This window comes from Pseudomonas sp. LTGT-11-2Z (genome assembly GCF_003691445.1).
GTDB classification, from domain to species: domain Bacteria; phylum Pseudomonadota; class Gammaproteobacteria; order Pseudomonadales; family Pseudomonadaceae; genus Aquipseudomonas; species Aquipseudomonas monteilii.
In genome coordinates this window covers 5,236,143-5,293,813 of record NZ_CP033104.1, presented here as the reverse complement: position 1 = coordinate 5,293,813, position 57,671 = coordinate 5,236,143, and the positions used below count along the sequence as shown (strand labels likewise).

Below are 57,671 nucleotides of genomic sequence, written 5' to 3'. Positions count from 1 at the left end.
ATTTGGCGTCATAGCTTTGACGATTATCAGCCCCTGTCGGGCAAGACACCCTGCAAGGAGTCCAGGATGCAGAAAGAAGGCAAGGTGGTGCCCTTGGCGGCTGCCATCGACCGAGGGGGGCGCACGCCTCTTCCTTGCCTTCCGGTATTGTTGCTGCAGGTGCGCGACAAGTCCGCCTTGCAGTTGCGTCAAGGCTTGCAGGACTTGTTCGACAACGCCGATGACACGCTCTTCGAAATGGCTGACAAGGCCTTCGACCGTTATGACCAGCATCTGTACTTCGAAGCCATGCGTGATCTGAGGCTCAAGCGCAAAAGCATCGAACGCGGCTTTCTTGATACCTTCCATGACACTTTCGCGCGCATCGGCCAGCCCGACCCGCTGGCGCATCTGGCCGAACCGGGCAGCTTGCGGAGCAAGGCCCAACGGGAACGGGCTGCGGCCATGGAAGGCATGGTTGCGCGGGTGCTGTCACGCGATGGTATTGGCCTGCAGCAACTGGGCCTGCGCTTGCAGGCGCTGCTCGATCGCCCCCTGCATGAGCAGCACAACCCGTTGGGCCCGGCCGCTTTGTGCGGGTACTTCCTGGACGCCGGGCGCAACCTGGGGGTTGGTTTACGGGTCAAGCTGGTGCTGCTCAAGCTGTTCGAGCGCTATGTGCTGCGTGATGCCGACATCCTCTATGCCGACGCCAACCAGCTGTTGGCCGCAGCCGGTGTACTGCCGGAGTTGCAGCCGGCACCGCGCCGGCGCGTCGAAGACAGGCGCTTGCGCACACGACGAGGGCCGTTGAGCCAAGGCCAGGACGTTGGGGCAGACGCGGCAGGGCAAGCGTATTTCGCCTCATTGCAAACCTTGCTGGCCCCGCTGCGCGGGCAGTTCGCACCGCGATTGCAGGCGGTGGCTGCTGCCCAGCCGATCAGCACGGCCGACCTGATACGCCTGCTGACGCACTTGCAACACTATGTACCCGCAACTCACGAGGCAGATGACTTCGAGCTCGGCCAGCAGCTTGAGCAACTGCTGTTGCGGGTCAGTGTGCGCAGCGGCACGCGCCGGCGCATCGCCGTGGACGATGAGGACGTGATCAACCTGGTCGGCCTGGTGTTCGCCTTCATCCAGCGTGATGACAACCTGCCCGCCAGCCTGCGCGCACTGCTTGCGCGCCTGCATATTCCCTTGCTCAAGGTAGCATTGCTGGACAAGGGGCTTTTCAGTCGGGCCAGCCACCCGGGGCGCCGGCTGATCAACGAGATTGCGGGCGCGGCCATTGGCTGGGCGTACGGCAGCGAAGGCCTGCGTGACAGCCTTCACCTGCGGGTAGAATGCACAGTCCAGCGCCTGCTCAATGATTTTGCCGAAGATGCTGGCCTGTTTGCCGAGCTTCTCGATGAGTTTCTTGCATCCAACCAAGAGGAACGGCGGCGCAACGAGCTGCTTGAACAGCGCACCCGCGATGCCGAAGAGGGGCGTGCCCGTGCCTTGCAGGCGCGGCACCAGGTGCAGCAGGTGCTCAACCAGCGCCTGCGCGGTCGGGTATTGCCCCTGGTGGTGGTGCAAATGCTGGTGCAAGCCTGGAGCCAGGTACTGCAGTTGGCCTGGCTGAAGCAGGGTGAAGCCTCCCAGGGCTGGCGCGATGCCCTGCAGACTGTGGATGCGCTACTGGCCAGCATCACCCCGGGGCATGAGCCGCAAGCACTTTTGCAGCAGGTGCCGGGCCTGCTCAAGGCGCTGCGCGATGGCCTGGCCAGCGTGGCGCTGGATTCGGCAGCAACCCGAGAATTCTTCCTGCAACTGGAGCAGTTGCACCTGCATGCCTGTGCGGGCACTGAGCTACCGGCTGGCCATGACAAGCCCTTTGCCGAAGTGCTGGTGGACGAGGACATCGTGCTGGCGATGGCCGAAGAACCGGCCTGTGCACCGCGGCAATTTGCCGATGGGAAGGCGGCAACGCTGCAGCACGTGCAGCGCTTGCGCATCGGCAGCTGGGTTGAAGTCATGGATGACGGCGAACCGCTGCGTTGCAAACTGGTGGCGCACGTCGGTAGTAACGACAGGCTGGTATTCGCCAACCGTACCGGCATGAAAGTGCGTGAGTGGAACAGCACCGCCCTGGCCCAGGCATTGCACCGAGGTGACGTACGGATGCTGGATGACGGTTTGTTGTTCGAGCGGGCGCTGGAGACGGTGCTCGATGGGTTGCGGCAACCTTGGGTGCAGTAGGCGGCAACATTACAATCATTCACATGCAAACGGTGTTGAGCGCAGGGCATACTGTTGACCTGTTCACGGCGTTTTCAGGATCTACCCCATGCAATTGGACCGTGCCACTGGCTGGTTTCACGGAACCGGAATCACCCACTGCCCCTCGCCGAACTTCAATGCCCGCCCTGAAGGCGAATCGATTTCCCTGCTGGTGATCCACAACATCAGTCTGCCGCCAGCCTGTTTTGGCACCGGCAAGGTCCAGCAGTTTTTCCAGAATCGCCTGGACCCCGATGAGCATCCTTACTTCGACAGCATCAAGCACCTGACCGTGTCGGCGCATCTGTTCGTCGAGCGTGACGGGGCGGTGACCCAGTTCGTGTCGTTGCTCGATCGCGCCTGGCACGCTGGCGTTTCGTGTTTTGACGGGCGTGAAGGCTGCAACGATTTCTCCATCGGTATCGAACTGGAAGGCACTGACGACCTGGCCTACACCGATGCCCAGTACGCCGTGCTGGAACGGCTTACCCGGCACATTCGTAGCGCCTGGCCGGCCATCGACCTGGGTCGCATCCAGGGCCACAGCGACATTGCTCCGCAACGCAAGACCGACCCCGGCCCGTCCTTCGATTGGCAGCGGTACCGCGAAGCGTTGTTGTACAAAGAGGACAAGGCATGAGTTTTCTGGTGTTGTTGCTGGCATTGTGGGTCGAGAAGTTCTCGGCCCTGCGCCACCGCGTGCAGCGCGACGGGTTCTTCCTTGGCGAACTGGTGCGCCTGGAGCGCAGCGGCAAAGTACACCCGTGGTGGACGCTGGCCATTCTGGTGCTGGCACCGGTAATGCTGCTGGTGTTGCTGCTGCATGTGCTGGAGCCGGTGGCGTATGGGCTGTTGGCCTTGCCGATGCACCTGCTGGTGCTGGTCTATAGCTTGGGCCGTGGTGATGCCAAGGCCTCGCTTGGGCCGTTCCGCGATGCCTGGCGGCGCGGTGATGACCAGGCGGCGCTGCATGTTGCAGAGCGTGACCTGGGCCTGGCCGCCGACGAGCCGCACAGCTTGCTGGTAAGGGTGCAGGGCAACCTGCTGTGGCAGGCGTACCAGGGCTTTTTCGCGGTGATCTTCTGGTATTTCGTGCTGGGGCCTGGGGCGGCGCTGGCTTATCGCCTGCTGGCGCTGTGCGGTGAGCACAGCAAGCAGCCTGCGCTGAAGGCGCGGGCCGAACAGCTGCGGCACATCATGGACTGGCTGCCGGTGCGGGTACTGGCGTTGAGCTTTGCCCTGGTGGGCAACTTCCTCTCGGTCACCCGGGTGATGTTGCACGAGGTGCTCAACTGGCACATCAGTGCCGGGCACCTGGTGGCCCGTGTCGGGCGCATTGCCGATGACATTCCCGACGATGAAGACAGCCAGCGTGGGTTGGGGCGGCTGGACAGCCTGTGGGAGCTGCTGCTGCGTTGTGCGGTGTTGTGGTATGCCGGGTTTGCGCTGTGGACAGTGCTGGTCTGAACTGAATTGGCTGGCCTCTTCGCGGGCGTGCCCGCGAAGAGGCCATGACAGGCAGCAAAACATCTACCAGCCAAACAACTCGCAAGCATTGCGGCTGCTAGCCTCAGCCAGCTCCCCGACATCAATCCCCATTACCTCGGCCAACGCCCCGGCAATCTCCGGCAAATGCTCCGGGCTGTTCCGCACCCCCGGGTACATCACCGGTGCCATATCTGGCGCATCAGTCTCCAGCACCACACTCTCCAGCGGCAGCCGCGCCAGGGTCTTGCGTAGCCGCAGTGCCTGTGGCCACGTCGCGGCACCGCCAAGCCCGAGCTTGAAGCCCAGCTTGATGTACTCGCGCGCCTCTTCGTAGCTGCCGGCAAACGCATGGATCACCCCCGCTCGCACCGGTTTGTAGCGCTTGAGCGTGGCAACCACCCGCGCATGGCTGCGGCGTACATGCAACAGCGCAGGCAGTTCGAAGTCGCAGGCCATCTGCAGTTGCGCTTCAAACAGGTCCTGCTGGCGGGTTTTGTCCAGGTCTTCAAGGTAGTAGTCCAGGCCAAATTCACCCACGGCGCACAGCCGCGTATCGCCGTGCAGGCGTGCCAGCCATTCGCGCAACTGAACGAGGTGCTCCGGGCGGTGCTGGTCGAGGTAGACCGGGTGCAGGCCGAGTGCCGCGAACAGGCGCTGATCGGTGCAGGCCAGGTCCCACACCCGTTGGAAATTCGCCTGGTACACCCCCAGCACTACCATACGTTCCACCCCACGCGCCGCCGCATTGGCCAGCAGGCGCGGGCGATCGGCGTCGAAGTCGGGGAAGTCCAGGTGGGTGTGGGTGTCGATCAGGCGCATGGTCAGGCTGCAGTGATGCGCTGCTTGAAGGTACGACCAACGGCATGCACACCCGGCTCGTAGCGCTTTTCCTCGATGGCGGCCAGCGCCAGCTCCAGCGCGGTGGCGGCAATCAGGCCATGCTGCTGGGCCATGGCATTGACCGGCAGCGGCAGGAAGTCGAGCAACTGGTTGTCGCCAAAGGTGCCCAGCTGCAGCTGGCGCGAATCGGCAGGGCGAGCCTGCAGGGTATCGAACACCCCTTGCAGCAGTACGTACGAGGTGGTCACCAAGGCATCCGGCAGGCCGCCCAGGTCGTCGATCAGCTGCTGCATCAGGCGCTGGCCGCACTCGCGGCTGAACGCTTCACCCTGATAGCGGCGCACTTCACCGGCATAGCCTTGCAGCGCTTCGTCGAAGCCGCCGGCACGCGCCTGGCTGACAGACAGCTCAGGGCGGGCGCCGATCAGGGCAATGCTGCGCGGGGCGGCACTGAGCAGGCTGGCGGCCAGTTGGCGGCTGGCATCACGGTCGTCGCTGATCACCGAGCAGAAGTGCGCAGGGTCCAGGCGGCGGTCGATGGCGATCACCGGCAGGCCTTTGTCCTGCAAGTCACGGTAGCTGTCGTCTTCCGGTGGCAGGCAGCTGGCGACGAACAGCGCGTCGCAGCGGCGGGCACGGAACAATTGCTGCAGCTGGCGCTCGCTGTCGGGCTGGTCGTCGCTGCTGGCGATCAGCAACTGGTAGCCACGGGCGCGGGCGCCTTGCTCCAGTTGCTTGGCAATGCGGGCGTAGCTGGGGTTCTCCAGATCCGGGAGAATGAAGCCCAGGGTGCGGGTGTGCCGGCTGCGCAGGCCAGCGGCCTGAGGGTTTGGGGTAAAGCCATGGGCTTCGACCACTGCACGCACGCGCTCGACGGTGGTGTTGCTGATGCGCTGCTGTTCAGCCTTGCCGTTGATGACATAGCTGGCTGTGGTCACGGACACACCGGCCAGGCGGGCGATATCGCTGAGTTTCACCGAATTTTCCTTGTTATTTCCGGGGCTGGCTGTAAGGCCGGACCGGGCATTTTGACCCAGCGCAGGCATCACGCGCAGACGACCATTGTCGCAATTGTCCGACAGGATGGGGCTTTTTACCGGGCAGATTATCGAGTAACGTGGCCGTCTGGTCAGATTAAACGTTTCAGCCGCCGAATTTTCTGCCTCGGCCGCCATCTGTGCAAGGCTGTTGAACTGGCCCTTCATGTGAATTTCACAACAATACTCCAGTACCCGACCGGGAACTGCAAAAGGAGAAGGTCATGCTCGAGCTCGCCAAGGAGCAGATAGCCATGGGCCAGACGGCCGCCGACAAGGCCGAGGCTTTGTGCCTGCTGGCGGACTGTTTGGTCGCTGACGGCCTGGTCGCCGAGGGTTACCTTCAAGGGCTGCAGGCCCGTGAGGCCCAAGGCTCAACGTTCCTTGGCCAGGGCATCGCCATCCCCCATGGCACGCCACAAACCCGCGATCTAGTGCATGCCACCGGCGTGCGCCTGTTGCAGTTTCCCGAGGGCGTAGACTGGGGTGATGGGCAAATGGTCTACCTGGCCATTGGCATTGCTGCACGCTCCGATGAACACCTGCGCCTGCTGCAGCTGCTCACCCGTGCCCTGGGTGAGACCGACCTGGCCGAAGCACTACGCCGGGCCAGCTCTGCCGAAGCGCTGCTCAAGTTGCTGCAAGGTGCGCCTCAGGAACTGGCGCTGGATGCGCAGTTGGTCGGCCTGAACGTTCCCGCTGAGGATTTCGACGAACTGGCCTGGCGGGGTGCCCGCCTGCTGCAGCGTGCCGACTGTGTCGACAGCGGTTTTGCCGCCGTGCTGCAGCAGGCCGAGCCGCTGCCATTGGGCGAGGGCCTGTGGTGGCTGCACAGCGAGCGTCAGGTGCGCCAACCGGGCCTGGCCTTCATCACCCCGCAGCAGCCACTGCGTTACCGTGACCAGCCGCTCAACGGCCTGTTCTGCCTGGCCAGCCTCGGCGCTGCCCACCAGGCCTTGCTTGAGCGCCTGTGCGAAGTGCTGATCGAGGGGCGTGGGCAAATGCTCTACCAGGCCACCAGCAGCCGTGCGGTACTGGAAGTGCTGGGGGGCGAGGCGCCATCAGATTGGCCCAGTGCGCGCATCGTGCTGGCCAACCCGCATGGCTTGCATGCGCGCCCGGCCAAGGTGCTGGCGCAACTGGCCAAAGGCTTCGAGGGCGAGCTCCGCGTGCGCGTGGTTGACAGTGCGCAGCCGGCGGTGTCAGTGAAGAGCCTGAGCAAGCTGCTCAGCCTCGGCGCTCGCCGTGGCCAGACGCTGGAGTTGGTGGCCGAACCGGGCATCGCCGCCGATGCCTTGCCGGTGCTGCTGGCGGCCATCGAACAGGGCCTGGGCGAAGAGGTAGAGCCGCTGGCGCAACGTGCAACACCCGTTGCCAGCGTTGCGGCCGACGTGCTGCAAGCCCCCGTGGCCGGTAGCCGTATCCAGGGCGTGGGCGCTGCCCCCGGCATTGCCAGCGGCCCGGCGCATGTGTGTGTCGAGCGTGAGTTCGATTATCCGCTACGTGGCGAATCCAGTGCTCTGGAGCGGCAAAAGCTGCGTCAGGCCATAGCGGCGGTGGACAGCGATCTGCAGGCTTTGGTCAAGCGTAGCGACAAAGCCATTGGCGAGATCTTCGTCACCCACCAGGAAATGCTCGCCGACCCGGCCCTGACCGACGATGTCGAACAACGCCTTGCCCAAGGCGAAAGTGCTGCGGCAGCCTGGATGGCGGTAATAGAAGCCGCAGCCCGTCAGCAAGAGGCGTTGCACGATGCCTTGCTGGCCGAACGCGCTGCCGACCTGCGCGACATCGGCCGCCGCGTGCTGGCGCAATTGTGCGGTGTGCAGGCCCAGGTTGAGCCGGAGCAACCTTACGTACTGGTGATGACCGAAGTCGGCCCGTCCGATGTGGCGCGGCTGGACCCAAGCCGGGTCGCCGGCATCGTTACCGCTCAAGGAGGCGCCACTGCCCACAGTGCCATCGTCGCCCGTGCGCTGGGCATTCCTGCAGTGGTTGGCGCGGGGGCAGCGGTCCTGCTGCTTGAGTCCGGCACGCCGCTGTTGCTCGATGGCCAGCGCGGCGTGGTCAACGTGGCGCCGCCGAAAGAAGAATTGCAACGCGCCCTGGCCGAGCGTGATGCCCGCGAGCAACGCCTGCAGGCCGCCTGGGCCAATCGCCTCGAACCCGCCGTGACCCGTGATGGCCACGCTGTCGAGGTGTTCGCCAACATTGGGGACAGCAACGGCATCGCCAAGGTGGTGGAGCAGGGCGCCGAAGGCGTCGGCCTGCTACGCACCGAACTGATTTTCATGGCACACCCCCAGGCCCCGGACGTGGCGACCCAGGAAGCCGAGTACCGCCGCGTGCTCGATGGCCTGGACGGGCGCCCGTTGGTGGTGCGCACCCTCGATGTCGGCGGTGACAAGCCGCTGCCGTACTGGCCGATCGCCGCCGAAGAAAACCCTTTCCTTGGCGTGCGCGGCGTACGCCTGACCTTGCAGCGCCCACAGATCATGGAAGACCAACTGCGTGCCTTGTTGCAGGCTGCCGACAATCGCCCGCTGCGAATCATGTTCCCAATGGTTGGCCAGGTACACGAGTGGCGCGAGGCGCGGGCCATGGTCGAGCGCTTGCGTGCAGAAACTCCCGTGGCCGACTTGCAACTGGGCATCATGGTCGAAGTGCCCTCGGCGGCCTTGCTGGCGCCGCAACTGGCGCGTGAAGTGGACTTCTTCAGCATCGGCACCAACGACCTGACCCAATACACCCTGGCCATCGACCGTGGCCACCCAAGCCTTTCGGCCCAGGCCGATGGCCTGCACCCGGCCGTGCTCAGCCTGATCGACATGACCGTGCGCGCCGCCCATGCCCATGGCAAGTGGGTAGGCGTGTGCGGCGAGTTGGCGGCCGACCCGCAGGCGGTGCCTGTGCTGCTGGGGCTGGACGTTGACGAGCTCAGCGTGTCTGCGCGCAGCATCGCCGAAGTCAAGGCTCTGGTTCGCCAGGCCGATCACCAGACGGCCCGCGCCCTGGCGCGCGAGGCCCTGCAACAAGACAGCGCTGCGGCGGTTCGCGCGCTGGTGGAGCGTTCCTGAATGGCCAAGATCCTCACCCTCACCCTGAACCCGGCGCTGGATATCACCATCGGCCTGGACACCCTGCGCCCGGGGCAAGTCAACCGCAGCCAGGTACAACAAAGCCACGCAGCGGGTAAAGGGCTGAACGTTGCCCAGGTATTGGCCGACCTGGGGCACAGCGTGACCGTCGGCGGCTTTCTCGGGCAGGACAACCTGCAGCCGTTCGAAGCACTGATCCAGTGGCGAGGCTTTGCCGACTGCTTTGTTCGCGTGCCGGGCGAAACCCGCAGCAACATCAAGCTGGTCGAGGCCGATGGCCGCGTCACCGATATCAACGGCCAGGGCCCAGAGGTCGATGAGGCGGCGCGTAGTGCGTTGCTGCGCCGCCTGGAACAGGTCGCCCCAGGCCATGATGCGGTGGTGGTGGCCGGTAGCCTGCCGCGTGGCATCAGTGCCGAATGGTTCCGCCAGTTGCTTGACCAACTGAAGGCCCAAGGCCTCAGGGTAGCCCTGGACAGCAGCGGCGAAGCCTTGCGTGCGGGCCTGCAAAGCGCGCCTTGGCTGGTAAAGCCCAATACCGAAGAGTTGGGCGAGGTACTCGGCCTGGCTGTGGATAACCCGGCGCAGCAACGTGCAGCCGCCGAGCACCTGCTGGCCAGCGGCGTCGAACATGTGGTGGTGTCTGCAGGTGAGCAAGGGGTCAGCTGGTTCGCCCGCGATCTGGCCGTACACGCAAGCCCACCCAAGGTGCGGGTCGCCAGCACGGTGGGGGCGGGGGATTCGCTGGTAGCCGGCATGGTCCATGGCCTGCTGCAGGGCGAGCTGCCTGCGCAGACGTTGACCCGTGCCACCGCGATTGCCGCCCAGGCCGTCACCCAGGTTGGCTTCGGCATCCGTGACCGCGAGCAACTGGCGCGTCTGGAAGCGGCCGTGCAACTGACAGAACAACAAGAGGGTTGCCGATGAACATTGCCATTGTCACCGCCTGCCCCAACGGCCAGGTGTCGAGTGTGCTGAGCGCACGTTTGTTGTCCGCCGCTGCCCAGCGGCGTGGCTGGAGTACCAGCGTCGAAGTGCAGGAAGCTGGGCACCCCGAGCGGCAACTGAGTGCGCAGCAGATCGCCGAGGCCGACTGGGTGCTGGTAGTCAGCACTGGCGCAGTGGACCTGGCCCGCTTCGTCGGCAAGCGCGTGTACCAGAGCACACCCTCCCAGGCGCTGGCCGACCGTGAAGGCTTCCTCGATGAGGCAGCAGCCAATGCCCAGCCGTTGGTGGCGGCATCAGACGCCCCAGTCGCTGTTGGCGGCGCTGTCACGCGAATCGTTGCGGTCACTGCTTGCCCGACCGGCGTCGCGCACACATTCATGGCCGCAGAAGCCTTGCAGCAAGCGGCACAACAGATGGGCTACCAACTCACGGTCGAAACCCAGGGTTCGGTCGGGGCGCGCAATCCCTTGTCAGCCGAGGCCATCGCAGAGGCGGATGTGGTGCTGCTGGCCGCTGACATCGAAGTGCCTACTGCGCGGTTTGCCGGCAAACGGATCTACCGTTGTGGCACTGGCATCGCCCTCAAGCAAGCCCGCGCCACGCTGGACAAGGCCCTGGTCGAAGCCAAAGTGCAAAGCAGCGCCGATGCCGCAGCGGCTGCCAGTACGACAAAGGGCGAGAAGACCGGTGTGTACAAGCACCTGCTGACCGGGGTGTCGTTCATGCTGCCCATGGTGGTGGCCGGTGGGCTGCTGATTGCCCTGTCGTTCGTGTTCGGCATCGAGGCGTATAAAGAACCGGGCACCTTGCCGGCGGCGTTGATGCAGATCGGCGGCGAGGCCGCGTTCAAGTTGATGGTACCGCTGCTGGCGGGCTATATCGCCTGGTCCATCGCCGACCGCCCGGGGCTTGCGCCGGGCATGATCGGTGGCCTGCTGGCCAGCACCTTGGGGGCCGGTTTCATCGGTGGCATCGTCGCAGCCTTTCTTGCCGGTTACAGCGCCAAGGCCATTGCCCGCTGGGCGCGTCTGCCCACCAGCCTGGAAGCGCTGAAGCCGATCCTGATCATTCCGCTGCTGGCCAGCCTGTTCACCGGCCTAGTGATGATTTACGTGGTGGGCCAGCCGGTGGCGGCCATGCTCGAAGGGCTTACGCACTTCCTCGACAGCATGGGCACCACCAATGCCATCCTGTTGGGGCTGTTGCTGGGAGGCATGATGTGCGTCGACCTTGGCGGGCCGATCAACAAGGCCGCCTATGCCTTCTCGGTGGGGTTGCTGGCGTCGTCGAGCTACGCACCGATGGCGGCGACCATGGCCGCCGGCATGGTGCCGCCTATAGGCCTTGGTATCGCCACTTTCCTGGCCCGGCGCAAATTCGCCCAGAGCGAGCGCGAGGCAGGCAAGGCGGCGTTGGCGCTGGGGCTGTGCTTCATCTCCGAAGGGGCGATCCCGTTTGCAGCCAAAGACCCGCTGCGGGTGATTCCGGCCAGTGTCGTGGGTGGCGCATTGACCGGGGCGCTGTCGATGTACTTCGGCTGCAAGCTGATGGCGCCCCATGGCGGCTTGTTCGTGCTACTGATTCCCAATGCGATCAACCATGCACTGCTTTACCTGCTGGCGATTGTGGCGGGTAGCCTGGTGACGGCGGTGGTGTATGCGGTGATCAAGAAGAGCGAGCGGGTGGAGTTGGCGGTGGCACCCGTAAAAGGCTAGAGACTTCTGGAGGCATTACTGGCCTCTTCGCGGGCTTGCCCGCGAAGAGGCCAGAGCAGGTCACCGCCGATGCTTCTGCCGCAACGGCACCAACAGATCACCCAACCCGTTGTGGTCGATCTCATGCATCAACGCCAGCAATCCACCCAGCTCCCCCGCCGGAAAGCCCTTGCGCGCAAACCACGCCAGGTAGTCCCCCGGCAGGTCGGCAATGATCCGTCCCTGATACTTGCCAAACGGCATGGTCCGGGTCACCAGCAGTTCGAGGGTTTCCGGCTTCATCTTCGATGCACCTGGCTGTGGAAAAGCGCCGACCATACTGCAATCTGCACGAGCGCCCAAGCGGCAATCATGCAGAACGCCCTCATCAGCGTGCATCTTCAATTACATAAGTTATTGAAAATAATGGATTTCTTTTTTGATTAAGGCTTGGCACGAACACTGCTCCTTTACAGATGACTATCACCTGTCAAGGAGTTCGTACCATGAGCAACCCCAACAAAGACGTGATCGATGTGCTCAACGACCTGATCGAGTACAGTAAGGATGGCGAGAAAGGCTTCAAGGCCTCGGCCGATGATGTGAAGAACCCAGAGTTGAAAGCGTTCTTCGTCCAGCGTGCCGGCGAGTGCGCCAATGCCGCAGGCGAACTGCAAAGCGAAGTGCGCCGCCTGGGCGGCGACCCGGAAACCTCCACCAGCATCAGCGGCGACCTGCACCGTGGCTGGGTCAACCTGAAGTCGATGGTCACCGGCAAAGATGAAGAAGCGGTACTCAACGAGGTGGAGCGGGGCGAGGACCACGCGCTTAAAGCCTACAAGGAAGCCCGCGAAAAGCTGGTGAAACTGGGCCGCACCGCCAGTGACATGACCTACAGCCTGGTGGAAAAACAGCTGCAAGGCGTGCAGCGCAACCATGACCAGGTCAAGGCCCTGCGCAACGCTGCCCGCGCCCGTTCTTAAGCCTCAGGCCCCTCTACCCGGTTGCGGCCCATGGCCTTAGCCCGGTAGAGCGCTTCGTCCGCAGCACCCAGCACCCTGGCCAGGTCGTGCTGGGTACCGGACAGGCCGATACCGATGCTCACCGTTACTGCGTGGGCATCATCGGCAAACGGCGCTAGCGCCTCGACGCTGGCGCGTATGCGCTCTGCCAGCAGTCGGGCGCCGGCCAGGTCGGTTTCCGGCAGCACCACCTGAAACTCCTCCCCACCATAACGCGCAGCCAGGTCGGCCGGGCGTCGGATGCACGCTTCGATGGCTTTGGCCACTTCACGCAGAGCATGGTCGCCACCGGCATGGCCATGGCGCTGGTTGAACGCCTTGAAATGGTCCACATCCACCATCAGCACGGCCAGCGGCTTGCGGTTGCGTTGCGCGCGAGCCCATTCCTGGCGCAGCACCTGGTCCAGGCGGCGCCGGTTGGCCAGACCCGTCAGGCTGTCGGTGGCAGCCAGGGTTGCCAGGCCTTACTCGGCTTCCTGGCGGCGGCGCAGTTCGCGGCCCAGCAGCAGGGTCAGCCAGAGAATGCCCACGCAGAGCACGCCGGTAGCGACGCTGACCAGAATTGCGGTACGTCGCCACGACTGGAACACCTCGTCTGCCGAGTGAACCACCAGTACGATCAGCGGCAACTGCGCGACACGGGCAAAGGTATAGATGCGTGAGTTGCCGTCGCTCCCGGAGCGTGCGGTGAAGTTGCCACTCTGTTCGCTGAGAATACGCTTGAAGTTGGGCCGCTCGGCATAGTTGGTGCCGATCAGTGGGTCTTGCGTGCGCGAGGGCTGGCGGGCAAGCAACTGCCCGTCGGTGTTGAACAGGTTGATGCTGCTGTCGTCACCGATGTCCAGGCGCTGGAACAGCTCGCTGAAGTACGACAGGCGCAATGCCCCTGCCGCCAGGCCGGCGAATTCGCCATTGGGGCCAGAGATACGCCGGCTGAAACTGATACACCAGTCCAGGTCGCCCAGTTTGGCCTTGAACGGCGGGCCTACCAGCAAACCGAGGTTGGCGTTGTTCTGATGCGCCTTGAACACCCCGGTATCGCCGAAGTTGGCCTTGCGCGGCACGCTGCTGGTGGAGTCACCCACTACGTTGCCTTGTTTGTCCAGCCACAGCACATCTCCACGTTTGCGGTCGACGAGGGCTTCATTGAATAGCAGGCGCTGGCGTAGCGGGCCGGGGATTTCCGGCAGTTCCTTGCGTCCGACAGCCCAGATCAGTCCCTGCAGGGACTGATCGTAGAGTTCGGCGTTGCGCAGGATGTCGCTTTCGATCAACTGAACGATGTTGTTGGACGAGCGAATGGCCGACAGCTCGACGCTATCGCGTTCCCGCGCCAGCAAGTAGCTGACGATGGCGACGATGGCGAGCACGGCAAGGCAGCTGCCCAGATTGAGGGTCAGCTCGGGGTGCGACCTGAGGAATGCGAAACGCGGTAATCGGGTGGGCATGCTCGCTACTGCGTGGGCAGGGCCATTCGCGGCGGCGACATTTTAGGGAAGCGCGGATTGTCGGACAAGATTTGTCCGACGGAATCACGGTGTGCTGCATTTTCAGGTTCACACCAGACCCTGTAGGAGCGGATTCAACCGCGAACACCGCGGTGCCTTCTTCGCGGGTAAACCCGCTCCCACAGGAGTGATGTGTGAAGCTTACAAAACGGGATCAGAACACGTTCAGTGGGTAATCCACGATCACCCGCACTTCATCGTTGTCGCTGTTGCTGTCGATCGATGCATAGCCCTGGCTACCACGGTGGGTGGCATAGCGCACCAGCACCGACAGGTCTTTCAGGTCACCCTCCTGGAACACGTACTTCACGTCCAGGTCACGTTCCCAGTGCATGGCGTTCTTGCCATCTTCACGGTAATAGTCGTAGTGCGTGGTGTCCTGCACCGCCTTGGTCAGGTCGGCTTCACCGCGTGAGTACGACAGCGAGGTGGTCAGGCCAGGCACGCCGAGCCCGGCGAAGTCATAGTTGTACTGCAGCTTCCACGAACGCTCGTTCGGCGCGTTGAAGTCCGAGTACATGCGCGAGTTGTCCAGGTACACGCTGTCGCCCAGGTTGATGTAGTCGAACGGCGTGTTGCCGTTTACCCGCTGGTAGGCGGCGGTGACGCTGTGGAACCCGGCGTTGACGGTGAAGTGAACGCTGTAGGTGTTGTTGTCGATCTTGCCCAGCAGGGCCTGGCCGGTGTCCTGGGTGTGGTAGAAGTGCACGCCCGGGTTCAGGCTGACCAGGTCGTTGACCACATAGGTGTAGTCGAAGTCAGCGTAGTACTGGTTCCAGATGTCCTTCAGCTCGGCGGCGTACAGGTTGGCGGTGATGTTCGGGATACCGCTCCACGACGCGCCGGCCCAGTTCAGGTGCTTGCTCTTGTCGTGTTCGTTCAGCGCGCCGTAGTAGGTGTCGATACGGCGGTGGCCACTCTGGTTGTACGGGTGGGTGAAGCTCACCTGGCCGCCTTCGAGCAGCAGGCCGTCGATGCTGGTGTTGGTCAGGCTCACGCCACGGAAGGTCTGCGGCAGCATGCGGGTTTCGCCGCCAGCGATCACCGGGTTGGTGAGGAACAGGTCACCGGCTTTCAGCTCGGTGTCGAAGGCTTTCAGCTTGACTGCAGCACCAGCCGTGGAGAACGAGTGCGGGGCAGCGCCCAGCTCGCCGTCGTCCTTGATGTGCTCGGGCAGGATGCTGGTGCCGGCATGGCCGCCACCGCCGTCGAGCTTAAGGCCCAGCATGGCATGGGCGTCCAGGCCAAAGCCAATCACACCCGGGGTGTAGCCCGACTCGAAGCGCGCGACTGCGCCCTGGCCCCACTCGCGGGTGTCGCGCACGCCGGCGTTGTGGTTGTCGCGGTTGAAGTAGGCATTACGGAAATGCAGGTTGAAGGACGACCCTTCGATGAAGCCATCAGCCTTGTCTTCATCTGCCTGGGCGGCGAAAGGGATCGTTGCAGTCAACGCAATGAACAGCGGGGTAAAACGAAACGCGGAAGGCACCGGTACTAGCTCCTTTGGTGTGACGGTGGGGCAGTTTTTATTTTTGAATGTGCGTCTTTCTTATAAGTAGACATTACAGCCGGGCTGAGTGTTAAAGCACATAAAAAAAGCCGCTGATCGGCAGCGGCTTTAAAAGGCTAACATATCGGCACCGGTGGTGCCCATGGCGTAGCCAAGGGAAATCGGGAGCAGCAACAGCGCTTGATCAGCTGTCGGCATTGGCATCGACAGAAACTTTGGAAGCTGTCTGTTTTGCGTCTTTCGCGGCGTCAGCCTTGTTTGCAGCTACAGCGTCGCGGGCCTCTTGGTGGACGGCGGCGAGCTCTGCATTACGGGTGACGAAAGCGCTGGATTCTTCGGCCATGGCCAGGGGCGACAACAACAGGGAAGACAGGATGAAGACGCTGGCAATACCCATACTGTTGGACATTTGAAACTACCTTCTTGCGGTGCAAGTGCTAATGAGGACGGGGGTAAAGTTAGTCCTTTCAATGCACTGGAAACAGACCTGAGTGCGATAAGCACTGTTGCGCAAAAGGTAACGATCCATGGAAAAGCAATAGGACTTTCGCCGCAAACCCCCGTCCTAGACACGGTCCTGCACCGAGCGCGCAGGCCTCAGCGCTGGCAAGCGGATACCGAAAGTATTGGCACCTGCACCACTGCGCACGAACACCTCACCCCCATGCATCAGCGTAATCGCCTTGACGATGGCCAGCCCCAGCCCATGGTTACCCCCACCGCTGTTGCTGCGCGCCGCATCGACTCGGTAGAAGCGCTCGAACAGCAACGGCAGGTGCTCATCGTCAATCGCCGGCCCCGGGTTGCTCACAGCGATGCTGACCTGCTCCGGCCCGGCATCGATCTGCACCTGGATCACCTGGTGTGGCGCCGTATGTTGCACGGCGTTGTTCAGCAGGTTGATCAACGCCCGGCGCAGTTGGGCTTTTTCGATGGGGGCGTGGGCATCGCCGCTTACGTTCACGCTGACCTGCGCGTCTTCGAGGATGTAGTCCAGGTAGTCGAGCGTGGTTGCCACTTCCTCGGCCAGCGAGGCCTGAATCAGGGCAGTGGCCTTGCTGCCCTGGTCGGCACTGGCCAGAAACAGCATGTCGTTGATGATGCTGCGCAGGCGCTCCAGCTCTTCCAGGTTGGATTGCAGCACTTCGAAGTAATGCTCGGCGCTGCGGCCTCGGGTGAGTGCTACCTGGGTCTGGCCTATCAGGTTGGTGAGCGGGGAGCGCAGTTCATGGGCAACGTCAGCGTTAAAGGCTTCCAGCCGCGAGTAGGCCTGGCTCACGCGGTCGAGCGCAGCGTTGAAGGCGCCGGCAAACTGCGCCAGTTCCGGGGGCAGCGCGTGGGTCTTCAAGCGCCCGTCCAGGCGTGGCGGGGCCAAGGCCTGGGCCTCGTTGGACAACGCCAGCAACGGGCGTAGGCCAATGCGCGCCACCCAGTAGCCCAGCACTGAGGCCAGCAGTACGCCAAGCACTGCCAACCCGACAATCGCCACCAGCAGGCTGTGCTGCGCCTGCCAGAAGGTTTCGGTGTCGATGCCGATCAGAAAGCGTAGCGGTGGCCGCTCGCCCAGCGCTGGCAGTTCGCTTACCAGCACCTTGTAAGGGTAGGGGCGGTCGGGCAGGCGCAGGTCGCGCATACCCTGCGGGCCTTCGGCGAACGCCCGTACCAGCTCGCTGGGGTGGCCGTACTCGTAGGCCGGGTTGCTGCTGACCACCCAGAAGCGGATGCGTTTGTCTTCTTCGCTCAGCAGGTTGAGCTTGTTGTTGATCTTGGCCCAGTGGTCTGGCGTACCGAATCGGTTGAGGGTGGATTCGAGCACGCTGAAGCGTGCGTCGAGTTCGGCTTGCGGCAGCAAGTCCAGGCTGTGGTCGACCTGGCGGTAAAGTGCCGAGCCGATCAACACGAACACGCCCAGTGCTACCAGGATGAACAGCGCCGACAGGCGCAGGGCAATGGAATTACCCCGCACGGTTTTCCAGGACATAGCCCATGCCTCGGATGGTGTGCAGCAGCTTGTTGTCGAAAGGCCCGTCCAGCTTGGCGCGCAGGCGCTTGATCGCCACTTCAACCACGTTGGCATCGCTGTCGAAGTTGATGTCCCAGACCAGCTCGGCAATTGCTGTCTTCGACAGGATTTCACCCTGCCGCCTGGCCAGTACGCTCAGCAGCGAGAACTCCTTGGCAGTCAGGTCCAGGCGCTGGCCGGCGCGGGTGGCCTTGCGCGCCATCAGGTCGATCCACAGGTCTGCCACCTGCACCTGGAGCGGTTCGTGGCTGCTGCTACGGCGGGTAAGGGCCTGAAGACGGGCGACCAGTTCAAGGAACGAGAACGGCTTGCCGAGATAGTCGTCGGCACCCTCACGCAGGCCATGGATGCGGTCTTCGACCCGTTCGCGGGCGGTCAGCATGATCACCGGCGTCTGCTTGCGCGCGCGTAAGGCGCGCAGCACGCCATAGCCGTCCAGGCCGGGCAGCATCACATCCAGCACGATCACCGCGTAATCGCCCTCCAGGGCCAGGTGCAGGCCGTCGATGCCGTCCCGCGCCAGGTCCACGGTAAAGCCCTGTTCGCTCAAGCCACGATGCAGGTAGTCGGCGGTTTTTTCTTCGTCTTCGATGATCAGCACACGCATGGTCTTGTCCTAGCTGGCACTTGGCGCTGCCGCACGGGCAGCCTGGCGGCGGTGGAACAGGCGCTCCAGGGCCAAGTATATGACCGGGGTGGTGAACAGCGTCAGGGCCTGGCTCACCAGCAGGCCGCCCACCACTGCAATGCCCAGTGGCTGACGCAACTCGGCGCCGGTGCCGAAGCCGAACATCAGCGGCACCGCGCCCAGCAAGGCTGCCAGGGTGGTCATGATGATCGGACGGAAGCGCGTCAGGCACGCTTGATGAATCGCCTGCTCTGGCGTCAGGCCCTGATGACGCTGGGCTTCCAGGGCAAAGTCGATCAGCAGGATGCCGTTTTTCTTGACGATGCCGATCAGCAGCACCACGCCGATCAGCCCCATGATGCTGAAGTCCTGGCCCATGGCCCATAGCAATATCAGCGCACCCAGGCCGGCCGAGGGCAGGGTGGAAATGATGGTCAGCGGGTGGACGAAGCTTTCGTACAGCACGCCGAGGATGATGTACACCGCCACCAGCGCGGCCAGGATCAACCACGGTTGGCTCGACAGCGAACTCTGGAAGGCCTGGGCCGCGCCCTGGAAGTTGCCGCTGATGGAGTCGGGCATGCCCAGCTCGCGCTGGGTGCGGTCGAGGATGCTCACCGCATCGCCCAGGGCCACGCCGGGGGCCAGGTTGAACGACAGGTTGGCCGCCGGGAACAGGCCGTCGTGGCTGATCGACAAGGGGCCGGTGCTGGGCGGCGCCACGTGGGCGACTGCCGACAGCGGCACCATCTCGTTGCTCAGCGGCGAGCGCAGGTAGAAGTAGTTGAGGCTCTCGGCCTTGCCACGCTGCTGCGCATCCAGTTCAAGGATCACCTTGTACTGGTTGGTGTCGGTCTGGAATTCGCTGATCTGCCGCTGGCCGAAGGCGTCGTACAGGGCCTGGTCGACATCGGTGGTGGTCAGGCCGAAGCGCGCGGCGGCCTGGCGGTCGATGTCGATGCGGGTGACGCTGGCGCCCAGTTGCAGGTCGTTGGACAGGTCGCGGAACGCCGGGTTTTCCCGCAGCCGGTCGGTCAGGCGCTGGGTCCAAAGGTTCAGGGCCTCGCCGTCGTTGCTCTTGAGCACGTACTGATACTGGGTGCGGGACGGGCCTGAGCTGAGGTTGATGTCCTGGCCGGCGCGCATGTACAGGACAATGCCCGGTACCTGGGCCAGCTTGGGCCGTAGCCGGTCGATCAGTTCGCTGGCCGACACATCGCGCTCGCCGCGTGGCTTGAGGGCGATCCAGAAACGGCCGTTGGCGATGGTCTGGTTGCTGCCGGTAACGCCCACCGAATGGGAGAACGCGCGCACGGCCGGGTCTGCCCCGATGATCTTGGCCAGCGCCTGGTGCTTCTCGATCATCGACGGGTACGAGACATCCGCCGCTGCTTCGCTGGTGCCCAGAATGAAACCGGTGTCCTGCAGCGGGAAGAACCCCTTGGGGATGGCCACGTAGCCGGCCACCGCCAACGCCAGGGTCACGCCAAACACACCGAGGGTCAGGCGCTGGTGGGCGAGGGCGCGGTTCAGGCCCTTTTCGTACCACCCGACCAGGCGTTCGCCAAAGCCGCCTTTGTGTTCACTGGGTGGGCGGCGCATGAACAGCGCGCAGAGGGTTGGCGCCAAGGTCAGCGAAACCACCACCGAAATCAGGATGGTGGCCGTGGCGGTCAGGGCAAACTCTTTGAACAGCCGCCCGACCACACCGCCCATGAACAGCAGCGGGATGAATGCGGCAACCAGCGAGAAACTGATCGACACCACGGTAAAGCCGATTTCCCCGGCACCCTTGAGCGCCGCCGTTCGGCTGTCGTCGCCGGCCTCCAGGTGGCGGTGGATGTTCTCCACCACCACGATGGCATCGTCGACCACGAAGCCCACGGAGATGACGATGGCCACCAGGGTGAGGTTGTTCAGGCTGAAACCCAGGATGTACATCAACGCGCAGCTGGCGATCAGCGACACGCCCAGCACGCTGGATACCACCATGGTTGCCGACCACTGGCGCAGGAACAGTGCCATTACCCCGATCACCAGGGCCACGGCGATCATCAGCGTCAGTTCCACTTCGTGCAGTGAGGCGCGGATGGTCTGGGTGCGGTCCTGCAGCACCGACACTTCGACCGAGGCTGGCAGCATCTCTTGCAGTCGGGGCAGGGCGGCCAGCACCCGGTCTACGGTATCGACGATGTTGGCCCCGGGCTGGCGGAAGATCACCAGGTTCAGCCCTGGCTGGTCGCCGGACCAGGCCTTGACGTAGGCGTTTTCGGCACCGTTGATCACCTTGGCCACGTCCTTCAGGTGTACCGGGGCGCCATCGCGGTACGAGACGATCAGTTGCGCGTAGTCCTCGGGGTGGAACAGCTGGTCGTTGGCGGCGATGGTCGACACGCTGTGCTCGCCGTACAGCGCGCCCTTGGCCAGGTTCAGGCTGGTCTGCTGGATGGCCTGACGCAGGTCGGCCAAGGTCAGGCCGATGGCGGCTAGCTTCTCGGGCTGCGCCTGCACGCGGATTGCCGGGCGCAGCTGGCCGGTGATGTTGATCAGGCCCACCCCGTCGATCTGGCTCAGCTGGCGGGCCAGCAGGGTTTCGGTGTAGTCGCTGAGGTCGTTGCCGGGCATCTGGTCGGAGCTGACCGTCAGCACCAGCACCGGGCTGTCGGCCGGGTTGACCTTGCGCCAGGTTGGCGGGTTGGGCAGGTCTTGCGGCAGGCGCGCAGTGGCGGTGTTGATCGCCGCCTGCACTTCCTGGGCGGCGGTGTCGATATTCTTGTCGAGGGTGAACTGCAGGATCAGGGTGGTCGAGCCCAGCGCGCTGCTGCTGGTCATCTGGGTCATGCCGGGGATGGCGCTGAACTGTACCTCCAGCGGCGTAGCCACCGATGAGGCCATGGTTTCCGGGCTGGCACCGGGCAACTGGGCGGTCACCTGGATGGTCGGGAAGTCCGCCTCCGGCAACGGCGCCACCGGCAGGCGTGGGAAGGCGATGGCCCCCAGCAGCACCAGGGCCAAGGTCAGCAGCAGGGTGGCGATGGGGTGGTCGATGCACCAGGCGGAAACACCGTTGCGCGTGTTCATGGCTGGCTCCGGCGGTCGGCCATTTCCGACGGCGCGGGAGCATCAGGCGTGACCTCGACCCGCGCGCCCGGCTTGAGCCTTGACTGGCCATCGAGCACCAGGCGCTCGCCCGGCTTGACCCCGGCAATGATGTTCAGCTCACTGTTCTGGTACAGCACCTTCACCGGCACGCTGGTGACCTTGTCGCCGTCCAGTCGGTAGACGAAGTGCCCGTCGACGCCGCGTTGAACCACCGGCGGCGGCACCACCAGGGCGTTTTCTTCCACGGCGGTGCGCAGGCGGATGGTGACCAGTTGGCCCGGCCACAGGTGGCCGTCCTTGTTGTCGAACTCGGCCTTTACCCGCACGGTACCGGTGGTGCCGGAAATCTGGTTGTCGATCAGTGCCAGGTGGCCTTCGCCGAGCAGGCTGCGGTCGCCGTCGGCGTCCATGAAGGCCTGCACCAGCGCCGGGGTAGGTGCCTTGAGCAGGCTTTGCAGGGTTGGCAGCATCTGCTGCGGCAGGGCGAATTCGACGGCGATGGGGTCGATCTGGGTGACGCTGAACAGGCCTTGGGTATCGCTGGTGCGTACCAGGTTGCCTGGGTCGACATTGCGGATGCCGACGCGCCCGGTAACCGGTGAACGGATCTGTGTGTAGGAAAGTTGCACTTCAGCGTTGGCGATGGCGGCCTGGTTGCCCTTGACGGTGGCCTGCAACTGGTTGACCAGCGCCTGTTGCTGGTCGAGGGTCTGCTTGGATACGCCGTCATCGCTGCTGAGCAGGCGGTAGCGCTTGAGGTCGACGCCGGCCACCTGAATCTGAGCCTGGCTTTGGCCGAGCTGGGCGCGGGCCTGGTCGAGGCTGGCGCGGATGCTGCGGTCGTCGAGGGTGGCGAGCAGGTCGCCCTCCTTGACCCATTGCCCTTCCTTGACCAGCACCTGGGTGAGCACGCCCTCGACTTGTGGCCGCACCTCGACGCTGTGCAGCGACTGAACTGTCGCGATGGCGCTGGCGTACCGCGGCACGTCCTGCTGGGCGACGCTGACCACACGTACGGGGATGGCCGCCTGCGCACGGGCAGCGGGTGCGGGCTGGCGCTGACTGTACCAGCTGCCCGCTACTACCAGGACAAGAAGCGCCAGGGCGGCGAAGATGACAGAGCGGGACGGACGTCGCATCGGTGCGGGCACCTTGGCCAGAGGGGGAGGAAAACGGTTGTCTGTACTCAATCTTATAGCCCCCGGACCGGGGCGGCAGCGTGACCGCTGGCTGACAGCGCTGTCAGTTTCGCAGCGATCCCTGTAGGAGCGTCAGACTTCAGATTTTGTGCAGGGCAGATGCCGGCCTAGAAACCAATAAAGGCGTAGTAAAGCGGGGTTTCGCTGGTGGTGTGCAATCCAAGCCCCTGCAAGCTCGCGACCAGCGCCTCATCCTGCACATGCAAGGTCCACTGCCCCCCGACATCCCCCTGCACCTGCGCCAGCGCAGTGGCAAACGCCCCCATATCCGGCAGGTAAGCTGTAAAACCATTCCCCTTGAGGGCACTGGTGGTCATGCCCAGCGCCTGGCACACCGCCACCTTGGCAGCAATGTCATCCCGGTCGGCCTGCCGTGAGGCTTGCACCAGCGCTTCCAGCTCCGCATCGACCACTTGCGTACCGTGGATCAGTTCCGGCCCCTGCTGCCAGGCTTCTGGCGGGCAGTCCTTGTTGTCCGGGCGCAGCGGAATGTGTGGGTTGATCTCTACCGGGTAGATGCGACAGACCAGCGGGCGCTGGTCGTAGATCGTGCAAAGGTCGTTGTCGTCGAGGTTGCGGCAGCGCCCGGTGTTGAAGGCGGCAAAGGTTACTGACACGCGTGCTTCAGCGTCGCCGCAGTGCACGGGATGGGAGCGGCGCATGACATGCTCGCGCTGTTCAGCCGGCATGCCGGGGCCGTCAGTGATGAACGCCTCGATCAGTACCACTACCTGGCCTGCATCGTCCGCCCAGCGTCGCGCTTCATCAAGCGTCAACGGTACATGGTGGCCCGTGCAGCACTTGCCACAACCGGTACAGCCGAATCGCAAGCTGTCGGTCACTTGGCCTCCGGGCTCCACTCGCTGACAAAGGCACGCTGGTGCTGGCGATCGTACAGGCACAACTCCGTGCCGGTGCGCTGCTGCATGTGCTTCTGTGGGTAGACGCCTTCGATCAGCAGGGCGCTCATGCCCACCTGGTCATCGAACTCGGCGAGCTTGCCACGGGCGTGGGCGTCCTTGAACTGGCTGGCGGCCAGGCAGGCCTTGAGCATCTGCTGGCGCTGCTCGTTCCAGGCCTTGCTGCTGGAGGCCTGTGCGATACCGCTGAAAAGGGCGCAGCTGATCAGGATGGAGCTGAAAAACTTCATACGCGGTTCCGGCAGTTTTCTTACGAGGGGCACAAATTATGCCCGACTCACCCCCGGCGGCAAGCCGGGGAAGTTGTCGCTGAATATATCAGCGCTCGGTGAACACCACGGTACGCGCGGCCACCACCAGACAATCGGTCAGCTCCGGTGAGGAGAACTTGGTAAGGATGGCGTTGGCCCCGGCCTGGGTTGCCTTTTCGCTGCTCATGGCGCTGTCCAGCGAGGTGTGCAGCAGCACGTACAGGTGCTGGAAATCGGGGGTTTCGCGCAGGGTACGGGTGAAGGCGTAGCCGTCCATTTCGCTCATTTCGATGTCGGAGACGATGATGTTGATCTCCTGCACGGTGCCTTGTAGCTCCAGCAGTACATTGATGGCGTCCTTGGCGCTGCGCGCGGTGTGGCATTCGATGCCCAGGTTGCGCAGGGTGTGCACCGACTGCTGCAGGGCTACCTGGCTGTCGTCCACCACCAGGATATTGGCGGCGGCCAGCAGGCTGGCGTCTTCTTCGCTCAAGGTGCCGTGATGCGGCTCGGCCACCGGTGGGGCGATGGCATGGATGACTTTTTCGATGTCCAGCACCTGCACCAGGGTGTTGTCCACGCGGGTTACGCCAGTGATGAACGAGCGGTTGCCTGAACCAAAGGGCGGCGGTTTGATGTCGGTGCTCAGGCAGTGCACGATGCGGCTGACCCCCTGCACATGCAGGCCTTGGCGCGACCGGCTGATCTCGGTGACGATCAGGCAGCCGCCGTCCGGGTCGGCAAGGGGCCGCTCGCCAATGGCGCGGGACAGGTCGATGACCGACAGCGAATGGCCGCGCAAGGTCGCCACGCCTTTTACGTGGGGGTGCGCCTCGGGTAGCTTGGTCAGCGGCGGGCAGGGGATGATCTCGCTGACCTTGAGCAGGTTGATTGCCATCAGCTTGCCGCTGCGCAGGGTGAACAGCAGCAGGGACAGCGAGTCCGCGCGGGCATTTTGCGTGGCCATGGTGACCTTCGGTGGGGAAGAGGGGATAACCGGTTATCGGCCCTTTGGTGGATGGCTTTAGGGTGGTGATGGAAGTTGATGGCTTCGCCTTGGTTTTTTTGTTGCCGATACGACCGAGCGCCGCCCGCGCGGCGCATCGCGAGCTGCGCTCGCTCCTACGTTTTTTTCGGGCCAGTTATGGCTGTGCCAGGCCCGCGCGCCCGCCTTGTTTGTACGACACGATATCGAGAGATGCGCCAAGGCGTTCGCGCACAAATCCCACAGGAAAAATTGGCCGGAAACAAACGTAGGAGCGAGCGCAGCTCGCGATGCGCCGCGCGGGCGGCGCTCGGTCGCACCAGCAACACAAAAATCACGTCGTACTCTAGCGTTCCCTCAGGGCCTCCCTGGCCCGGTTCAGTGGCTTGATCAGGTAATCCAGAATTGTCTTCTCCCCGGTGCGGATATCCACCGTGGCTACCATCCCCGGCACAATTGCAAAGTGCTTGCCGGCCTTGTTCTGCAAGCTGTCCTGTTCGGTACGAATGAACACCCGGTAGTAGTAGATCTCGGGCTTCACTTCATCCTGCAAGGTGTCCGGCGAAATGCCCACCACCTTGCCATCCAGCCCGCCGTACACCGAATAGTCATAGGCACTGATCTTGACCTTGGCCGCCTGGTCCGGGTGAATGAAGGCAATGTCACGCGGGGCAATGCGGGTTTCGATCAGCAGGCGTTCGTCCATCGGCACGATCTTCATCACCTGGCCCCCGGGCTGCACCACGCCACCCAGGGTGTTGACCTCGATGTCCTTGACGATGCCGCGTACTGGCGAACGCAAGGTCAGGCGGGTAAGCGAGTCGCTGCGCCCGCGCACCACTTCCGACAGGCTGTCGGCCTCGGCGCTGGCCTTGGCCAGTTCTTCCCGGGCCCGCACCAGGTAGTCGGAGCGGGCTTCGTTGGCTTTCAGTTCAAGCTCTGAACGCTGACGGTTAAGGCGGATCACTTCGACCCGGCTGGAAGCGCCCATCTTGGCCAGGTTTTCGGTGATCTTCAGTTCGCTGCGCACCAGTTGCAGTGAGTCCTGGATGCCTGCCAGGGTTTGCTCCAGGCCGCGACGGCGGGTCTGGTACAGCGCGGTTTCCGCGTCGATCAGCTCGGGCGAGTCGCGCAGGCTGTCGGGGAAGGTCAGCGGCTTGCCGGTCACCTCCGCCTGCAGGCGGGCCTGGCTAGCCTTGGCGGCGCGGTACTTGGCTTCACTTTCGCCAACGCTGGAGGCGGTCTTGGTCGGGTCGAGCTGGGCCAGTACCTGGCCGCGCTCGACCAAGTCGCCCTCGGCCACGCTCATCTGCGCCACGATGCCACCCTCGAACGACTGGATCACCTGCTCCCGCGAACTGGGGATCACTTTGCCAGTGCCGGTGGATACCTCGGTTACCTCGAACCAGGCGGCCCAGGCCAGGAACGCGGCCAGCATCAATGCACAAATCGTGATGATACGTCCGGCGCGGAATACCGCCTGGTCGTCCTGCCCATCCAGGTAGGAGGCCGGGAGTTCATGGTTGCTCATGCCTGGGCTCCTTGCAGTTTGGCCAGCGCGGCATCGCGCGTGTCGTCGATGACAATGCGTCCGCCGTCGAGCACGAGGATGCGGTCGACCCGTTGCAGCACGCTCAGGCGGTGCGTGGCGATCACCAGGGTGCGGCCCTGGCAGAAGCGTTCGAGGTTATCCAGCAGCTTGCGCTCGGTCATGTCGTCCAGCGAGGCGGTGGGTTCGTCCAGCAGCAAAACCTGTGGCTGGCGCACCAGCAGGCGCGACAGCACCAGGGCCTGGCGCTGGCCGCCCGACAAACCCAGGCCACCTTCCAGAATCAGGTGGTCCATGCCCTTGGGCAGGCGGCGCACGAAGTCCAGTGCGCCGGTGGCCGCCAGCGCGGCCACCAGTTCCTGGTCGCTGGCCTGGCCGGCACCGAGGGTGAGGTTTTCCCGCAGCGTGCCGTGGAACAGGCGCGCGTATTGCGGCAGTAGACCCACGTCACGGCGCAGGTCGGTGGGGTCGAGGTGGGCCAGCGCGATGCCGTCCAGGCTGACGTCGCCTTGCACCAGGTCCATGGCCCCGCCCAGGGCTTGCAGCAGGGTCGACTTGCCGGCGCCATTGCGCCCTAGCACGGCAATGCGCTCGCCCGGTTGAATGTCCAGTTGGCCGATATTCAGTACCGGCGGCGATTCTTCGCTGTAGCGGAAGTTGGCCTGGCGCAGGCGATACTCGCCACGAATGGCTGGCAAGTGTACGCGGGCCTCACCTTCGGGGTGGTCGACCGGCGACTGCATCAGCTTGTCCAGCCCTTGCAGGGCCACCTTGGCCTGCTGCCAGCGGGTCAGTACATGGGTCAGTTGCGCCAGCGGTGCCATCATCCGCGACGACAGCATCGACGCTGCCACCAGGCTACCGGTGGTGAGGTCGCCGGCGATCACCATGGGCGCGCCGATCACGATGACCACGGCAAACACGGCGCCCTGAACGTTCTGCGTCCAGGTCACCAGGCCATTGGTGAGGGTGCGCAGGCGCAGGTTGGTGTGGGCACAGGCCGCGTTGTACTGGTTCCATTGCCGCTCGAAGCGCGCTTCGGCTTGCAGTGCCTTGATTTCGTCCAGGCCCTGGATGCTTTCCACCAGCATGGCGTTGCGCAGCGCTGACTCGCGCATGGAGGCGTTGGCCAGCCGCGCCAGGCGCCGCTGTGCCAGCACCCCGGGCACTACCATGGCCAGCAGTGCGACCAGCGGGATGAACACCAGCACGCCGCCGATCAGCCAGAACACCAGCAGGAACAGCAGGAAGAATGGCAGGTCGGCCAATACCGTGGCCGTGCTGGAGGTGATGAGGTCGCGGATCGATTCCAGCTCGCGCAGTTGCGAGATGAACGACCCGGTGGACTTCGGCCTCACCGAGTTGCGCAGGCGCAAGGCATGCCCGTAGACCAGGTCGCTCACCCGCAGGTCGGCGCGCTTGCCGAGCAGGTCGGTTACCTTTAGCCGCAGCAGGCGCATGCTGAAGTCGAACACCAGCGCCAGCACCACGCCGCCAAACAGCACGTACAGGGTGGGCAGCGATTCGGCCGGGATTACCCGGTCATACACCTGCATCGAGAACAGCACCCCCGCAAGGGCCAGGATGTTAGCCACCAGTGAGGCGACCATCACTTGCCCATACGGGCGCAGGTCGCGCAGCACGATGCGGGCGAACCAGTGGCGGTCGTAGGGCGCGGTGTAGTCGTCGGTGCGCACGTCGCGCAGCGGCCGTGCCGGGCGCAGCAGGGCGACGCGGTTGATGCGGCCTTTGAGGCTGTCACGCGGCAGGCGTGAGGTCAGGCCCTGGTCGCCGGCAAATACCACCGCCAGGTCGTCTTCTTCAGTGACTGACTCGACCACGGCCAACTGGCCGTCATCCAGCTCCAGCACCAACGGGGTGCGCCACTGCCGCAAGCCCTTGGCATCGAAGCGCACGAAGCGCAGGGCCAGCCCAGCCTGGCGCGCCATGTGGCGGAGGATTTCGTCCAGCGGGCGGGCGTCCTCGACGGCGGCCAGGCGGATGCGTTGTGGCGACACGTCCAGGCGGTAGTGATGCGCTACTTGCAGCATCACCTCCAGCCATGGCCCAAGGTCTGGTCGGTGAGCCGCTTCGGGCGCAGCAGCGGGCGCCTGGTTGGGCAGGGTTACATTGATGGAATCGGTCATGGCTGGATCTCCACCCCTTGCAGGTTGCGCCCCTCAAGGCCAAAGGCCGTGCGCAGGGCGCCGGTGTTGTACAGGCAGTCGACATCCAGGCGCAGCAGGTCGGAGCGGGTGCCGGCGAGTTCGAAGCGTGACTGGTAGATCTCCTGCTCGGCGTTGAGCAGGTCGAGCAGGGGCCGCGTGCCCAGGTCCAGGTACTGTCGGCCGTACAGCATGCGCGCTTCCTGGATGCTCGCCTGGCGCGCCTCCAGCGACGTCAGCCGCCGGCCCAGCCCGGAGGTTTGCGCCATGGCCTCGGCCAGGCCGCGACGGGCCTGCAGGCGTGCCGCATCCTCGGCGGAGTCGGCGGCGGTCAGCGCGTGGCCGGCAGCGCGGGTGCGGGCGCTGATGGCGCCGCCCTGGTAGATGGGCACCTCGACGTTCAGGTAGATGCCGGCCTGGGTGCGGTCCAGGCGCGCGTTGTCGCGGTTGTAGTCGTCGTCCAGGTAGTGGTTGACCTGGGGTTGCAACGACAGGGTCGGGTAGGCCTCGGCCTTGGCCTGGGCGAGTTCGGCCTGGCCTTGGGCGCGCTGTGCCAGGGCCATCAGCACGGCGGGCAGGCGGTCATCGCCCTGCGAGGGCCGCTTGCAGGCCTGGTTCAGCTCGGGCGGTGCCTGCTCGGTCAGCGCTGGTGGGGTAACGCGCCCCATCAGCGCCGCCAGGGTGGAACGCCAGCGTTCATACTGCGACTGGTATTCCTCCAGCGTGGCGCGTGCGCTTTCCACGCGGGACTCGGCTTGCACCACGTCGGAGCGGGTGCTGGCGCCCATGTCGCTGCGCTGACGGGCCATGCCGGCAATGTCGCCGACCCCGCGAATCTGGTCGCGGGCGATGGTCATCAGTTGTTCGTAGCGGCGGGTTTCGATCCAGGCGTAGGCCGTGTCGCGGGCCAGCTCGTCGACCACCAGCAGGATGTTGGCCTGGGCGCGGGCGGCGGCGGCCTGGGCCGCGCTGACGGCACTGTCGACCTTGCCGAAGTCGTAGAGCATCTGCTTGAGCGACAGGTTCAGTGCCTGGCTGTTGCGGTCACCGCCGTAACCGGTGTCATAACCGGTGCGGATACCGCCGGAAATCTGCGGGTAATACCCCGCACGGGCGACGTTGATGCCTTCACCCTGCTTGTACAGGTTGCCGATGGCCTCGGCGATGCTGGGGTGCCATTGCGCGGCTTGCAGCACTGCGTCGGTCAGCCCCAGGCGCTCGCCACTGGCCACCGGGGCCATGCCGATAGCGGGGCGGGCGGGCACCGCTTCGGGCGTATCGCGTAGCAGCGATGGCCCGATCTGGCGCAGTTGTGGGTCGATGTCGTCGGCTGCCTGGGCGGCCGGGTGGAAGTTCAGCACCAGGAGCCCGAAGGCGCCCAGCAACAGCGGTGACAGCGGACTGCTTCGCTTCACATAGTTCCCTTACTGCTGGTCGTCCATGCCGCCGGGCGCGTGCCCGGCGGGTTTGCAGCGGCCTCAGACCACATGGATACCGTTCTGCACCCACAGGTGATGGCTCGGATCCTCCTGGGCCGTATATTGGTTATAGTCGATGCCGTCGGCAGTCTGGGTGCCAGCCAGCGTCCAGTTGTCTGTCATGTGAACCGTGTCTTTGTCCTCCCCCTTGATGATCAGTGTGTCGTTGCCGATTTCGGTGATGGCCACCACGTCTGCCAGGTTGAGGGTAAGCGCCACCGCGCTGGTGTCGTTGAGGTCGATGACTTCGATGTCATGCACCCGATCGGCCAGGTTGCCCAGGTCGATGCTGGCATCGCCGCCGCCCCACAGCAGGGTGTCGGTCCCTGTGCCGCCCTCGACGCTGGCGAAGTTCTGGTCAACCACCACCAGGGTGTCGTCCCCTGCGCCACCCTGCAGGGTGATATGGCCACCCTGGCTGCCATCGAGGTGGTCATTGCCGTCGGTGCCGGCGATCACCTCTGTGGAAGCCGATGCGGCCACACTGGCCAGTGCTACCCCTTCGTCACCGGTATCGGAGAGCAGCGACATCGTGCTGGTGAGACCAGCGGCGTTGTCCAGGTTGATGGTGAGCGTTGCGGTGTCGGTGGTGCCGTTGGGGTGGGTCAGCTCGTAGGTGAAGGTGTCTTGCTGGCCGACGGCTGTCGACGTGAGCCCTGAGTTGAGGGTGTAGGTGTAGCTGCCGTCGGCATGCACCAGCAGCGTGCCGTAGGTGCCCGCCACGCTCACCCCGTTATAGCCCGGGATGGTGTAGGTGTTGGCCGCCGTCAGCACGCTCAGCACGGTCAAGGCCGAACCCACGGTGTCATCCGCGAGCAGGTTGCCGGTTGCCGTGGTCGCGCTGCTGACCACGAACTCGGTGAGGTGCGTGGTGGTGGCGTTCACGCTGGTGGTGATGGAACTGAGCAAGCCGATGCCGCCCGCTGTAACGCGTATGTGGTAGGTACCCGTCCCCTGGTTCTGGAAGGTATAAGCCGCACCGCCCCCAGCAGGCTGACCAATGAGCTGCCAGGCACCGACTGCACCAGCACATACTGGCCGGTGGCCGGATTGAGCTTGAGCAACTCGATGGTGGTGCCGTTGAGCAGGCTCAACAGGTTGGTGGAGTTGACCACCACTTGCAGGTTGGCCGTGGTATCGGCGGCAACCGCGGTGGTGTAGGTGGCCTGGCGCGTGCCAATTACCGGCAGGCTCAGCGTGCCCAGCGAGCTGCTGCTGGTGTCTACACGGTTGACCAGGGTCAAGTGGCTGAAGCCGACGTCGTTGACGGCATCCACCACCGTGGCCGGCGCACCGTAGTTGATGTCGCTCCACACCTCCGTGGCCTGCGGGCTGTCGATACGCACATACAGGTTGGCGGAATCGGACAGACCGTTCGCATGCACCAGCTGGTAGCTGAACACATCGACCTTGCCGACACTGCTCGGGCTGCCGTTTGGCGTGTAGGTGTAGCTGCCGTCCGCGCGGATCACCAGGGTGCCGTACAGGCCTTGTACCGTGGTGGCGCTGCCGGCCGCGACATAACTGCCGTCCTTGAACACCTGGAGCACGGCGGCGCTGTCCGGGCCACGTGCATCGACAGTGCCATCGGTGCCCACATCGGTGATGACGTTGCCGGTGGTGGCGGTGCCTGTCCCGGTGAACTCGGTCAGGCTGGTGGCTGTGATGTCCAGCGAAGTGGTCACGTTGGTGATCAGGCCAATACCGCCACTGCCCACGGTCAGGCGGTAGTCACCGGCTTGCAGGGTACCGATATCGACCTGCAGGCCGAGTGGTAGCACGATCAGGTCGAGCAGGCCCTGGGTGTTGCCGGTGGCAAGCGTCACCCAGGCGCCCGTAGCGTCTTTCACTTGCAGGGTGAACGTGGAGTTGTTGAGCAGCGCCAGTACGCTGTTGGTAGTCAGTGTGAGGATCGGGTCGGCCGTGGTGCCGGCCGCTACGGTCCAGGTGTAGGTCTTGGTGAAGCCCGACAGCAGGGTGGTGAAGCTGTCGGTGTAGGTCTTGGTTGCAGTGACCGGTACCAGGCTGACCGTTGCCGTTGCCAGGTTGTCGCTGGCGATGACCGGGGCGTTGGCATCCACATCGGGCGCGGTGATGGTGACGTTGCCCGACACGTTGCCACGCGGGTCGGTGAGGCCGACCGAAAGGACCTGGCCGTTGTCCTGAGGTGGGCTCAGGGTCACGGTGAAGCTGCCGTTCGGTTGTACGGTCGCGGTTTGCAGCACGGTACCGCTGGCGCTGCGCACAGTGACGGTGGCGCCTGCTTCGCCGGTGCCGGTGAGGGTACTGCCGTCGGCACTGATCTGCAGGTTTCCGGCCACTGCAGGCGGGGTCAGGTCCGGTGCAGTCAGGGCGGTGCCGGTAGACACGTTGCCGGCACTGTCGGTGAGGGTGACGCTGAGCGCCTGGTTGTCGATTTGAGCGGCAGCCAAGCTGACTACGAACAGGCCGTTGGTGCCCACCGTTGCGGTGCCCAGGACGGTGCCAGCATTGTTGCGCACGGTGACGGTGCTGCCGACCTGGCCAGAGCCGCTGACCAAGGTGCCGTTGGCGTTGATGACCGCCACCGGGGCTGCGGGCGGCGTGGTGTCCGGTGCGGTCAAACTGGTGCTGGCGGACAGGTTGCCGGCTGCATCGGTCTGGCGCACCACCAGCAATTGCCCATCGTTCTGTGGCGAGGTCAGGGTGATGCTGAAGGAGCCGTTGGCTTGCACCACGCCGGTACCCACCTGGCCACTCGGGCCTTGCACGGTGACGGTAGCGCCTGCTTCGCCGTTACCGGTCAGTACCGTGCCTGTGCCGTTGATGGCCACGTTGGTCGGCACGGCTGGCGGCTGGACATCGACTGCCGTGTAGCTGGTGCTGCCAGACGCGTTGCCTGCGGCGTCGGTCTGGCTCACACCCAGTACCTGGCCGTTGAGCTGCGCCGCGTTGAGGTTGACGGTGAACACGCCACCGCCATTCACCAACGCCGTTCCAAGCACGTTGTTGCTGGCATCACGCACGGTCACCGTGGCACCGGCCTCACCGGTACCGGTAAGCACCAGGCCATTGGCCGACAGGCTGGTAACCACCGGGTTGGCCGGTGGGGTGATGTCGGCCGCTTGCAGGAAGACCGGCTGCGATTCGCCGCCCAGCAGGGAGACTGCCGTCACCGAGATGTGCTGGCCGTTGAGTTGAGCCGCGTTCAGCGTGATGCTGAAGCTACCCGTTCCGATGTTGGCGGAGCCTGAACCGATCAGGTTGCCGGCAGCATCGTAGACGCGAATGCTTGCACCGGCTGCGGCCGTACCGGTCAAGGTCAGGCCGTCGCTGCCCAGTATCGCATTGGTTGGTGGTTCGGGTGGCGGCACCAGAGGGGTGGTGTACGTCACGGCGCCAGAGGTATTGGTACCGTCGGACTGGCTCACGGAGAGGAGTGCGGCTGAGCCCGGCGTCGGCGAAAGGTTTATCTGGAAGTTGCCAGCGGCGTCCACCAGACCGGTCCCTATCACGGTGCCGGTGGGGCCACCGATTCTGACGGTGACCGTGGCATTGGCTTCGCCCCTGCCGGTCAACGAGCTATAGGTATTGTCGATCGCCAGGTTGGTCACCACGGCGGGTGGCGAGGTGTCGTTGGTCTGGTAGCTGGCGGGTATCGAGGCATTGCCGGCAGCATCCGTGGACACCACGGTCAGCAGTTGGCCGTTGTTCTGAGCCGGGTTGATGGCAACGGTGAACTCGCCATTGCCACCCACCACCACCGTACCCACGAGGCTGTTGTCAGGGCCACGAACAGTGATGGTGGAGCCGGCTTCCGCCGTACCGGTCATCGACGTGCCTGCCGGGTTGAGCAGCAGGTTGCCTGGCTGCACCGGCGCTGTCAGGTCTGGCGCGGTTACCTGCAAGGGCGCCGACGGGTTGCCGGTGGCGTCCTGGGCGATCACCGTCAGTACCTGGCCATTGATTTGCGGGTTGTTCAGGTCGAGCACAAAGGTGCCGTCCGGGTCGACTGTCACCTGGCCCAGCAGGTCGCCGTTGTTGTTGACCACGGTGACGCGGGTGCCGGCTTCGGCGGTACCGATCAGTTGGGTGCCGCTGTCGTTGAGGCTGGCGATCACGGTGGCCGGCGGGGTGATGTCCAGCGCCGTGACCGTGCTGACCGTCGATACGTTGCCGCTGCTGTCGGTCAGGGTGACCTGCAGCAGTTGGCCATTCAGTTGCGGGGTATCCAGCTCGACCACGAAGGTGCCATTGGCAGCCACCACGGCAGTGCCGATCTGTGTGGTGCCGACATACACGCGCACGGTAGCGTCCGCTTCGCCGACACCGCCCAGTTCATCGCCTGCCACACTGAGCTGCAGCCCGGTTGCGGCGGCGGGGGGCGTATAGTCCGGTGCTTGAACGGTGACCGGCAAGCTGATGTTGCCGGGTGGGTCGGCCTGCTGCACCGACAGCACCTGGTGATTGATTTGCGCGGGCGACAGCTCGACGCGGAAGGTGCCGTCTGCCAGTACTGTGCCGGTACCCAGCACGGTGCCGGCGGCATTGCTGACAGTGACCGTCGCGCCTGCTTCGCCCAGGCCGCTGACCACACTGCCTTCGGCGTTGATCACCACGGCGGTAAGGGGAGCTGGCGGTGTGAAGTCCGGGGTTTGCAGGGTGGCCACGGCCGACACGTTGCCGGTGGCATCGGCCTGGGTGAAGCTGAGCAGTTCGGCGTTGCCCAACGCCAGGCTGAGGGTGATGGTGAAGTAGCCGCTGGCATCGACGGTGGCGCTGCCGATTGGCTGGCCTGCCGGGTTGGTGACGGTGACCAGCGCGCCCACTTCGCCGCGGCCGGTGATGGTCACGCCATCGCTGGATATTGCCAGCGCGGTGGGTGCTGCGGGTGCCGTGGTGTCCGGTGCAGTGATGGCACTGGCGGCGGACTGGTTGCCGGCGGCATCGGTCAGCACCACCTGCACCTGTTGGCCGTTGGCCTGAGGCGAGGCGAGGTTGACCTGGAAGGTGCCGTCGGCGCGTACCGTTGCGTTGCCCAGCACCGTGCCGTCGGCGGCCAGCACGCGAACAGCAGCCCCCGTTTCACCGGTACCGTTGAGCAGGCTGCCACCGCCATCGAAGGCCAGGTTGCCAGCCGCATCCGGCGCCACGCGGTCCGGGGCGGTCAGGCTGACGCTGTTGGACTCGTTGCCGGCCACATCGGACTGGCTGGCGCTGAGCTGTTCACCGTTGATCTGCGCGGCGCTGAGGTTGACGCTGAAGTTGCCGCTGGCATCGACCACGGCGGTGCCCAGGTCGATCCCCCCTTCGCCGATCACGGTGACGGTGGCACCTGGCTCACTGCGCCCAGTGAGTATCAGGCCGTCGTTGGACAGCACCAGGTTGGTCAGTGGTTGCGGTGCCGTGGTGTCCGGTGCCTGCAGGGTCGCCGGCAGCGAGACTGCGCCGTCGCTGCCGGTGGCGCTTACCTCCAACCGTTCGCCGTTGGCCTGGGCGCTGCTGAGGTTGACGGTGAAGGTACCGTCGTTGGCTACCGGGCTGCTGCCCAGCAATACGCCGTTGGGGCCATACACCTTGACCGTGCTGCCCACCGTCGCGGTACCGGTCACCGACAGGCCGTCGGCGGCCAGTACCAGGTTGTCCGGTGTCGCCGGTGCCAGAAGGCCCGGCGCGGTGACGTTTTGTGCAGGGGAGACGTTCTGTGCGGCGTCGGCCTGGACCACGCTCAGGCTTTCACCGGTGATCGCGGCTGGCGACAGGGTGACGCTGAAGTGGCCGTCGGCGCCGACCGTGGCGGTGCCCAGCACGGTGTTGTCGGGTGCCCGTACGGTGACGGTCGCACCGGCTTCGCCATTGCCTGTCAGGGTGGTGCCACTGGCAGACACCGCCAGGTTGGTAACGGCCGCTGGCGGTGTGGTATCGGCTGCGGTGTAAGGCGCGGCCGGTGAAACGTTGCCGGCCGCGTCGGTAGCCGTTACCTGCAGGGTCTGCCCGTTGGTCTGGGCGCTGTTCAGGGTGAGCTGGAAGGTGCCGTTGCTGCCGGTTGTCGCCGTGCCCAGCACGTTGCCGCTGGCATCGCGCACGGTCACGGTGCTGCCGGCTTCGGCGTTACCGGACAGTTGCAGCCCGGTGGCGGCGAGGGCCAGTGCAGTCGGTGCAGCGGGTGGGGTGAAGTCCGGCGCGGTAACGGCCACGGCGGCAGAGGTGTTGTTGCCTGCGTCGGTCTGCGTAACGCTCAGGTGCTGGGCGTTGAGCTGGGCGCTGTTCAGGGTGAGGGTGAAGCTGCCGTTGGCGGCCACCAGTCCAGTGCCGATGATGGTACCGTCCGGGCCGCGCACGGTGACTGTGGCACCCGCTTCGCCCAAGCCGGTCAGGGTCAGACCGTTGTTGTTCAGCACCACGTTGGTGAGTGGGGCCGGTGGGGTCAGGTCCGGGGTGGCCACATTGACGGCTGGCGAGGTGTTGCCGGCGGCATCCACTTGCGTCACGCCGATGGCCTGGCCGGTGGCTTGCGGGGTGTCGAAGGTCACGGTGAAGCGACCGTCGGCGCCCACCGTGGCCGTGCCCAGCAACGCACCGGCGGCGTTGCGCACCTGCACGGTAGCCCCCACTTCGCCACTGCCGGACAGCTGCCGGCCGTCCTGGCTCAGCTCCGGATTGGTGATGGCGGCAGGCGGCATGCGGTCTGGCGTCGTCAGGCTGGCCGGGCCGGAAATGTTACCGGCGGCATCGCTGAGGGTGACTTGCAACGCGCTGCCGCTGGTTTGCGCGCTGGGCAGTGTGATCTGGAACTGCCCACTCTGGTTGACGGTGCCGGTGGCCAGGATGGCACCACTGGCATCGCGTACGGTCACGGTGGCGCCGGCTTCGCCCTGGCCGCTGAGCACGGTGGCCGCGCTGTTGAGGCTGAGGTTGCTGGCGGCCAGCGGTGCCTGCAGGTCAGGGGCTTGCAGGGTGGCCGCGAGCGAGACGTTACCCGCCGCGTCGGCCTGGGTCACGATCAGGTTCTGGCCGTTGGCGACAGCGGGTGAGAAATCGATGCTGAACAGGCCGTTGCTGCCGACGGGCGCGGTTCCCAGGAGATTGCCCTGCGCATCGGTCACGCGCACGGTAGCACCCACTTCGCCTTGGCCGGTCAGCGTGCTGCCGGTGGCGTTGAGGACGACTTGGGTCGGTGCGTTTGGCGCCGTGGTGTCGTTGGCCACGACAATGGCTGGCACCGAAGGCTGGCCATCGACGGTAGCCTTGGCGCTGACCTGCAAGATCTGGGCGTTGAGCTGGGCGTTCTGGAAGAACACCCGGAAGGTGCCATCGCTGCCGACCGTGGCGGTGCCCAGGGTGGTGCCACCGGAGGTCACGGTAATCAGCGAGCCGACCGTACCTTGGCCGGTCAGCAGGAAGCCGTCGGCACTGATGGACAGGGCCGAAGGTGTGGCCACCTCGGTGCCGGTCGGGCCGGCAAGTGGCACTTCGGAGGATTCATTGCCGGCAGGGTCGATCACCACCACATCGACGGTTTCGCCGGTGGCCAGTGGCGGGTCGACGTCAACCACGAAGGTGCCGTCTGGCCCGACGGTTATCGTGCCGCGCACGCCGCTACCATCCTGATTGCGGATTTCCACTGTGCTCCCAGGTTCCGCGCTACCCCCCACTGTGCTGCCATCCGGGCTCACGGTCAGGCCGGTGGCCGCATCCGGGTCGGTTGTATCCGGGGCGTTGACGGAGACCGGAGCAGACTCGTTACCGGCTGCATCGGTCACCACCACGGTCACCGTCTGGCCATTGGTCAGCGGGGTATCCAGCGGTACGCTGAAACTGCCATCCGGATTGACGGCCACCACGACCACATTGCCATTCCCGTCGTCCACGGACACTGAGTTGGCGCCAGGCGCATTGCCGGTGACGGTGCTGCCGTCCGGACTGACCAGCACGCCCGTGGGCACTGCCGGTGGCGTGATGTCCGGCGCATTGATCTGGCCGGGAAGGGACACATTGCCGGCAGTATCGGTCAGGGTCACGTTGAGTGACTGGCCGTCCAGTTGGGCGGGCGAGAGTGGCACGGTGAAGTTGCCACCTGCCGGCACGACGATGGTACCCACCAGGGTGCCGTCGGTAAGCCGCACTTCCACCGTGGACCCTGTTTCACCAGTACCCTGGATGGCGTTGCCGCCTGGGGTGATGGTGAGGCTGCCCGGCGCTGTTGGCGCGCTGCTGTCATCGGCGGTGAAGCTGGCAGACGGTGAGGCATTGCCATCGCCATCGATCAACACCACCGACAATACTTCGCCGTTGGTCTGGGCGGGGGCGAGTGGTACTTCGAACGTGCCGTCGGGCTCCACCTGAATGGTACCCAGCAGGTCGCCTGCCGCGTTGCGAACTTCTACGGTGGTGCCTGCCTCGCCCTGGCCGCTGAGCAGTGTGCCGGTCGGATCCAGGCCCAGGCCTTGCGCTGGCAGCGGGGCCTCCAAGTCAGGCGCGGTCACGGTGCCGGCGGGCGAGTCGTTGCCGGCACTGTCCGCCTGGGTCACAGACAGCGTCTGGCCATTGAGCTGGGGCGGGTCGATGCTCACCAGGAAGCTGCCGTCTGGCTGAACCGTGGCGGTGCCCAGCACGGTACCTGCTGTATTGGTAACACTCACCTGCGCACCTGGCTCGCCACTGCCGGTGATGGTCCTGCCATCGCCAGACAGGGTCAGGCCGGTCGGGGTCGCCGGCAACTCGGTGTCCGGTGCCGGCAGGTCGGCCGCCGCCGACAGGTTGCCGGTTGGGTCACGCTGCTCCACGGTCAGCGCCTGGCCGTTGGTCTGTGGTGGAGTGAGGATGATTTCGAATGCACCGTTCGGGCCTGCCACGGCACTGCCCAGCACGCTGCCATCCGGCCCACGCACGGTCACGGTGGCGCCAGGTTCGCCGCTGCCGGTGACCGTGGTGCCTGTGCCATCGATGGTCGGGTTGGTGACCGCCTGCGGCGGCGTGGAGTCGGGTGCGGTGAAACTCACCGGGCCGGCGCTGTTGCCCAGGTTGTCGGTGGCCTCGACGCTCAGGCTCTCACCATTGCGCTGTGGCGCATTGAGGGTGACGTCGAACTTCCCGTCTGCACCCACTATGGCGGTGCCCAGCACGTTGCCGTTGGCATCGCGCACGGTGACGATGGAGCCGCTTTGGCCCTGGCCGGTCAGGTGAATGCCTGCGGTATCGATGGCCATCCCCGAGGGTTGCAGCGGGCCATCCAGATCGGGGGCAATGACGGTGGCGGTCGAGGTATTGCCGGCCGCGTCGCGCAGCACCACGTCCAGTTCCTGGCCGTCGGTTTGCGGCGGGTTGAGCACCACGCTGATCACGCCGTCGGCGCCGACCTGGGCGTTGCCCAGCACGACACCCTGGGCGCTGATGACCTGCACGGTGGTGCCCGGCTCGCCGCGGCCAGTGAGCAGGCTGCCATCGGCGCTCAATTGCAGCTGGCTGGCTTCATTGGGTGGAGTGATGTCAGGGGCGGTGACCTGGGTCGGCAGTGACGCGTTGCCGGCACCATCCACAGCCACCACATCCAGGGTTTCGCCGTTGGCTTGTGCCGGGGTCAGGCCGATGGTGAAGCTGCCGTCCGGGCCTGCCTGTGCGCTGCCCAGCACATTGCCCTGCGCGTCACGCACCTGCACCTGCGTGCCCGTCGGTGCGGTACCGGAAACGCTGGCGCCATCTGCGCTCACCACGACACCGCTGGGGCTCTCGGGCAGCGGTGCATCGGCAACCGTCACGCTAAGCCCTACCGAGGTATTGCCGGCGGCATCGGTCTGCACCAGCACCAGGGTTTCGCCCGCCGCCAACGGCGTTTCGAGGTCGACCACGAAGGTGCCATTTGGCGCGACGGTGCCGGTGCCGAGCACCGTACCCTGCGCATCACGCACTTCCACCGTGGCACCGGGTTCGCCACGGCCAGACACGGCCAGGCTGCCATCGGCGGCCACCACGTCAGTGACGAGTGTCGGTGCCGTGATGTCCGGGGCCACATAGCTCAGCGGTACAGAGGTGTTACCTGTCGCATCGGTCACGGTAATGGACAGTGTTTCGCCATTGGCCTGTGGCGGGTTCAGGGTCAGGCTGAAGCTGCCATCCGGCTGGGCGATGGCGCTGCCGATCAGGTTGCCCAAGCCGTCTTTCACCTCTACCCGGGCACCGCCTTCGGCAGTACCGGTCAGGGTGTCGCCATTGGTCAACACCAAGCCCGTTGGTTGCAGGGGGGCCACAAGGTCTGGCGCGGTCAGTGGGCCAGGTGTGGAGACGTTGCCGGCGGCATCGGTCAGGGTCACCTGCAGGGAGGAGCCATCCACCACTGGGGTTGGCAACTGCACGTTGAAGCTGCCATCGGGTTGAACGGTGCCGCTCACCAGCACTTGGCCCTGGTCGTCGAGCACTTTGACGGTGGCACCCACTTCGCCGCGGCCTGAAACCGTACGGCCGTCGGCGCTGATCACCAGGTTGGTGGCTGGCGCCGGCGGCGTGGTATCGCCGCCGTTATCGATGACCGGCGCGGTAACGGTACCGGCTGTGGAGGCATTACCTGCGGCATCGGTGGCGGTTACCTGCAACTGTTCGCCTGCCACTTGCGGCGGGGTGAGGCCAATGCTGAAGGCCCCGCTGGCGCCCACCACGACACTGCCCAGCAGGGTAGTGCCGTCGGCGGCCAGCACGCGTACGGTGCTGCCGGCTTCGGCGCGCCCGGTCACTGCGCTGCCATCGGCGCTGACGGCTAGTTCACTTGGCGCGGCTGGGGCGGTGATGTCCGGCGCAGTCACTTGTGTCGGCAGTGACGAGGCCCCGTTGGTGTCGATGGCGATCACATCCAGCAGCTGGCCGTTGGCCTGGGCTGGGGTGAGCACAACGGTGAAGGTGCCCCCGGCACCCACTACGATGCTGCCAACCAGGTTCCCATTGGCATCGTGCACTTCCACACGGCTGCCGACTGGCGCCGAACCGCTGATGCTGGTGCCGTCCGCCGCGAACACCAGGTCGCTCGGGCTGGCCGGCGTGGTCACCAACGGTACGTCGAAGGTCAAAGCTTGGGAAGCGTTGCCGCTGGGGTCGGTCTGCACCAGGCTGAGGCGTTCGCCCGGCAGCGCGGCCGGGTCGAGGTCGAGCACGAAGGTGCCGTTAACGGTCACCGTACCTGTGCCGATCAGTGTGCCATTGGTGTCCCGCACCTCAACGGTGGCACCGGCCTCACCGCGACCGCTCAGGGTCAGGCCATCGGCACCGACCACGATATTGCTGACCTGCGCAGGTGGGGTGATGTCCGGGGCGTTAAATTGCAGCGGCGTCGAGGTATTGCCGGCGGCGTCCACCAGGCGGATGTCGAGGACTTCGCCATTGGCCTGGGCGGGGGACAGGGTAACGCTGAAACTGCCGTTCGGGTTGACCACACCGGTACCGATCACGGTGCCTGAGGTGTCGCGTACTTGCACAGTGGCGCCAGGTTCACCGCTACCGGTCAAGGTAACGCCGCTGGCCAGGTCGAGGCCGGTGGGCTGAGCAGGGGACTGCAGGTCTGGGGAGGCCACCGTGCCTGGAGTGGAGGCATTGCCGGCGGCATCGGTCAGCACCACTTGCAGGGTGCTGCCATCGTTGACGGGCGGTGTCAGGGCGATCTGGAAGGTGCCGTCCGGGTTGACCGTGCCGCTGGCCAGCACGTTGCCTTGGGCATCGCGCACCTGCACGGTGGCACCCACCTCGCCACGGCCGCTCAGCTGGCCACCGGCCAGGCCAACGACCAGGTTGGTCGGCGCCAGGGGTGGCGTGGTATCGACACCGTCGATGTCGGGGGCTGTGACGCTAGCGGCGCCGGAGGCATTGCCGGCGGCGTCGGTGGCGGTGACTTGCAGCACTTCACCGTCCACTTGTGCCGGGGTGAGGGTGATGCTGAAACTACCGGTCGCACCCACCACCGCCGTGCCCAGTACCGTAGTGCCGTCGGCAGCCAGAACGCGCACGGTGCTGCCCACTTCGGCACGGCCGGTGACAACGGTACCGTTGGCATTGATCGCGAGTTCGCTTGGCGCGGCTGGCGGGGTGATGTCTGGCGCGCTGACCTGCACCGGCAGCGACGATGCCCCTGTGCCGTCGATGGCCACTACATCCAGCAGTTCGCCGTTGGCCTGGGCCGGGTTGAGGATGACGGTGAAGGTGCCATCGCCGCCCACCACCACGCTGCCGACCAGGATGCCGTTGCCATCACGCACTTCCACACGGCTGCCCACCGGGGCAGAACCGGTGAGGCTGGTGCCATCGGCGGCAACCACCAGGCCGCTTGGGCTATCGGGGGCAGTGGTCAGTGGTACTTCATACTGCAAGGCTTCGGACGCGTTGCCGCTCGGGTCGGTCTGTACCAGGCTCAGCACGGCGCCTGGCTGGGCTGCCGGGTCGAGATTGACCGTGAAGGTGCCGTTGGCTCCGACCGTGGCGGTGCCGATGACGGTACCGCCCGCATCACGCACTTCGACGGTTGCACCCGCTTCGCCGCGACCGCTGAGCACCAGGCCACTGGCACCGACCACGACATTGCTGACGACAGCAGGCGGGGTGATGTCGGGGGCATCGAACTGCAGTGGCGCCGAGCTGTTGCCGGCGGCATCCACCACCCGCACATCCAGCGCCTCGCCATTGGCCTGGGCGGGGAACAAGGTGACGCTGAAGGTGCCGTCTGCGTTGACCAGGCCGGTGCCGATCACACTGCCGGCGCTATTGCGCACCTGCACGGTGGCACCGGGTTCGCCGCGGCCGGTGAAGGTGACACCCTCGGCCAGGGCCAGGTCAGTAGGTTGCGCAGGGGCCTGCAAGTCCGGCGAAGTGACTGAACCGGGTTGCGAGACGTTGCCAGCGGCATCGGTGAGGGTGACTTGCAAGGTGCTGCCGTTGTTCACGGCAGGAGCCAAGGTCACCGCAAATGTGCCGTCGGGGCTGACCGTACCGGTTGCCAGAACAGTACCTGCGGCGTCACGCACCTGCACGGTGGTGCCGGCTTCGCCACGCCCGCTCAGCTGGCTGCCGGCCAGGCCGACCACCAGATTGGTTGGTGCGTCGGGTGGCGTGATGTCGCCACCGTCGATGTCTGGCGCGGTGACTGAACCTGCCGTCGAGGTGTTGCCTGCCGCATCGGTGGCGGTGACTTGCAGCACTTCGCCGTCCACTTGTGGCGGGCTGAGGGTGATGCTGAAGCTGCCGGTAGCGCCAACCACGACGCTACCCAGCACGGTAGTGCCATCGGCGGCCAGTACCCGCACGGTGCTGCCCGGTTCGGCACGGCCGGTGAGCACGGTGCCGTCGGCGCTGACAGCCAGTTCGCTCGGGGCGACCGGCGCGGTAATGTCTGGCGCGGTGATTTGCGTTGGTAGTGACGATACACCCGCATCATCGACGGCCACGACGTCCAGCAGTTCGCCATTAGCCTGGGCGGGGGCCAGAACGACAGTGAAGCTGCCATCAGGGCCGGCCACGATACTGCCGATCAGCGTGCCGTTGGCATCGTGCACTTCCACGCGGGTGCCGGCCGGCGCCGTGCCGCTGATGCTGGTGCCGTCCTCGGCGAACACCAGATCGCTGGGGCTGGCCGGGGCGGTGGTTACCGGAACTTCGAACTGCAGCGCTTCGGAGGCGTTTCCGCTGGGGTCGGTCTGCACCAGGCTCAGTTGTTCGCCGGGCTGCGCGGCCGGGTCAAGGTCGATCAGGAAGGTGCCGTTGGCACCCACTACGCCTGTGCCGATTACCGTGCCGTTGGCATCACGCACTTCGACGGTGGCGCCGGCTTCGCCACGCCCGCTCAGGGCCTGGCCGCCGTTGCCGACCACGATGTTGCTGACCGCCGCGGGCGGGGTGATATCCGGGGCATCGAATTGCAGCGGGGCAGAAGTATTGCCGGCCGCGTCCACCAAACGAACGTCCAGCGCTTCGCCGTTGGCCTGGGCTGGGTTAAGGGTGACGCTGAACAGGCCATCGGCGCCCACCACACCCGTACCAATGATGGTCCCAGCGGCATCACGCACCTGCACGGTGGCGCCTGGCTCGCCGCGACCGGTGAAGGTCACGCCATCGGCCAAGGCCAGGTCGGTGGGCTGTGCTGGAGGCAGCAAGTCCGCCGAGTTTACCGAGCTGGGCGGCGACACGTTGCCGGCAGCATCGGTCAGGGTGACTTGCAGAGTGCTGCCGTCGATCACGGCAGGGGTCAGGGTGAGGGTGAAGGTGCCGTCTGCACCCACTGTGCCTGTCGCGATGACATTGCCTGCGGCATCACGGACCTGCACGCTGGTGCCGGCTTCGCCACGGCCAGTGAGCTGGCTACCGGCCACGCCGATCACCAGGTCGGTTGGTACTGCGGGTGGCGTGGTATCGACGCCGTCGATATCCGGTGCGGTGACCGAGCTGGCTGTGGATGTGTTGCCGGCCGCATCGGTGGCAGTGGCTTGCAGCACTTCGCCGTCTATTTGCGGCGGGTTGAGGTTGATGCTGAACACACCGGTCGGGCCGACCACGGCGGTGCCCAGTTCGGTACCGTCAGCGGCAACGATCCGCACGGTGCTGCCCGGTTCGGCACGGCCAGTGAGCACGGTGCCGTCGGCGCTGACAGCCAGTTCGGTCGGTGCGGCAGGCGCAGTGATATCCGGCGCGGTGATTTGTGCGGGCAGCGACGAGATGCCGCTGTCATCGATGGCGACGACATCCAGCAGTTCGCCGTTGGCCTGAGCGGGGTTGAGCTCAATGCTGAAGGTCCCATCGGCATTGGCAATGGCGCTGCCGATCAGCGTGCCGTTGGCGTCATGGACCTCTACGCGGGTGCCCGCCGGGGCGGAACCGGTGAGGGTAGTGCCGTCGGCATCGATGACCAGGTTGCTCGGGCTGTCTGGCGCGGTGGTGAGTGGCACATCGTATTCGAGGGCAACGGAGGCGTTGCCGCTGGGGTCGGTCTGCACCAGGCTCAGCTGGTCACCCGGCTGTACCGCAGGATCAAGGTCAATCAGGAAGGTGCCATTGGCCCCGACCACCCCGGTGCCGATCACGGTGCCGTTGGCATCACGAACTTCGACGGTGGCCCCGGGTTCACCTCGGCCACTCAGCGCCAGGCCGCCACTGCCGACTGCAATGTCGCTGACTGCACTTGGCCGGGTGATGTCGGGAGCTGTGAATTCAAGCGGGATCGAGCTGTTGCCGGCAGCATCCACCAGGCGTATGTCCAGTGCTTCGCCGTTGGCCTGGGCGGGCGACAGGGTGACGCTGAATAGCCCGTCGGCACCGACCAAGCCTGTACCAATGATGTTGCCGGCCGCATCACGCACCTGCACGGTGGCCCCTGGTTCACCGCGGCCAGTGAGGGTTACGCCGCTGGCAAGGGCGAGGTTGGTGGGCTGGTCTGGGGCGGTCGTATCAGGTGTCTCGACGTCTGGTGCTGCAATACTGGCCGAAGGCGAGGTGTTGCCGGCTGCGTCCTTGGTGCTGACCTCCAAAGCCTGGCCTTCGGTCTGTGGCGGTTGCAGGGTGATGCTGAACTGGCCGTCTGCACCGGCCACGGCTGAGCCCAGCAGCACCCCGTCGGCACCCCGCACCGAAACCGTAGAGCCTGGTTCTGCACGGCCGGTGAGGGTGGTGCCCTGTTCATTGATGGCAAGGTCGGTAGGTGCCAGCGGCGCAGTCACATCCGGGGCGGTGACTGTGCCAGGCGTGGAGACGTTGCCGGCGCCATCGGTCAGAGAGACTTCAAGGTTTTCGCTGTTGATTTGCGGCGGGTTCAACGTCACGTCGAAGGTGCCGTCGGTACCCACGGTGCCGCTGCCGATCAGGTTGCCGGCAGCATCACGGATGCTCACTGTAGTGCCTGCTTCACCACGGCCGATCAGGCGCAGGCCATCCGGTGACACCAGCAGGTCGATGGGCGTGGCCGGTGCGGTGGTATCGGGGTCCGAACCGCCACCGCTGCTACCGCCGCCTCCGTTGTCGGCTGCCGCCGCAGCGCCACCGATGCCAAGCAGGCTGAGCCCGGCAATCGCCCAGGTCGGCATGGCGCTACCGGCGGTGCCGATACCCGCGACCAGTTCGTCCAGCGAGTTCACATCCTCGAAAGTGAAACCGGTGAACGCCGTTGTGTCGTACTGCGCGTGCCACAGGGTGCCGTCTTCACCGACGAAGACAATGTCGCTACCGACCCCGGCCTGGTCCACGGCGAAGAAGTTGCCGATGGTGACCTTTTCACCCGATTTCAGGGTGATGATCAGGTCTTGCCCACGTTGGGTAGCAGTGGCGACCTTGTCGGGGGCCACTGGCATCTGCACTACGCCTGGCCCTTTCAGGTTGATATTGCCCCAGGCGCTCTGAGTGGCGACTTCGGTTTGCTTATCGGCGACGACGATGTTGTCCATGAACGCTCCCTGCTGGTATCCGGATCCCCCGGCCCGAACCGTTCGGGCCACAACCTGCGTCACGGAGCCCTTGCGGGGGCGTTACACGCAGTCTCGACCAGGCAGTCGAAATTCGGGTGGTTAGGGAGATATAGCAGCCAGGCGGGAAGCAACCAGATGGCTTTCTGGGTTAATCCTTTTGTAGTGAACCTCAGCGAAGCCCCAGCCGGCGGGCCAGCCGGCTCAGGTTTGCGCGGTCCAGGCCCAGTTCGCGGGCCGCTGCCGCCCAATTATCCTGGTGCCGTTGCAGGCAGGCTTCGATCACTTGGCGCTGGTAGAGGTCGACCGCTTCGCGCAGGCCGCCTTCAGGCAATGGTGCCAGTTGGGCAGGGGCTGTGGGGGAGGGCGGGGCGTCTGGTGTTGCGAGCCCCGCCCGCAGGTCCAGGTCGACGGCTTCAAGCGTGAGAATGCGTGGCCGGTCGGGGTGCTGGCCCAGTGCTTTTAGGGCCGAGCGGCCGATCAGGTGTTCCAGTTCGCGCACATTGCCTGGCCACTCATAGGCCAGTAGCGCGGCCTGGGCTTCGCTACTCAGGCGCAGGCTGTTCAGGCCCAGGCGTGAACGGTTCTGTTCGAGGAAGTAGCCAGCTAATAACAATACATCTCGCCCACGTTCGCGTAAGGGCGGTACGTGCAACGGGTACACGCTGAGGCGGTGATAGAAGTCGGCGCGGAAGTTGCCATTGCGTACTTCTGCGGCCAGGTCACGGTTGGTGGCGGCGATCAGGCGCACGTCCACACGGTGCTCGCGGTCCGAGCCCAGGCGTTGCAGTTGGCCGCTTTGCAGCACACGCAACAGTTTGGCTTGCACCGTTAGCGGCAGTTCGCCCACTTCGTCGAGGAATAACGTGCCGCCGTTGGCCAGCTCGAACTTGCCCCGGCGCTCGCCGTGCGCGCCAGTGAAGGCACCGCGTACATGGCCGAAGAGTTCGCTTTCCACCAAGGTATCGGGCAGGGCGGCGCAGTTGAGGCTGACCAGTGGCTTGTCGGCCCGGTTGCTGGCCTGGTGCAGCGCCTGGGCCACCAGTTCCTTGCCAACGCCCGTTTCGCCAGTGATCAGAACAGTCAGGTCGCTGCCCCCGACCAGGCGGATTTCCTCCACCAAGCGCTTATGCGCAGGGCTCTGGCCAATCAGCTCTTTATCCTGGCCGCTGGCTTGGCGGTAGATTTCCGCCCGCAGGTGTTCGTCTTCGGCGCGCAGGGCCAGGTGCTCAATGCGTTCGGCCACGGTAACGGTAGCGGCGGCCAGGCTGGCGAAGGCTTGCAGGGCATCCAGCTCCAGGCTCTGGAACTGCCCGGGGGTGAGGGCATCGAGGGTGACCAGGCCCCAGGGGCGCTCATCAACCATCAACGGGCAACCCATGCAGTCGTGCACTTGCAGGTCGGCATCGGGGGCGTTGACCAGGCCATCGTAAGGGTCGGGCAGTTCGGAGTCGCTGGCGAAACGAGTGGGCTCCGGGCGGCTGAGCAGTATCTGGAAGCGCGGGTGCTCGCTGACCCGGAAGCGCCGGCCCAAGGTGTCAGGGCTCAGGCCATCCACCGCCAGCGGCACCAGCCATTCACCATCCAGGCGCAGCAGTGCGGCGGCATCGCACGGCAGTAGCCCGCGCATGGCTTGCAGCAAGCGGCGGTAGCGCTCCTGGTCGGGCAAGTCGCGGGAGAGGTCGCTGACCAGGGGCAGCAGGGTGGTGAGCAAGGGCTTTGCGGTCATAAAGACTCCTATGGGTCGATATGACTATACGACGAGGTGGGTCGTTTTGACATGATTGGCGTCAACCCCCTGATTTTACTGGCGATAAAAGTTGGCACGATTGCTGAAATACCCAAGGCAGTCATTTGAAGCCACAGGCTCAGGAGTTGTCGCAATGCTCAATGCCGAACAACGTGCAATCATCAAGGCCACTGTACCCCTGCTGGAAAGCGGCGGCGAAGCGCTGACCACCCACTTTTACAAGATGATGCTCAGCGAGTACCCCGAGGTACGCCCACTGTTCAACCAGGCACACCAAGCCAGTGGCGACCAGCCTCGTGCGTTGGCCAACGGCGTGCTGATGTATGCGCGCCACATTGACCAACTGGAGCAGCTGGGGGGGCTGGTAGGGCAGATCATCAACAAGCACGTTGCCTTGCAGATTCTGCCGGAGCACTACCCGATCGTCGGCAGCTGCCTGCTGCGCGCCATCGAGGAAGTACTGGGTAAGGAAATCGCTACCCCTGCGGTGATCGATGCCTGGGGCGCGGCCTATGGCCAGCTGGCCGACATCCTGATTGGCGCTGAAGAAAGCCTCTATAAACAGAAGGAAGAAGCCGAGGGCGGCTGGCGTGGTACCCGCGAATTCCGCCTGGTACGCCGCGAGCAGGAAAGCAGCGAGATCGTTTCGTTCTACTTTGCCCCGGTGGATGGTAAACCGGTGCTCAAGGCCGAGCCTGGCCAGTACATCGGCCTGAAGCTGGGCATCGACGGTGCCGAGCAGCGCCGCAACTACTCGCTGTCGGCGCTGTGCGATGGCAGGGAGTACCGCATCAGCGTCAAGCGCGAGGTGGGCGGCAAGGTGTCCAACTACCTGCACGATGAGCTGGTGGTGGGCGATACCTTGCAACTGTTCCCGCCAGCGGGCGACTTCACCCTGGCGGCCAGTGACAAGCCGCTGGTGCTGATAAGCGGGGGCGTGGGTATTACCCCGACGCTGGCCATGTTGCAGGCGGCGCTGCAAACCCAGCGCGAGGTGCATTTCATTCACTGTGCGCGTAACGGCGCGGTGCATGCCTTCCGTGAATGGGTCGATGGCCTGGCGGCGCGTCATCCGCAGCTCAAGCGCTTTTACTGCTATGCCGAGCCGGAGGGGGGCGCTGCGGCTGATGCCGTCGGCCTGCTGAATGAGGACCTGCTGGCCGAGTGGTTGCCGCAGGCGCGAGATGTGGATGCCTACTTCCTTGGGCCCAAGGGCTTCATGGCGACGGTGAAGCGCCAATTGAAGGGGCTGGGTGTGCCCGAGCAGCAGAGCCGCTACGAGTTCTTCGGGCCGGCGGCTGCCCTGGAGTGATGTAGCGCCTGTACCAGCCTCTTCGCGGGCTTGCCCGCGAAAAGGCCGGTACAGGCAGTACACCTTCCTGCCTATATATAAGGAAAGATGAAACCGGGCTCGCCGCTTTCATCATTAATCCTCCGTTAATCACGGTATCCTTCACTCCCGGGTGTCGAGGGGCTTGCCCCTGCGCGGTACCCGGGCAGCCGCTTTTTTGCCGCCCGGCGTTGAACCGACGTCGTTGCGGTCGGTCTCAGCCTCACCGGATAGCCCCGCGCAGTGCTACCGCGCCGCTCCCTCGGCATGCTCACAGGCCATGCCCAGCGTGTAGACTTGCGCCCAGGCAGGCGGACCACGCTGCCACTATCCATCGAAGGAACCGGCAATGAACGAACAAACATCGCGCCTGAATCGGGAACGGCGCTTTCTGGTGCTGTTGGGCCTGATCTGCCTCTCGCTGATCGGCGGCGCCCTCTATATGCAAGTGGTACTGGGCGAGGCGCCGTGCCCGCTGTGCATCCTGCAGCGTTACGCGTTGCTGTTCATTGCCGTGTTCGCGTTCATCGCTGCCGCGATGCCCGGGCGCCGTAGCCTGACCTTCTTCGAGGTGCTGGTGGTGCTCAGTGCCATTGGCGGAATCATTGCGGCGGGCAACCATGTGTATATACTCGCCAACCCCATGGTCAGTTGTGGCATCGACACCCTGCAACCGATCGTGGACGACCTGCCACTGGCCAAGCTCTGGCCGCTGGCGTTCCAGGTCGACGGCTTCTGCAGCACGCCGTACCCGCCGATCCTCGGCCTGTCGTTGGCGCAATGGGCGCTGGTAGCGTTCGTGCTGACCGCCATTCTGGTTCCGCTCGGTATCTACCGCAACCGACGCCAGGCTTAGACAAAAGTCCCGAATTGCATGGGGGCTTTTACGCCGCATGAGAAGAGGGAAAAGTTGCTCGCCGCTTGACCTGGATCAATCCCGAAGCCTTGCAGAATGCGGCTTTGAGGCCTGGCAAGCGGGGTGCGACAAACTGTCGCGAAGTTGAATTATTGAACGTTATTGTTGCGGATTCTGTAAAAGACTGTTGCTCAATAAGTCATAGTCAAGGGTTGGCGACCTCACTACAATCGCCCCCAATTTCCGTTCGGCACTGCTTGCGAGTCGCAGGATTGAAGGAAGCCCCAGCGCTCCTTTTTGCTGACTTCGTCAAGTTTCGCCCAACGGCGATACCGGGCGGACCCCCCTCCGCGTTTTCCCGCACCAAATGGACTTGGTCTGAAGTACAGGCCTGTTGCCTACGAAACCATAAGCACCGCTAACACGCTCGAAGCCAAGGTCCTGCAGTCGGACCCCAGGCAGGAGCGAGTACGGGCGCGAAATGCCTCACTTGGCAGGACGAAGTGTTGGCTACCAAAACACAAATTGCATTGAAGCAAGCTGATCTAGAGGTCGTGAGATGAGTAAAAAGCGTTACCCCAGACTGTTTGGCATATTGCCCTTTTTAGGCATGCTTTTACTCAGTGGGTGCAACTGGACCCTGCTCGACCCGAAGGGCCAGGTCGGCATTGAGCAAAAGAACCTGATCCTGATCGCTACCGGCCTGATGCTGCTGGTGGTAATCCCTGTCATCATCATGACCCTGGCGTTCGCCTGGAAGTACCGTGCTTCCAACAAGGCAGCCACCTACACCCCTGACTGGTCGCACTCGACCAAGATCGAGGCCGCGGTGTGGATCATCCCGATCCTGATCATCATCGCCCTGGGTTACGTCACCTACCACTCCACCCACAAGCTGGACCCATACCGTCCACTGGATTCCGATGTGAAGCCGGTGCAGATCGACGTGGTCGCGCTGGACTGGAAGTGGCTGTTCATCTACCCGGAGCAGGGCATTGCCACGGTCAACAAGATCGTCTTCCCGGCTAACACCCCGGTCAACTTCCGCGTCACTTCCGACGCCGTGATGAACTCGTTCTTCATCCCGGGCCTGGGCGGCCAGATCTACGCCATGGCCGGCATGACCACCAAGCTGCACCTCATCGCCAACGAAAACGGCGAGTTCGACGGTATCAGCGCCAACTATAGCGGTGCTGGCTTCACCGGCATGAAATTCAAGGCTACTGCCACCTCCCAGGAAGACTTCGACAAGTGGGTCGCCGAGGTCAAGCAGTCGCCGAAGAAGCTGGACAAGGCCGAATACGACGCCTTGGCCAAACCAAGCGAAAACAACCCAGTCGCGCTGTACAGCGAGGCTTCGCCTGAGCAGTTCCAGCTGATCGTCGACAAGTACGAAGGCATGAACCGCGGTCGTAGCCACGAAGAAGCAGGCAGCAAAGACCTGGCCACAACCAAGGGTGTGGAATCGAGTATGCAACCAGCTGCCGGTGCAGAGGAGTAAGAGATGTTCGGTAAACTAAGCCTGGAGGCGATACCCTATCACGAGCCGATAGTCATGGTGACGCTTGCCATGATCGCGCTCGGCGGTATCGCTGTCGTCGGTCTTATCACCTATTTCCGCAAGTGGACCTACTTGTGGAGCGAGTGGCTGACTACTGTCGACCACAAAAAGATCGGCGTGATGTACATCATCGTCGCGATGATCATGCTGCTGCGCGGCTTTGCCGACGCCATCATGATGCGTACCCAGCTGGCTGCCGCAACCGGTGGCTCCGAAGGCTACCTGCCGCCTGAACACTATGACCAGATCTTCACCGCTCACGGTGTGATCATGATCATCTTCATGGCGATGCCGTTCTTCACCGGCCTGATGAACCTGGCGGTTCCTCTGCAGATCGGTGCACGTGACGTTGCCTTCCCGTTCCTGAACTCCCTGAGCTTCTACCTGCTGCTGGCAGGCGTGCTGCTGGTCAACATCTCGCTGGGCGTTGGTGAATTCGCCAAGACCGGCTGGGTTGCCTATCCGCCGCTCGCGGGCATTCAGTACAGCCCTGGGGTGGGCGTTGACTACTACATCTGGGCGCTACAGCTATCCGGATTGGGTACGACGCTTACCGGCGTGAACTTCCTCGTCACCGTGATGAAGATGCGCGCACCTGGCATGAAACTGATGGACATGCCGATCTTCACCTGGACCTGCACCTGGGCCAACGTACTGATCGTTGCTTCGTTCCCGATCCTGACTGCTGCACTCGCGCTGCTGACTGTTGACCGTTATCTGGACTTCCACATTTTCACCAACGAGCTTGGTGGGAACCCGATGATGTACGTCAACCTGTTCTGGGCGTGGGGTCACCCTGAGGTTTACATCCTGATCCTGCCGGCCTTCGGCGTGTTCTCGGAAGTGACTTCGACGTTCTCTGGCAAACGCCTGTTCGGCCACCACTCGATGATCTACGCATCGGGCGCGATCGCCATCCTGGGCTTTGCGGTATGGCTGCACCACTTCTTCACCATGGGTGCCGGCGCCAGCGTCAACACCTTCTTCGGCCTGGCGACGATGCTGATCTCCATTCCGACCGGTGTGAAGCTGTTCAACTGGCTGTTCACCATGTACCAAGGCCGTGTGCGCTTCACCGCACCGATGCTCTGGACCCTGGGCTTCATGGTCACCTTCTCCATCGGTGGCATGACCGGCGTACTGCTGGCCGTTCCAGGTGCTGACTTCGTCCTGCACAACAGCCTGTTCGTAATTGCGCACTTCCACAACGTGATCATCGGTGGCGCGGTATTCGGCTACATCGCCGGCTTCGCCTTCTGGTTCCCGAAAGCCTTCGGCTTCACCCTGAACGAGAAGTGGGGCAAAGCTGCCTTCTGGTTCTGGCTGTCGGGCTTCTACGTTGCGTTCATGCCGCTGTACGCCCTGGGCTTCATGGGCATGACCCGTCGTCTGAACCACTCCGACAACCCACTGTGGGAACCCTACCTGTACGTAGCCGTTGTCGGCGCCGTGCTGATCCTGTTCGGTATCGCTTGCCAGCTGATCCAGCTGTACGTATCGGTTCGCGACCGCAACCAGAACCTGGACGTGACCGGCGACCCATGGGGCGGCCGTACTCTGGAATGGTCCACTTCGTCGCCACCTCCGTTCTACAACTTCGCTCACATGCCTGAGCAGGTTGGCCTGGACGCATGGCACGAAACCAAGGAAAGCGGCAAGGCTTACAAGCCAGCGACCAAGTTCGACGCTATCCACATGCCGAGCAACACCTCCACCGGTTTGTTCATGGGCCTGTTCCTGACCGTCTTCGGCTTTGCCTTCATCTGGCACATCTGGTGGCTGGTTGGCGCAAGCCTGGTTGCAACCATCGCTGTCTTCGTTCGCCACGCTGCCCGTGACGACCAGGGCTACATGGTTCCAGCCGAAGAAGTGGCGCGCATCGAAGGCGAGCGTATGAAAGCGCTGGCCAAAGCAGGTGCTCTGCCTGCCGGCGCACGTGTCGAATCGTTTGAGCGGGTGTAATCAATGTCCAGTCAAGTAATGCACGGCGGCGCTGCTCATGGTCACGACCATGGGCATGACGACCACCACCACGACTCGGGCCAGATGACCGTACTGGGCTTCTGGCTGTACCTGATGACCGACTGCATCCTGTTTGCGTCGCTCTTCGCTACCTACGCGGTGCTGTCCGGCAGTTTTGCCGGCGGCCCGTCGGGTCATGACATCTTCCAGCTCGATTTCGTAGCTGTTGAAACGCTGTTCCTGCTGCTGTCCTCGATCACCTTCGGCTTCGCCATGCTGAAGATGTTCGATGGCAAGAAAGCAGGCGTACTGGGCTGGTTGGCTGTGACCTTCCTGTTCGGTGCAGGCTTCATCGCGATGGAAATCTATGAATTCCATCACCTGATCAGCGAAGGCTTCGGCCCGCAGCGCAGTGGCTTCCTGTCGGGCTTCTTCGCCCTGGTAGGTACCCACGGCCTGCACGTGACTGCTGGTCTGATCTGGATGGCAATCATGATGTACCAGATCAACAAGCACGGCATCACGCCGACCGCCAAGACCCGCATGAGCTGCCTGAGCCTGTTCTGGCACTTCCTGGACGTGGTCTGGATCTGCGTATTCACCGTCGTTTACCTGCTGGGAGTTCTGTAATGGCTAACGCACACGACACTCATCACGAAGGTAATCACGGCAGCGTCAAGTCGTACATGATCGGCTTTGTACTGTCGATCATCCTGACCGCGATCCCGTTCGGCCTGGCCATGACCGCCAGCCTGCCGAAGAACCTGACCGTTCTGATCATTGTTGCCATGGCCGTGATCCAGGTAGTTGTTCACCTGGTTTACTTCCTGCACATGGACCGCTCGAAAGAGCAACGCAACAACGTATCGACGTTCCTGTTCACCACCCTGGTGATCGCTCTGCTTGTCGGCCTGTCGCTGTGGATCATGTTCAGCATCCACTTCGAAATGTTGGCCAAGTGAGGTAAGACTGCATGTCCGTTAAGCACTTTATCCAAATCACCAAACCGGGGATCATTTTCGGTAACGTGCTTTCCGTGGCAGGCGGTTTCTTCCTTGCCTCGAAGGGCCATGTGGATTTCGCCCTGTTCCTGGCGGTGGTGATCGGTACTTCGCTGGTGGTGGCGTCCGGATGCGTGTTCAACAACTGCATCGACCGTGACATTGACCACAAGATGGAGCGCACCAAGAACCGCGTCATGGTGCAGGGCGGCATGTCGCTGCCCCTCGCGCTGATCTACGCCACCCTGCTAGGGGTGGCGGGTTTCAGCCTGCTGTATGTCCAGGCCAACCCGCTGTCGGCGTTCTGTGCGCTGATCGGCTTCATCGTCTACGTCGGTTTCTACAGCCTGTGGCTGAAGCGTAAATCGGTGCACGGCACCTTGGTCGGCAGCCTGTCTGGTGCCATGCCTCCGGTGATCGGCTACTGCGCCGTGAGCAACAGCTTCGACCTGGCTGCAGTGACCCTGCTGGTGATGTTCAGCCTGTGGCAGATGCCGCACAGCTTTGCCATCGCCATCTTCCGCTTCAAGGATTACAGCGCTGCCAACATTCCGGTCCTGCCGGTGGCACGTGGCGTCCTGGCGGCGAAGAAGCAGATCGTGCTGTACGTGCTGGCCTTCGTGCTCGCCACCTTGATGCTTACCCTCGGCGGTTACGCCGGCCTCGGCTACCTGGCCGTGGCAGCTGCCATGGGCCTTTACTGGCTGTACATGGCATGGGGCGGCTACAAAGCCGAGGACGACAGCAAGTGGGCCCGTAAAGTGTTCGGCTTCTCCATCCTCACTGTCACCGCTCTGAGCGTGATGATGGGTGTGGACAGCCAGACTGCTGCGGACGTGCTGATGACCTACGCACGCTGAAACTGCTGCCTGTTTCACGAAAACCCCGGCCATTGTGCCGGGTTTTTTTTATGGGTGTTTTTCCTGTGCCCGAGAAGGGCCGGTTATGAAAACATAAAATTCAAATTTTCAAAAAATACATCTGAAAAAATATAACAAAACAGGAAATTATCCTTTACAGACATCCTGTTTCGGCACTATCTTCTGATCCAGGCCGCCACATCGGCCAACGTCGCTCGGACGGTTCCGGGCGCTTACGTATTCAGAGGAAGCCATGGCCAACCCAGGTTCGCCGCGCCGCTTTGCGCGCATCGATCGTCTCCCCCCTTACGTCTTCAACATCACTGCCGAACTCAAGATGGCTGCCCGCCGCCGTGGCGAGGACATCATCGACCTGAGCATGGGCAACCCCGATGGCGCCACCCCGCCGCACATCGTCGAGAAACTGGTGCAGGTTGCCCAGCGTGAAGACACCCACGGCTACTCCACCTCTCGCGGTATCCCGCGCCTGCGCCGGGCCATTTCCAACTGGTACAAGGAACGCTACGAGGTCGACATCGACCCGGAAAGCGAAGCCATCGTCACCATCGGCTCCAAAGAGGGCCTGGCGCACCTGATGCTGGCCACCCTCGACCAGGGCGACACGGTACTGGTGCCCAACCCCAGCTACCCGATCCATATCTACGGTGCGGTCATTGCCGGTGCCCAGGTGCGTTCGGTGCCGCTGGTGCCGGGTGTGGACTTCTTCAACGAGCTGGAACGGGCGATTCGCGAGTCGATCCCCAAGCCGAAGATGATGATCCTCGGTTTCCCGTCCAACCCTACTGCCCAGTGCGTGGAGCTGGACTTCTTCGAGCGCGTGGTGGCGTTGGCCAAGCAGTACAACGTGCTGGTGGTGCACGACCTGGCCTACGCCGACATCGTCTACGATGGCTGGAAAGCCCCCTCGATCATGCAGGTGCCCGGCGCCAAGGACATTGCGGTGGAGTTCTTCACCCTGTCCAAGAGCTACAACATGGCGGGCTGGCGGATTGGCTTCATGGTCGGTAACCCCGAGCTGGTCAGTGCCCTGGCGCGGATCAAGAGCTACCACGACTACGGCACCTTCACGCCGTTGCAGGTTGCGGCCATTGCTGCGCTGGAAGGCGACCAGCAGTGCGTGCGCGACATTGCAGAGCAGTATCGCCAGCGCCGCAACCTGCTGGTGAAGGGGTTGCACGAGATGGGCTGGATGGTCGAGAACCCCAAGGCGTCGATGTATGTGTGGGCCAAGATCCCGGAGCAGTATGCACACCTGGGGTCGCTGGAGTTTTCCAAGAAGCTGTTGGCCGAGGCCAAGGTATGCGTGTCGCCGGGGATCGGCTTTGGTGATTATGGTGATGACCATGTGCGCTTTGCCCTGATCGAGAACCAGGACCGTATTCGCCAAGCCATTCGCGGGATCCGGCAGATGTTCCGCGCTGACGGGTTGAGCAACAAGTAAGCATCAGGGGGCCGCGTTGCGGCCCCCATTGCTATTCAGGTGAGCGCTTTCCGCCTGTATTCCATCGTTCTGCCTACCTATCTTCAGCACTCATTTCTCACCACAGAGATCCACAAATGAGTGTCTTCACCGCCTATTTCTGCGGCACCGGCTCCCACCGCTTCGACGACGCCAACCCCAACTTCTGGAACGGCGAACTGGTATCGACCCTGGCCAGCAACGACCAGGGCCGCGAATTCGCGCACTGGATAGCCGTCGACGGTCCCGGTAGTGGCAACCTTCAGGACGACAACCTGTTCGTCGAGCCCGGAGGTTATTTCAACTGGACTGGCCAACTGTTCGGCCGCGGCTGGGAAGAGAACGTCAACCATGTGCTGCAGGTGATCAAAGGCGAAAGCAGCTGGCACCGCACCAAATTGAGCGAGGAAGAGTACGAGCGGCTGAAGAACGCCGGTGTACCTGTTCCGGATGCTTCTTCCACGGCCTCCTGGTTCTGGCGTACCTACGATTACGGTGACCGTCATCCGACTCCGCAGGAACTGCAAGAGCGCATCATCAGCATGTTTCGCAAACCACGCATTCCGACCCAGGTGAACCTGGTGGGCTGGAGCCGGGGCGGTATCAGCTGCCACATGTTGGCCAACGCCATGGCACAAGACCCGGTACTGCGGGACATACCGGTGAACATCTTTGCAATCGACCCTGTGCCCGGCGTGGGCAATGTGCAAGCCGAACGCATCACGCTGGCGGCAAACGTGCGTGAATATGTCGGCTTCTATTCGCGTGATGAGCGTTCCAAAGGC

At 64.1% G+C, this 57,671-nt stretch carries 32 protein-coding genes and 2 pseudogenes (1 of these 34 only partly in view); 16 read left to right on the top strand and 18 right to left on the bottom strand.

Annotation, left to right across the window (positions count from 1 at the left end):
- Positions 1-66 precede the first annotated feature (66 nt).
- The 3 genes from D8767_RS24910 to ampE all read left to right on the top strand — a co-directional run bounded on the left by D8767_RS24910 (position 67) and on the right by ampE (position 3,711).
- Positions 67-2,223, top strand: coding sequence for a DUF1631 domain-containing protein (locus tag D8767_RS24910; protein WP_016713264.1), 2,157 nt, complete (start codon positions 67-69; stop codon positions 2,221-2,223).
- Positions 2,224-2,311: 88 nt separating this feature from the next.
- Positions 2,312-2,884, top strand: coding sequence for a 1,6-anhydro-N-acetylmuramyl-L-alanine amidase AmpD (gene ampD / locus D8767_RS24905; protein ID WP_016713263.1), 573 nt, complete (start codon positions 2,312-2,314; stop codon positions 2,882-2,884).
- Positions 2,881-3,711 (top strand): regulatory signaling modulator protein AmpE, encoded by an 831-nt coding sequence (gene ampE / locus D8767_RS24900; RefSeq protein WP_016713262.1) that lies wholly within the window; start codon positions 2,881-2,883, stop codon positions 3,709-3,711. Before ampD ends, ampE begins: the two co-directional genes overlap by 4 nt.
- 63 nt (positions 3,712-3,774) lie before the next feature.
- On the opposite strand, the gene D8767_RS24895 is transcribed toward ampE, so the two are convergent.
- Together D8767_RS24895 and cra are read right to left on the bottom strand one after the other, a co-directional pair.
- Positions 3,775-4,551 (bottom strand): TatD family hydrolase, encoded by a 777-nt coding sequence (locus D8767_RS24895; protein ID WP_016713261.1) that lies wholly within the window; start codon positions 4,549-4,551, stop codon positions 3,775-3,777.
- Positions 4,552-4,553: 2 nt separating this feature from the next.
- On the bottom strand, positions 4,554-5,549 hold the full coding sequence (cra, locus tag D8767_RS24890) for a catabolite repressor/activator (protein ID WP_028699510.1): 996 nt from the start codon (positions 5,547-5,549) through the stop codon (positions 4,554-4,556).
- Positions 5,550-5,833: 284 nt separating this feature from the next.
- On the opposite strand from cra, the gene ptsP reads away from it, so the two are divergent.
- The 3 genes from ptsP to D8767_RS24875 are packed head-to-tail and all read left to right on the top strand — an operon-like array spanning position 5,834 to position 11,370.
- Positions 5,834-8,686, top strand: coding sequence for a phosphoenolpyruvate--protein phosphotransferase (ptsP, locus tag D8767_RS24885; protein ID WP_016713259.1), 2,853 nt, complete (start codon positions 5,834-5,836; stop codon positions 8,684-8,686).
- Positions 8,687-9,634 carry a 1-phosphofructokinase gene (pfkB, locus tag D8767_RS24880; protein WP_016713258.1) on the top strand — a complete coding sequence of 316 codons (948 nt, stop codon included), beginning with the start codon at positions 8,687-8,689 and terminating at the stop codon, positions 9,632-9,634.
- Positions 9,631-11,370 (top strand): PTS fructose-like transporter subunit IIB, encoded by a 1,740-nt coding sequence (locus D8767_RS24875; protein WP_122048448.1) that lies wholly within the window; start codon positions 9,631-9,633, stop codon positions 11,368-11,370. Before pfkB ends, D8767_RS24875 begins: the two co-directional genes overlap by 4 nt.
- Before the next feature lie 60 nt (positions 11,371-11,430).
- On the opposite strand, the gene D8767_RS24870 is transcribed toward D8767_RS24875, so the two are convergent.
- Entirely contained in the window at positions 11,431-11,652 is a 222-nt protein-coding gene (locus D8767_RS24870; protein ID WP_016713256.1) for a DUF3820 family protein, read from the bottom strand.
- Positions 11,653-11,855: 203 nt separating this feature from the next.
- On the opposite strand from D8767_RS24870, the gene D8767_RS24865 reads away from it, so the two are divergent.
- Positions 11,856-12,332 (top strand): PA2169 family four-helix-bundle protein, encoded by a 477-nt coding sequence (locus D8767_RS24865; protein ID WP_016713255.1) that lies wholly within the window; start codon positions 11,856-11,858, stop codon positions 12,330-12,332.
- On the opposite strand, the pseudogene D8767_RS24860 reads toward D8767_RS24865, so the two are convergent.
- The 15 genes and pseudogenes from D8767_RS24860 to norR form a co-directional block, all read right to left on the bottom strand.
- A pseudogene (locus D8767_RS24860) lies at positions 12,329-13,819 on the bottom strand (sensor domain-containing diguanylate cyclase). The gene D8767_RS24865 and the pseudogene D8767_RS24860 overlap by 4 nt on opposite strands.
- A gap of 214 nt (positions 13,820-14,033) precedes the next feature.
- Complete coding sequence (locus tag D8767_RS24855; protein WP_063977267.1) at positions 14,034-15,368, bottom strand: OprD family porin; 1,335 nt, start codon at positions 15,366-15,368, stop codon at positions 14,034-14,036.
- 205 nt (positions 15,369-15,573) lie between these two features.
- Positions 15,574-15,798: a hypothetical protein gene (locus tag D8767_RS24850; RefSeq protein ID WP_016713251.1), complete on the bottom strand. Its 225-nt coding sequence runs from the start codon at positions 15,796-15,798 to the stop codon at positions 15,574-15,576.
- A gap of 156 nt (positions 15,799-15,954) precedes the next feature.
- The gene (locus D8767_RS24845; RefSeq protein WP_016713250.1) at positions 15,955-17,370 is read right to left on the bottom strand and encodes a heavy metal sensor histidine kinase; all 1,416 of its coding nucleotides are present in this window, start codon (positions 17,368-17,370) and stop codon (positions 15,955-15,957) included.
- Entirely contained in the window at positions 17,345-18,019 is a 675-nt protein-coding gene (locus tag D8767_RS24840; RefSeq protein ID WP_012270545.1) for a heavy metal response regulator transcription factor, read from the bottom strand. The genes D8767_RS24845 and D8767_RS24840 overlap by 26 nt, the downstream gene beginning before the upstream one ends.
- 9 nt (positions 18,020-18,028) lie before the next feature.
- A complete protein-coding gene (locus D8767_RS24835; protein ID WP_016713249.1) occupies positions 18,029-21,121 on the bottom strand; it encodes a multidrug efflux RND transporter permease subunit in 3,093 nt (1,030 codons plus the stop codon).
- The gene (locus D8767_RS24830) at positions 21,118-22,281 is read right to left on the bottom strand and encodes an efflux RND transporter periplasmic adaptor subunit (protein ID WP_016713248.1); all 1,164 of its coding nucleotides are present in this window, start codon (positions 22,279-22,281) and stop codon (positions 21,118-21,120) included. The genes D8767_RS24835 and D8767_RS24830 overlap by 4 nt, the downstream gene beginning before the upstream one ends.
- 167 nt (positions 22,282-22,448) lie before the next feature.
- Entirely contained in the window at positions 22,449-23,183 is a 735-nt protein-coding gene (locus D8767_RS24825) for a YkgJ family cysteine cluster protein (protein WP_016713247.1), read from the bottom strand.
- Entirely contained in the window at positions 23,180-23,491 is a 312-nt protein-coding gene (locus tag D8767_RS24820; protein ID WP_016713246.1) for a hypothetical protein, read from the bottom strand. The genes D8767_RS24825 and D8767_RS24820 overlap by 4 nt, the downstream gene beginning before the upstream one ends.
- Before the next feature lie 88 nt (positions 23,492-23,579).
- A complete protein-coding gene (locus tag D8767_RS24815; RefSeq protein ID WP_016713245.1) occupies positions 23,580-24,479 on the bottom strand; it encodes a chemotaxis protein in 900 nt (299 codons plus the stop codon).
- Between the two features lie 364 nt (positions 24,480-24,843).
- The gene (locus D8767_RS24810; RefSeq protein ID WP_027609920.1) at positions 24,844-26,028 is read right to left on the bottom strand and encodes an HlyD family type I secretion periplasmic adaptor subunit; all 1,185 of its coding nucleotides are present in this window, start codon (positions 26,026-26,028) and stop codon (positions 24,844-24,846) included.
- Complete coding sequence (locus tag D8767_RS24805; RefSeq protein ID WP_122048447.1) at positions 26,025-28,193, bottom strand: type I secretion system permease/ATPase; 2,169 nt, start codon at positions 28,191-28,193, stop codon at positions 26,025-26,027. Before D8767_RS24805 ends, D8767_RS24810 begins: the two co-directional genes overlap by 4 nt.
- Positions 28,190-29,626 (bottom strand): TolC family outer membrane protein, encoded by a 1,437-nt coding sequence (locus D8767_RS24800; protein ID WP_016713242.1) that lies wholly within the window; start codon positions 29,624-29,626, stop codon positions 28,190-28,192. The genes D8767_RS24805 and D8767_RS24800 overlap by 4 nt, the downstream gene beginning before the upstream one ends.
- 63 nt (positions 29,627-29,689) lie before the next feature.
- Positions 29,690-46,068, bottom strand: a pseudogene (locus D8767_RS24795) (BapA/Bap/LapF family large adhesin).
- Positions 46,069-46,258: 190 nt separating this feature from the next.
- Positions 46,259-47,815, bottom strand: a complete 1,557-nt coding sequence (gene norR / locus D8767_RS24790) for a nitric oxide reductase transcriptional regulator NorR (protein WP_016713241.1) — start codon at positions 47,813-47,815, stop codon at positions 46,259-46,261.
- Between the two features lie 154 nt (positions 47,816-47,969).
- Here norR and hmpA point away from each other — a divergent pair, with 154 nt between their 5' ends.
- The 9 genes from hmpA to D8767_RS24740 form a co-directional block, all read left to right on the top strand.
- Positions 47,970-49,148 (top strand): NO-inducible flavohemoprotein, encoded by a 1,179-nt coding sequence (gene hmpA, locus D8767_RS24785; protein ID WP_016713240.1) that lies wholly within the window; start codon positions 47,970-47,972, stop codon positions 49,146-49,148.
- Between the two features lie 367 nt (positions 49,149-49,515).
- Positions 49,516-50,022 (top strand): disulfide bond formation protein B, encoded by a 507-nt coding sequence (locus tag D8767_RS24780; RefSeq protein ID WP_016713239.1) that lies wholly within the window; start codon positions 49,516-49,518, stop codon positions 50,020-50,022.
- Positions 50,023-50,581: 559 nt separating this feature from the next.
- A complete protein-coding gene (gene cyoA, locus D8767_RS24770) occupies positions 50,582-51,523 on the top strand; it encodes a ubiquinol oxidase subunit II (protein ID WP_012270558.1) in 942 nt (313 codons plus the stop codon).
- 3 nt (positions 51,524-51,526) lie between these two features.
- Positions 51,527-53,545, top strand: coding sequence for a cytochrome o ubiquinol oxidase subunit I (gene cyoB, locus D8767_RS24765; RefSeq protein WP_016713238.1), 2,019 nt, complete (start codon positions 51,527-51,529; stop codon positions 53,543-53,545).
- A 3-nt stretch (positions 53,546-53,548) separates the two neighbouring features.
- Positions 53,549-54,175: a cytochrome o ubiquinol oxidase subunit III gene (cyoC, locus tag D8767_RS24760; RefSeq protein WP_012051225.1), complete on the top strand. Its 627-nt coding sequence runs from the start codon at positions 53,549-53,551 to the stop codon at positions 54,173-54,175.
- Positions 54,175-54,507 carry a cytochrome o ubiquinol oxidase subunit IV gene (cyoD, locus tag D8767_RS24755; protein WP_003248599.1) on the top strand — a complete coding sequence of 111 codons (333 nt, stop codon included), beginning with the start codon at positions 54,175-54,177 and terminating at the stop codon, positions 54,505-54,507. The genes cyoC and cyoD overlap by 1 nt, the downstream gene beginning before the upstream one ends.
- Before the next feature lie 11 nt (positions 54,508-54,518).
- Positions 54,519-55,406: a heme o synthase gene (cyoE, locus tag D8767_RS24750; RefSeq protein ID WP_012270561.1), complete on the top strand. Its 888-nt coding sequence runs from the start codon at positions 54,519-54,521 to the stop codon at positions 55,404-55,406.
- Positions 55,407-55,659: 253 nt separating this feature from the next.
- Positions 55,660-56,868 (top strand): alanine transaminase, encoded by a 1,209-nt coding sequence (gene alaC, locus D8767_RS24745; protein ID WP_016713237.1) that lies wholly within the window; start codon positions 55,660-55,662, stop codon positions 56,866-56,868.
- Positions 56,869-56,984: 116 nt separating this feature from the next.
- A protein-coding gene (locus tag D8767_RS24740) for a hypothetical protein (protein ID WP_016713236.1) crosses the window boundary here: on the top strand, positions 56,985-57,671 show its 5' portion. It continues 441 nt past the right edge of the window; 687 of the gene's 1,128 nt are visible here — the first part of the coding sequence; it begins with the start codon at positions 56,985-56,987; the stop codon falls past the right edge of the window.

What these genes read in the sequence shown, in the direction of transcription:
- cyoC (WP_012051225.1), top strand. Translation starts at nt 53,549, where the DNA reads ATGTCCAGTCAAGTAATGCACGGCGGCGCTGCTCATGGTCACGACCAT.
- D8767_RS24830 (WP_016713248.1), bottom strand. Translation starts at nt 22,281, where the DNA reads ATGCGACGTCCGTCCCGCTCTGTCATCTTCGCCGCCCTGGCGCTTCTT.
- D8767_RS24835 (WP_016713249.1), bottom strand. Translation starts at nt 21,121, where the DNA reads ATGAACACGCGCAACGGTGTTTCCGCCTGGTGCATCGACCACCCCATC.
- D8767_RS24815 (WP_016713245.1), bottom strand. Translation starts at nt 24,479, where the DNA reads ATGGCCACGCAAAATGCCCGCGCGGACTCGCTGTCCCTGCTGCTGTTC.
- cyoD (WP_003248599.1), top strand. Translation starts at nt 54,175, where the DNA reads ATGGCTAACGCACACGACACTCATCACGAAGGTAATCACGGCAGCGTC.
- D8767_RS24850 (WP_016713251.1), bottom strand. Translation starts at nt 15,798, where the DNA reads ATGTCCAACAGTATGGGTATTGCCAGCGTCTTCATCCTGTCTTCCCTG.
- cyoB (WP_016713238.1), top strand. Translation starts at nt 51,527, where the DNA reads ATGTTCGGTAAACTAAGCCTGGAGGCGATACCCTATCACGAGCCGATA.
- ptsP (WP_016713259.1), top strand. Translation starts at nt 5,834, where the DNA reads ATGCTCGAGCTCGCCAAGGAGCAGATAGCCATGGGCCAGACGGCCGCC.
- D8767_RS24845 (WP_016713250.1), bottom strand. Translation starts at nt 17,370, where the DNA reads ATGTCCTGGAAAACCGTGCGGGGTAATTCCATTGCCCTGCGCCTGTCG.
- D8767_RS24870 (WP_016713256.1), bottom strand. Translation starts at nt 11,652, where the DNA reads ATGAAGCCGGAAACCCTCGAACTGCTGGTGACCCGGACCATGCCGTTT.
- cyoE (WP_012270561.1), top strand. Translation starts at nt 54,519, where the DNA reads ATGTCCGTTAAGCACTTTATCCAAATCACCAAACCGGGGATCATTTTC.
- norR (WP_016713241.1), bottom strand. Translation starts at nt 47,815, where the DNA reads ATGACCGCAAAGCCCTTGCTCACCACCCTGCTGCCCCTGGTCAGCGAC.
- D8767_RS24805 (WP_122048447.1), bottom strand. Translation starts at nt 28,193, where the DNA reads ATGACCGATTCCATCAATGTAACCCTGCCCAACCAGGCGCCCGCTGCT.
- alaC (WP_016713237.1), top strand. Translation starts at nt 55,660, where the DNA reads ATGGCCAACCCAGGTTCGCCGCGCCGCTTTGCGCGCATCGATCGTCTC.
- ampD (WP_016713263.1), top strand. Translation starts at nt 2,312, where the DNA reads ATGCAATTGGACCGTGCCACTGGCTGGTTTCACGGAACCGGAATCACC.
- hmpA (WP_016713240.1), top strand. Translation starts at nt 47,970, where the DNA reads ATGCTCAATGCCGAACAACGTGCAATCATCAAGGCCACTGTACCCCTG.
- pfkB (WP_016713258.1), top strand. Translation starts at nt 8,687, where the DNA reads ATGGCCAAGATCCTCACCCTCACCCTGAACCCGGCGCTGGATATCACC.
- D8767_RS24810 (WP_027609920.1), bottom strand. Translation starts at nt 26,028, where the DNA reads ATGAGCAACCATGAACTCCCGGCCTCCTACCTGGATGGGCAGGACGAC.
- ampE (WP_016713262.1), top strand. Translation starts at nt 2,881, where the DNA reads ATGAGTTTTCTGGTGTTGTTGCTGGCATTGTGGGTCGAGAAGTTCTCG.
- cyoA (WP_012270558.1), top strand. Translation starts at nt 50,582, where the DNA reads ATGAGTAAAAAGCGTTACCCCAGACTGTTTGGCATATTGCCCTTTTTA.
- D8767_RS24910 (WP_016713264.1), top strand. Translation starts at nt 67, where the DNA reads ATGCAGAAAGAAGGCAAGGTGGTGCCCTTGGCGGCTGCCATCGACCGA.
- D8767_RS24840 (WP_012270545.1), bottom strand. Translation starts at nt 18,019, where the DNA reads ATGCGTGTGCTGATCATCGAAGACGAAGAAAAAACCGCCGACTACCTG.
- D8767_RS24820 (WP_016713246.1), bottom strand. Translation starts at nt 23,491, where the DNA reads ATGAAGTTTTTCAGCTCCATCCTGATCAGCTGCGCCCTTTTCAGCGGT.
- D8767_RS24875 (WP_122048448.1), top strand. Translation starts at nt 9,631, where the DNA reads ATGAACATTGCCATTGTCACCGCCTGCCCCAACGGCCAGGTGTCGAGT.
- D8767_RS24780 (WP_016713239.1), top strand. Translation starts at nt 49,516, where the DNA reads ATGAACGAACAAACATCGCGCCTGAATCGGGAACGGCGCTTTCTGGTG.
- D8767_RS24895 (WP_016713261.1), bottom strand. Translation starts at nt 4,551, where the DNA reads ATGCGCCTGATCGACACCCACACCCACCTGGACTTCCCCGACTTCGAC.
- D8767_RS24865 (WP_016713255.1), top strand. Translation starts at nt 11,856, where the DNA reads ATGAGCAACCCCAACAAAGACGTGATCGATGTGCTCAACGACCTGATC.